We start from the raw sequence: 57,671 nt of genomic DNA, 5'->3' as shown, positions 1-57,671 counted from the left end.
TAACTGACCAGCTTCAAACACATTGCCGGTATCAATGTTTGTAACAGCCACTTTAGCCGGGCTAAACAACATTGGGTCAATTTTGTAAAAGTCCATCTCGTAGAATTTAAATACTTCTGCAAAAGTTTTGCCGTAGTCTTTAGACGCACTACTTGGTAAATCTTGCGCTAACTTCGCTGCCGCAGCATCATCACCCTTCACCTGCAAACTCACAAAACCGCCAAACAAGATAGCATCATTGGTTCGACCCATGCCGGTCATAAAGTCATTGGCTACAGGCGGCAATACAGCTAAACCTGTACCGCTCACAATGTTCTCTAGCGGGAAGTGCAAAGTATGCGCTTTATGCAACGCAACTTCCAATACACGGCCTACAATCTGCACCACACCGGCAACACTGGTGGTTGGCGTTAAGATAATGGTTAACTGCTCTGCAGACATTTTCGTGTCACGCAAGATTTTTTCAATTACTTCAACCGGTGGTACTTTATCTGTTTCCAGCACGATACATGTGCTGGTACCGCTATCTACATAAGCCAGCTCTTTAAACAAATCTTCACGCTGTGCCAATGCACGTGCTGGACCAGAACCTAATGAAAAGAACTTCTCATGACTAAGTGCCCAACCTGCATACTGGCTAGCCAAGCAGGCAAACACTGGCTGCGTTGAGGTCACGGCAATTGCATCATGCCAGTCAGCAAAACGGTCATCTGCCTGTAAACTCACCTCACCTAAACCACCCATACAAATTTCGGCAATTAAACGACCAGCTTCAGCACAGCCTGGAAACTGGATACCTGCATCAACAATGGTACAGCCAGAAGCATGCTTAGATACCCCAACGTGCAAAGTTTCCGCTTGCTCTATTAGCCTGGCTACCAATGGTGCACTCAGCTGGTTAACGCTAGGCTTTGTCGCCAATGTTTGTGTTGAAGAGGTATTTTGCATTTTTTTCCTTTGCACTACTCACCAGCCCCATTGAGGCAAGTTTAATTAATGAGTAGATTGTAATAAATTTTTAATCTGCTGCACTCTAGCCAGCACTTCTTTTTTTGCTGCATCTGCATTATCTGCATATGCAAGCACACTGCAAACTGGGGCGCCAGCTACAATCTTTAATGGTGCGTCCAGCTGGATGGGAGTATCCGTCGCCCAGCTTGGCCAAACCATTTCTGTGTTTAACATTACATCAATATCGGCATACACAACAGCATGCGCTTTAGATACAGCTGCATACTTATCTTGACGCTGGCTAACACCGGCCAACTGCCTATGCACGCACGCTCGTACATGGCGCTCAAACAAAACGCCATTATTATCGTACAAATCAACCGTTGCGCTTAATCTCGGGTTAATTTCCAACACATACATCTGCTCTATACTTACGCTTACTCTATGCACAATTGCATCTAAACTATTCAATCCATGCAGGCCAAATGCAATTGTTAACTGCCTAGCAGCATCTAACAATTGCTGCTGTACAGCAACAGATAACGCTGCATGACTTACCGCACCGCCATAACGAAATGGCATATCCGCACTGGCACTTACCCACTGTTCATTAAAGCCCACCACCTCAATCTCTGCGCCATTGGCTATAAACAATAGCGAAACGGGCAAGCCTTCAAACTTGCGTTGAAAGTAATGCTGTTCTAACCAATGGCTCTGCACCGATGCTGCTGGCTTGATATGTACGCCACCACTACCGCCAGAAAGCTTACGTAGATACAAACTTGAGTCAACAGCAACAGGTAACTGCTCAAAAGTCTCTGGATGCTTGATATTCAATTTTTGCAAAGTTGCAAAAAACACACTTAAATTTTTGGCTGCAGCCAAAGTGGTAGAGGAATTGCCAATCACTGGAATTAACGCTGCCACTTTTTGTAATAAATCCGGCTGCGCTTCAAACCCACTACCGTATACAAAACCTGCAAACTGGCTTAGCTTCGATGCGCCATTGTCTAAACTTTCATTTTCTAGCGTATGGAGCGTTTGCAGCAGGTGTTCTGCATCAAACCCAAAACCATCATATTTCACTATCAGCGCAGTCTCTGCCAACGCAACGGTTTGCGCATCGGAAAATGCATCAATCGCTACAACCCTGTAGCCCGCATTGACCGCGGCCTCAACAAAAGGCCGCGCTGATAAGGCAATGATTAAGAGTGAACTTTTAATAACTCACGCGCCAACTTGAATGCTGCTGAAAATTCCAAGTATTTTGGTTTTTCAAACGGCTGGTCTGTTGGTAGCATTTGTTTAAGTAATTGATGTTGCGTGTTGTACTTCAGTTGACCTACAGCAATTGCGCCAATACCGTAAATGTTAGTACCTTCAATCTTCACGCCATCATCACTTACACTAACACCTTCCACGCCAAGTGGCGAAACGGCATTCACGTCAGCAACCACTTTTAAGTTCTTAGCAAGTGCCAACTGCGCTTTGCTAATCACTTGGATACCAGCAGCTGCTGAGCAAATCACGATATCAGATTGAGCAAGAATCTCTTCTTTTTTGGCCTCAGTTGTACCGTCAACCACTTTCATACTCACTTGGTATTTTTCATTCCAAGCAGCAGCTTTAGGCTCTACAGAAGCCACTGAGCTATGCGCAACCATTTGCACGTTAGCACCTTGCTGCGCTGCAATAATTGATGCACAGCTACCCACTGGGCCAGTAGAACCAAACACACTTAATGTTTTGCCAGTCAAGCTCTCGCCAAAGTTTTCTTTAAGGTGTGCTTCTACTTTTGCAATCATCGCTGCTGCAGTAGTAAACGCGCCTGATGGATCAGCAAATGCTGAACAAGCGAAAGGTGCGAACATTGCTTTTTTAGCAGCGCTTAGCATATCCATTGCTAAATCAATATCGCGACCGCCAATAAAAATACCTTCACGTTTAACACCAGAGAGCCCGCGTGAGAAAATTGCATCTTGCGTTAAACCAGTTACCTCAGAGAGCTCAACATTGGTATACGGCACAATTTTATCAAAGCCAGCGTCGAAGGCCATGTTGACATCGAACGGACTTGCGTTCTTAGCGGCCGTGAATACATGCAAAATGCTAGCTTTTTCCATTGTTACTTTCCTTAATTTTAGTTTATCTGTTTCAGTTTTCATAACCTAACCATTGTAAATTTTATACGGTTACGTCGAATTTATTGAATTTTGCACCATGATTGCACGCACTGCAAATTTTCCATGAAAGTGCGCTATCGGTGAAACTTGTTTTTAATTGCTGCAAATGCTGCTCAGCTTGGTTTTTATTCGCAAATATAGCAAAACCGGTCGGCCCCCAAGAGCTTTGCCCAAAACATGGCGCCCCCATGACCTCAAGGCGCTCAAGCACAGCACTTACCAATCGGCTTGCGTATCTACCACCTTGCACAGGTAAAAAGTAATCCCCTACATGCTGCTGCAGCACTTGGATGCTTTGCCCAAAGGCGACCAAATCTCGCTCTACTAGCGCTGGCATCGCTTGCATCAACACGTGCCTGCACAAATGGGCAGCCAGACTTTCGGGGAAAGTCGGCAGCTCATTAAACGCAATTTTTTCTTGCTCTCCATGAATACCCGGCTCACTTGCATCAAAGATTAACAATATAGCCCACTCTTCAGGAAAATCATACCTAGCCAGCATCGGTGGCGGACTTGTATGCGAAGCGGACACTGCACGCCCGCCATCAACCAATAAGCCACCATAATCAAATGCGGATATGCCTACGCCAGAACGTCGACCTCGCCCAGTTAACGTGGCGAGTTGCATGCTAGTTAAATTAAGCTGGTATAAATGACTTATAGCAGAGCCGGTAGCCAGTGCCATTTGCGTGCCAGAACCTAAACCAGAATGCTCAGGTACAGCCTCGCTGATATTTATTTCAACGCCCTCTGCAACATTCATTGCAGTTAAAATCTGCTGCGCAACTTTAGCAACACGTGCAACTACAGAGTCTGGTACCACACCAGCCCCTGATACATGTAGCGAATGGGATCGCTTGGCACTTAGCACCAGATTAGGCTCAGTAAGACTCAAGCCTATACTGCCGAACTTGCGCCCAAGCCCGCCATGCAAATCAAAAAAACCCATGTGTAAACGACCACTGGTTGACACCTCAACACTAGAGGTCATTGATCATTCCTACTGAACTGATTTTTAATAAAACGCCCTTTGTTAGCGCGCTTTGTTCTGTGTAACATTGCATAGTGATGATCGTATTAATAATGATAATTAGTTTCTGCTTTCATTTTAGCTTAGGCTAAGCAATTTTCATACGCCCAAACATTCATGTCTCAATATTTTTAGCGCTAAACCGCATTTCAAAAACCAAAGATTTTATTCAATGTGCAGTTTTTTCAGGTGACAACCCCAACATAATTAGGCAAAATGAGGGATTATTAAAATAATCTAACGCATTCACCTCCCCTTCTGCGCACCAGGTACCACCCTAACGGGTTAATAAGCCTTAAATGAAGCGCGAGTATCGAGTATATAGTTAGAAAATTAATCATTTGTTTGAAACTAAGGAACTATCATGTCAGCCCACGTTATTCCATTTGAAAATTTACGCAACGTAGACGTCCCTTCAGTCGGCGGGAAAAATGCATCCCTAGGCGAAATGATTTCTCAGCTGTCTGCAAAAGGAGTACGGGTCCCTACTGGCTTTGCTACCACAGCAGATGCCTATCGTGAATTTTTAGCTCAAAATGGCTTGGATGCCAAAATCAATGCTGAGCTTGATAAACTGAACGTCGATGACACACAAGCCCTTGCTGTCTGTGGTAAACAAGTGCGCGAATGGATTATGGCTGCACCATTTCCTGCTGCACTAGAAAAAGCAATTGCTGAAAACTATGAAATCCTGATTGCCAAATCAGGTAACGGCGCTACATTTGCTGTGCGCTCATCTGCAACTGCAGAAGATTTACCGGACGCATCATTTGCTGGTCAACAAGAGTCATTCCTTAACATTCACGGCCTAGATAATATCTTGCACGCAATTAAAGAGGTATTTGCTTCTTTATATAACGACCGTGCAATTTCATACCGTGTGCACAAAGGCTTTGTGCACGCAGATGTTGCACTTTCAGCAGGCGTACAACAAATGGTACGTAGCGACATTGGCTGCGCAGGCGTAATGTTTACGATTGATACTGAGTCTGGCTTTAAAGATGTGGTGTTTATCACATCATCTTACGGTCTAGGTGAAACAGTGGTGCAAGGCGCGGTGAACCCAGATGAGTTCTACGTACACAAACCAACACTCGCTCAAGGCAAGCCTTCAATTGTGCGCCGTACCATGGGTTCTAAACTCATTAAAATGGTATTTAGTGACGCAACTCGCGCTGGCAAAAGCACGCACACGGTGGAAGTGGATCCTGCTGATAGCGACCGCTACTCATTATCAAATGAAGACGTGCTAGAACTAGCACGTTACGCCATGACGATTGAAGCCCACTACGGCTGTCCAATGGATATTGAGTGGGGCAAAAACGGCGTAGATAACAAACTCTACATTCTGCAAGCTCGCCCTGAAACTGTTAAATCACAAGAAGCAGCAAACAATGTCACAGAGACATTTAAGCTCAACAAACACAGCGAAAAACCATTAGTGGTAGGTCGTGCCGTAACACAAAAAGTTGGTGTAGGCCCAGTACGTATCGTGCTAGACCCAGCGGATATGCACCTAGTACAACCAGGTGATGTATTAGTAGCTGACATGACAGACCCTAACTGGGAGCCAGTGATGAAGCGCGCTAGCGCTTTAGTGACCAACCGCGGCGGCCGTACCTGCCACGCAGCAATTATTGCGCGTGAATTGGGTATCCCGGCGATTGTGGGTGCAGTAAACGCTACCGATGTTTTACGTGAAGGTGAAATCGTTACTGTGTCATGTGCAGAGGGTGAATCTGGCTTTGTTTACCACGGTGAAATCGAGTACGACGTAAGCACACAAGCGGCGGCAGCACTTAAAACTGCTCCATGCAAAATCATGATGAACGTTGGTAACCCAGACATGGCATTCAGCTTTGCCAAAACGCCAAATGACGGCGTAGGCTTGGCGCGTTTAGAGTTTGTGATCAACAACATGGTAGGTATCCATCCAAAAGCAATTTTAAATATGGATGCAATGCCAAGTGCGATTCAAACCACCATTAAAAATCGCTCACGTGGCTATGCTTCACCTAAACAATTCTATATCGACAAAGTAGCAGAAGGTGTTGCGACGATTGCAGCAGCGTTCTATCCAAAACCAGTGATTGTGCGTACCTCTGATTTCAAGTCAAACGAGTACAAAAAATTAGTTGGCGGCGAGATTTACGAGCCAGATGAAGAAAACCCAATGATTGGTTTCCGTGGCGCGGCACGTTACATGGCAGAAGACTTCAAAGAGTGCTTTGCAATGGAATGTGTTGCGATGAAAAAAGTACGTGATGAAATGGGCTTAACCAACGTTGAGTTGATGATTCCTTTCGTTCGCACTTTAGCTGAAGCTAAAGCGGTAACTGAAATTATGGCTGCGAATGGTCTTAAACGTGGTGAGAATGGCTTACGCCTGATCATGATGTGTGAGATTCCATCCAACGCATTACTTGCAGAGCAGTTCTTGGCTTACTTTGACGGCTTCTCAATTGGCTCAAACGACCTCACCCAACTAACATTGGGTATGGACCGTGACTCAGGCATCCTTGCAGATGGCTTTGATGAGCGTAACGACGCGGTGAAAGTATTACTGAAAATGGCAATTAGCACCTGTAACCGCCTAGGTAAATACGTAGGTATTTGCGGTCAAGGCCCATCAGACCACCCAGACTTTGCGGAATGGTTAGTGGAAGAAGGCATCCAATCTGTATCACTTAACCCTGATACAGTGGTTGCAACTTGGCAGCGCCTTACAAAATAGTCAATAAACACAGGTAAACTGTCATGATCAAGCGTACCGCATTCTTCGTTTCGGACGGCACAGGCATTACGGCGGGCGCATTAGGTAAATTGCTGGAGCATTTCCCCAGTACTCACTTTACCCAAGTGCGCTTACCGTTCACTAACACGCTAGAGAAGATTAAGCTAGCGCAAGAGGCAATTGCCCATGCAACGGAAGAAGACGGCGGTCGCCCGGTAGTGATTATGACTCTGGGTGACATTGCGTTGCGTAACTCACTCAAGCAATGTAACGCTTACTTTATAGACCTATTCAATACGTTTATTGACCCTTTAGGTTTAGAGCTAGAACAAAAACCACTCACTGGTGCCGGTATTGCACATAGCGTCATGGGCAGCAGCTACAATGAGCGTATGGAAGCAATTAACTTTACGCTTAACCATGACGATGGCATGACCAACAACGGACTAGAAGAAGCTGAAGTGATACTTGTCGGTGTATCACGCTGTGGCAAAACGCCAACTAGCGTTTATCTCGCCATGCAGTTTGGCGTAAAGGCAGCGAACTATCCACTTATCCCTGAAGACTTTGAGCGCGGCACACTACCAGCTGTACTTAATAAACATTTAGGTAAGATTTTTGGATTAACCATTAAAGCTGAACGACTGCATGCGGTGCGTAATGAACGTAGGGCTGGCAGTTTTTATGCTTCATTGGATAATTGTCGTCAGGAAATTGCAACCGCAGAGACACTCATGCGCAATGCGGGCATCACCTGGGCAGACTCTACAAGCCGCTCGGTAGAGGAGCTTTCTGCAATTATTTTAGAAAAAATGCGACACCCTGCAATTAGTAAGTAATCAACTTAGCGTTAATGCGATAAAAATAAAAAAGGTGCTTATCGCACCTTTTTTATTTTTAACTAGCGGAGACTACTTTAAGCTAGGTTTAATCTTACTCAAGATTTCCGCTGCGTTTGGCTTTACATCACTACTAAAAGCATACACATCATTGCCGCCTGGCAAGATCACATACTTAAAGAAATTCCAACTCGGTGTCTGCCCTGTTTTTGCAATCAACTGCTGATAAAATGGATTTGCCGTTTTACCACTCACTGAAGATTTGCTAATCATCGGGAACTTAACTGAATAGGTTAACTTACAAAAATCACCGATTTGCTTATCATCGTTTAACTCTTGCTTAAAATCATTGGATGGAAAACCTATCACTAACAAACCTTGATTTTTGTATTTACTATACAAACCTTCGAGCGCTTCAAACTGTGGGGTAAACCCACACTTGCTTGCAGTATTCACCACTAAAATGGGCTTATCTTGATAATCACACAAGTTGATTTTTCCACCTTGTAAGGTAGAAAACTGATGGTTGTACAACGCAGAGCAAGCAGCATTCGCCATATTGGTCAGTGATAACATTCCTATTAAAAGTAAGGCTAATAAGCCGGATTTTAAAGCACTAGATGAAAAGTACATTTCTACTCACTTAACAATCAATAATATAGATGATACTGTGACTGGGCTTTTTATATTAAATTCCATCGCCACTCCTTAAGGCTTAAGATACTGCACAGCAGCAACACCCAATGCCGCCATTATAAGAGCGCCAAACATGTGAGTAAATGCATGGAGCGCAGCCAAATAATAATCATGCCGATGCAATAAAGACAAACTCTCCCCAGTAAAAGCAGAAAATGTAGTCAAACCACCCAAAAAACCAGTCGTGACGAATAAGCGCAAACTTGGGTGAGCTAGCTCACCCAGGCCAATCAAGCCCATCACAACCCCCATCAACAGGCCACCACTTAGATTAGCAATAAGCGTACCTAGCGGCAGGTTTGGCATGATTGCGTTAAAGGCAATCCCTAACCCCCATCGACTCCAGGCGCCTAATGCTGCCCCCATACCAACAGCTAGCGTATTTGTAAAATTTATCGCGGAATTCATATTCTTAAACCCAGATTAGCAGCGCCGTATAGTAAAATCTTTTTATCAATTTTAGCCAATACTAAAATAAACATAAGAACTTTAGCGAGAAAATCATGGCAATGAAAGTGTTATTTGTGAGCTCTGAGGTCTTTCCACTGATTAAGACCGGTGGATTAGCAGATGTGAGTGGCTCCCTACCCACTGCATTACAAGGGCTAGGTGTTGATATCCGCATCCTAGTGCCAGGCTACCCTGCTGTATTAGCCGCATTAAAAGACTTAAAAACGATTGCACGGGTAAGTCATCTACCGCATATTGACCAAGCCGAACTACAGCTTGGCACAATAGAGAGCACTCAAGTAAAAGTATTGGTGATCAAAGCGCCTAGCATTTATGAGCGTGATGGCGGGCCGTATGCTGACCCGCAAGGGCTTGAGTGGCAAGACAATCCTATACGCTTTGGGGTGTTATCAAAAGTTGCAGCGATATTGGCCAGCAACCACTCACCGCTTAAAGATTGGCAACCCGATATCGTCCATTGCAATGACTGGCAAACCGGTCTAACACCTGCCTACATGCAACTCACCGAGCACGCTCATGCTAAATCAATCATCAGCCTGCATAACATGGCGTTTCAAGGTTGCTACCCGCCACACTGGGTAATGAGCTTGGGCTTACCCAGCGCGAACTTCACGATAGAAGGGTTTGAATATCACAACCAACTCTCATTTTTAAAAGCGGCTATATTCTATGCGGATGCCATCTCTACAGTAAGCCCGCGTTATGCGCAGGAGATTCAAACAACGGCCTTTGGCTTTGGATTAGAAGGCTTGCTTAGCAAACGCGGCCATGAAATCAAAGGCATACTAAATGGTATTGAAACTGACGAGTGGAACCCAGCAACTGATCAGTATTTAACCAAGCATTACAGTGCTAGCAAGCTAGCAGGCAAGAAACAAGTTAAAAAGGCACTACAACAGCACCTTGGGCTCGATATAGATGCAGACGCACCATTGTTGGGCGTGGTAAGCCGCCTCACCCATCAAAAAGGTTTGGATATGCTGTTACCTCACCTGCAAAACCTAATCAATCAAGGCTGCCAATTTGCATTATTGGGTGGTGGTGAATCTGCGCTGGAATTAGAATTTTTAAAGATTGCAGCACAAAACCCTAACCGTGCCAGCGTGACGATTGGCTATAACGAACCACTGTCTCACCAAATCATGGCGGGCTGCGACATGTTTGTGATGCCTTCACGCTTTGAGCCTTGTGGCCTCAATCAGCTATATGGCCTAGCTTACGGTACGCCACCTATCGTTAACGCCACTGGCGGCCTTGCAGACTCCATTATTGATGCAGATGCAACACACCTACAGAATAAAACCGCTAATGGTTTTGTAATGGTAGAAGCAAGTAGTGATGGCTTAATTGCCAGCATCCAACGCGCTTTAGATATGTTCAGAACTGCACCAAAAGTGTGGAAACAGCTACAAACAACTGGGATGTCTCAAGATTTAAGCTGGGATAAAAGCGCTCAAGAGTACTTGGCTTTATACCAAACGCTAATTTAAGTACTCTTAAAAGGAGAAGGGGTGGTAGTTGGCATGCTTAATGCTTATATAAAATTAAGCTTACATATCTCCTAAGCCGATTTCTCCCCTTCAGGCGCCTTTAGTTGGCGCCTTTTTTTATCTATACTTTAAGTAATTAATCCGTTGAGTAACTAAACTTTCATAGACATTAAATATTTAAGCACACATTACTTCACGATAAAGTGTTCACGGTAATATTTAAGCTCATCAATTGACTCATAAATATCAGCTAATGCCTCATGACGGCTCGCCTTTTTAAATCCTGAATAAATCTCAGGTTTCCACCTGCGAGCAAGCTCTTTAAACACGCTTACGTCTAAATTGCGATAATGGAAAAAGCTCTCAAGTTCCGGCATGTATCGTGCCATGAAGCGTCTGTCTTGGCAGATTGAGTTACCGCACATTGGTGATTTTCCTGATGGCACATGCGCTTTAAGGAATTCAATCATTTGCGCTGAAGCTTCAGCTTCGCTTAATGTAGATGCTTTTACTTTGTCGATTAAGCCAGAGCGGCCATGTGCGCCTTTGTTCCAAGCGTCCATACCGTCCAACACCTCATCAGATTGATGCACAACGAACACAGGTGACTCTGCTAGGACATTTAAATCTGCATCGGTCACCACCGCTGCCAATTCCAAAATACGGTCAGAATCTGGCAGTAAACCGCTCATTTCCATATCAAGCCAAATTAAATTATTCTGATTCGTCGTATTGTCTGCTGCTGCCATCATGATTTCCATTAAAATGAGTATTATTAAGTAAACTGGGTGAACCATCACATATAAAATGCTTCACAATACGTATATTAACTTAATTCAATTCTTAAACGAACGATAAAATGGCTCACACTCTCACCATCACTTTCATTAGCTTGCTGATTGCAACCACATTTGTACGTATATGGCTTGGCAAACGCCATATTGCGCATGTGCAATCTCACCGTAATCAGGTTCCTCAAGCTTTTAGCGAAAATATCGCACTAGAGGCGCATCAAAAAGCCGCGGATTACTCTACAGACAAAACCAAATTAGCACTGCTAGAAGCCACAGTGCAAGCTGTCTTATTGGCAGCATTAACCATTGGCGGCGGCTTGCAATGGATAGATGATGTATGGCGCAACCTGATTGTTAATCATGACATTGCGCGTGGTGCGCTTGTGATTGTGAGTGCAATGCTGGTGAGCAGCATGATTGATTTACCGTTTGAATACTATAAAACATTTGTCGTGGATGAAAAATTTGGCTTTAACAAAATGACGCCTGCGATGTTCTTTAGCGACCTAGTAAAACAAAGTGTGGTGGGCATCATTTTAGGCGCACCAATTCTTTTTGCAGCCTTGTGGTTGATGCAGGGTGCTGGTCAATACTGGTGGCTTTATCTTTGGATAATCTGGAGCGCGTTTAATTTGATTATGCTTGCGGTATACCCAACGTTTATCGCTCCATTCTTCAACAAATTCACACCATTAGAAGACCAAGCGTTAAAACAAAGAATTGAGTCACTGCTCACCAAATGTGGCTTTAAATCTCAAGGCCTGTTTGTAATGGATGGCTCAGCACGCAGCAGCCATGGCAATGCTTACTTTACCGGTTTTGGTGCATCAAAACGCGTCGTGTTTTTTGATACCTTACTAGATAGATTAAACGCTGATGAGATTGAAGCAGTGCTAGCACATGAGCTTGGCCACTTTAAGCACCACCATGTGATTAAACGCATTGCCATGATGTTTTTTGTAAGCTTCCTCGGCTTAGCGCTGCTAGGCTGGCTCATGAACCAGGATTGGTTCTATACGGGTCTTGGTGTAAGTGAAGTAAGCAACCATATGGCGCTAGTGTTATTTTTGCTCGTTTCACCAGTGTTTTTATTTATCTTAAGGCCAATTATGGCGAGCTATTCACGCAAAAATGAATTTGAAGCTGACAGCTACGCAGCTAAACATGCAAATGCCAAATATTTGATTGAGGCATTGGTGAAGCTGTATCGTGACAATGCGTCTACTTTAACGCCGGATCCGCTACATTCGGCTTTTTATGACTCACATCCACCAGCAAGTATTCGAATTTCAAAATTAGCGGCGTATACTAGCTAACATCCTCTTTAAAAGGTGAGCGAGATGAAATTATTGCCATATTTGGTATTGCTGTTCATCAGTTGCAGTGCGTTTGCCGAGCCTTTCCAAAAATCAGATGCAGCAGCAGGTAAAGTGTTAGTTCAACAACATTGTATCCGCTGCCACGCTGCTAGCTTTGGTGGTGATGGCTCGGGTATTTACACACGTGAGTTTCGTAAAGTAAAAAATTCGAACGCATTAGCTGCACAAGTACGTAATTGCAACACTATGTTAGGCCTGAAGTGGTTTGAAGACGAAGAGCTTAATGTTGCAAAATACCTTAACCAACAATACTATAAATTTACAGAATAGCGGGCACGTGAGTATCTCAATTAATACGCAAGATAAAACAGGCTTGCAAGGCACTGTAGTTGCCGCTTACGGCAAACGCTACCAAGTAGAACTCACGGACACCAAGCAGCGTATCAGTTGTGTTACTCGTGGTAAAAAAACCGACCTTGCTTGCGGTGATTTTGTTGTAATCAAACTCACAGATAAACACGAAGGTGTGGTTGAGTCTACCCTGCCCCGCAAAACGCTGCTGTTTCGCAGCAACGCCTTTAAAAGCAAAATGCTTGCTGCAAACGTCACGCAAATCATTATCGTATTAGCAACGCAGCCTAGCTTTTATGAAGCCCTGCTCAACCGCTGTTTAATTGCGGCAGAAGCGGCTGACATTAAAGCCCTGATTATACTCAACAAGTGCGACCTGACAGATAACCATGATGCACTGCAAAAACTGGAGCTGTATACCAAACTGGGCTATCAGGTATTGCCGTTATCAGCAAAACAAGATATCTCTAGCCTGAGACCATACCTGCAAGATGAAATCAGCATTCTAGTCGGGCAATCGGGCATGGGGAAATCTACCATTATCAATGCACTACTACCATCTGAGGCGGTGCGCACACAGGAAGTCAGCCAAGTGCTGGATAGCGGCAAACACACCACTACTGCAGCGCATTTATATCACCTTGACGCAAGCAGCCAGCTCATTGACTCACCTGGTCTGCAAGAGTTTGGCTTACACCACTTGAGTACAGGTGAGCTGGAACATGCCTTTATTGAGTTCAGGCCATTTTTAGGAAAATGCAGGTTTAACAACTGCAAGCACTTGCAAGAGCCTGATTGTGCGATTACCGAAGCGCTGCAACAGGATAAAATATCGGCAGAAAGATTAGCGATATATAAAATGTTACGCACTGAGATTTCTCACCAGATATAGCAAGCAATTCACAGGTCAAGCAACCCACAGGTATAGTATGACAACCGCTTTCATTACTCACCCTGACACTTTATTACACATCATGGATGGTAACCATCCAGAATCACCGGCGCGCATTACTGCCATTAAGAACGCACTGGTCAAACAAGGCATTTACGAGCACCTAGCCGTATACGAAGCCCCTGCAGCAACCGATATGCAATTGGCACGAGTACACCACCCAGATTACATTAAGCGCATTCGTGCGCTATCGCCCAAGGCTGGCTTAGTGCGGCTGGATGTAGATACTGCCATGGGGCCGATGAGTTTATCCGCCACGCTACATGCCAGCGGTGCAGCAGTACTAGCGACCGACTTAGTCATGCAAGGTAAAGTTGATAATGCTTTCTGCTGTGTTAGACCGCCTGGCCACCATGCCGGCCGAGCCAATAGCGCAGGATTCTGTATTTTTAACCATATTGCAGTTGGCGTTGCACACGCCTTAGCCCAATACAAAGTGCAGCGTGTTGCGATTATCGATTTTGATGTGCATCATGGAGATGGCACAGAGGATATTTTCAAAAGCAATCCGCAAGTCATGCTTTGCTCAACATTCCAGCACCCATTTTATCCACACCGAGGGTTTAATACGCGCACCGCAACCATGATTAACGTACCTTTGGCAGCAAATGCGGATGGAAAGCAATACCAACAAGCGTTTAACCATGAGTTTTTACCTGCGCTCAACCAATTCAAGCCTGATATTATTTATGTATCAGCAGGATTTGACGCGCATGTTGATGACCCGCTGGCGGGCATGCATTTAATTGATCAAGACTATGCGTGGATAACCACTTTTATTAAACAAGTGGCAAAGCAGCATGCGCAAAGCAGAATCATCTCTTTGTTAGAGGGCGGCTACCATTTGCCGGCATTAGCCCAAGCAGCCAGCACGCACGTCAGCATCCTGTTGCAGGCGTAAAATAAGACGTTGAATGATGCGAGGAATGAAACGATAATGTTTACTGTGCATTCGGTTTTGAGTATGCATCGCCACCAGCAATGGTTTAAAGCTACCCAGATTAAGATAAACCAATACAGCTAATGTATAAAACAACTTTCAGGATTTTATCAATTGACTGACATTCGCAAAGAACAGACTCCTGTACATGCACTGGCAATTGGTATGTTTGTGTGTGAGCTTGACCGGCCTTGGCTTGGTACACCTTTTTTATTAGAAGGCCTATTAATTGAAGATGCTGAACAGATTGCCACGCTTGCTGCTTTGTGTGAGTTTGTCTATATAGATCGTACTGTTTCACTTGGTGAGCACTATTTGGCACCGCAAAAGAAATCAATTGCAGTGCAACATCACGCCTCAAGCAGCATATATCATTCAGCTGCGTCGAACCCACCCACAGCAAGTGCTCGTCCACAAGACAGTAAACTTAGCCAGAGCAAAGAACAACTTTCCTTTTTTAAGGTAATTCGAGAGATTCAAGATTACAAACAGGATTTCAAACAGAATACAGCACAAACACCTAGCCACAATAATGCAAACGTCAACCTAAGCTATTTAAGCCAAGAAGCGGGACTTGATACTGAAAACGCGCACGCGGACCTGACTTTATCCAAACAAATCAAGGCGGATTTATCACGCTTTGTATCGGGATTAAAAGGCTGGCGACCAAACTTAAAAAGAAGGATGAATAGCCACTCTTCTGCCCAAGTCAGTCAAAATAAAGCGCTTGCCGATGCAGACACAGCCACACATCTGCACCATACATTGACTGAAGAAAAATACCCTGTAGAGCAAGAAATTAGCACCGTTTATCCGACTTATGAGAAAACACAGCTAGTCACGCGCGAGTTCTTTAACGCAATGGCAGAGGGCCAGCTGGTAGACTTAAATAAAGTAGATGAAACCCTCAATGACATGGTCGATAGCATAGAGCGTAATTCAGACGCCCTGTTGTGGCTAGCACGTTTAAAACAAACGGATGACTACTCTTACAACCACGCACTCAATGTTTCAATCATGCTGATGGCGCTCGCCAACTTCATGGCCTTGCCCAAAAAGCAGATTAAAGACCTAGGCCTTGCCGGCCTATTACAAGATATAGGCAAAGTAAAAATCCCTAAAGATCTGCTACAAAAGAGAGAGAAAATCTCGGCAGAAGAATATGAAATATTTAAAAAACACGTAGACTACGCTTTAGCATTACTGGAAGTTACGAATAATATTTCCAGCACCACCATGATTGCTGTATCTCAGCACCATGAACGCATTGATGGTAGCGGCTACCCATTTCAGCTTAAAGGTAAGCAAATCAGCCTGCCTGGGCAAATGGCCGGTCTGATTGACACATACTGCGCACTCACTAGCAATAAGGCTTATGCCAAAGGCGTTTATAATCAATCTGCACTAGAAAAAATACATGCACTGCGCGACAACAAGTTTGACGGGCATTTAATTGATCAATTGGTGCAGTTTTTAGGCATGTATCCAGTAAGCTCTTTGGTCGAACTCAACTCTGGAGAAGTAGGCGTTGTTATTCAGCAGAATAGCGTGCGCCGCCTGTTGCCCAAGGTCATGATTTTACTCAACCCAGACAAAACAAAAAACGAATACCCACCCACACTTAATCTAATCAATGCACCATTAACACCTAGCGGTGAACCATACAAAATAGTCAGGGGATTACCTCCTGATAGCTATGGTCTCAATATCAACAATTATTTTAGCTAACCGATCACCGCCTAATGAAGAAATTACAAGAAGAAATCTATAGCTCAATAGATCATGAGTTCACACTGAATATATCACCCAATGATTTATTGAACATCATGCAGGCTTATCAATTAAGCCCTAATGACCTTGCTGGCCCCTACCATTACACCCCTCAAACAGCGGTAGTCAGTTTAAATGCTACTGCCGGCGGCCTCTTACAGATATTGCAACAATGGCCTACGCAATTAAACTGGTCTCAACTCAATCAGGCCATCGATGAAATGCTACACCAGTGGTTACAGGATTACAAAGCAGGTGCAAAGCTAGGGGATGCGCTCATCCTTTGCCAATCCATACTGTTGCACACAGAACCTAGCGCAGACACAACACTGTCTCGATACAATCATCAGTTTCATCTGGTGCTGACGCATTTATTAGCGCTGGCAACTAACGAATTTGATCAGTATCGGTATAACTACTCCAAGAGTTTTGATTTAGCCACTGGCTTACCCAACCACCAACTCATGCTTAAACTGATTAAAAAAGCTGAGGCTGAACACATCAATCTGGGTTTGCTTTTACTTAATCTGAATATCAATGCAGATAAAGAAAGAAAAATAAATACTGACCAATCGACACTGGCATTGGCTGCGGTTGATCTCATACAGCAACACCTAAGTTCAGATACCAGACTATTTCATATTGGCCCCAATGAGTTCGCGATTATCATTGAAGACTTGCACTTTCCTGCACAGCTCAACCTGATTGCATCAGAGCTTATTCACGCTTTTGAGTCATCATTACCACTGGTCAACAACAGCCTAATCGTGAAACCTTACTTTGGTGGTGTTACCACGTTTAAGCATACTTCTAAAGCACACTCGCTGTATGAATGCGCTAAATTGGCGTTGCACCATGCAATGATTAATCATTATCAGATTGAAATGTATGACCAACACATCACCAGCGTATTCTCTAGCACGCACTCATTAGAGGAGGCAATTATTGAGGCCTTGCAGAACAATGAGCTGGAAGTCTATTTGCAGCCGATTGTAAGCCTGCCTAAGCATGACTCAGCCTACGCCACTTGTGTAAGCGCAGAGATGCTATTACGTTGGCACAATGCAGAGTGGGTTGGTATCTCGCCGATGCGCCTGATCGACACCATCTACAAAAAAGGCTTTGGTAAAATATTTATCCGCTGGCTCATCAACACTGCATGCCAACGCATTGCCGAGATTATCGCCACCCACCAAAATAGCTTTGCATTGACAGTGAACCTATCCTCACCAGACCTCTTGGATGCAGACTTGCCAGAGCTAATTGCACAATCTATTGCCCTGTGGGATATCCCTGCTAAATCATTGGTAATTGAAATCACTGAAAGTGATTTGCTATTGGATGAGAAAAAAGCCATGTCTGTGATTAACCGGATTTCGCAGCTAGGTTGCTCATTTGCGCTGGATGACTTTGGCACCGGTTACTCATCCATGACTAGACTGCGCAACATGCCGATTAGCCTAGTTAAAATCGACCAGTCATTTGTGAAACAGATTGAGCAATCTCCGCAAGATAGAGAGATTGTGCTCTCTATTATCCAGCTGGCGCATAGCTTGGGTAAAACCGTAGTGGCTGAAGGCGTAGAAGAATTAAGCTGCCTCAACATCCTCACAGAAATGCAATGCGACAAGATACAAGGTTATTACTATTCAAAATCAATGTCACTCAATGACTTTAATGTATGGCTTTCTAACTTTCAAAACCAACATGCGCTATTAACGCATAAACGTGAGTAATCGCGATTGAACCTCTAAGCCCTCATCTCTAAGCTAACAACTCAACGGAGTGGGGGTATAATGGCGGTTGTTGGTTACGTTCAGCTTAATTGAACGTGCTATTAAAATCACTCTTTGATGACATCAATATGCACATTACTACCCGCCTTGAGTTTGACGCAGGCCACCGGATTCCTAACCATAAGAGCCAATGCAAAAATTTGCATGGTCATCGCTATGCAATCGAAATCACGCTATCTGGTGACATCATCACTGCAGAAAATACGTCCGATAACGGGATGGTGATGGATTTTTCTGATGTAAAAGCTATTGCAAAAGATGCAGTCGTCAATGTTTGGGATCATGCGTTCTTGGTGTACCAGCATGACACAGACGTATTAAATTTCTTAAATACCCTGCCTAACCATAAAACCGTTGTATTCCCAACGGTACCTACGGCAGAAAACATGGCGGCAGAAGCTTTTAGAATTTTAAAAGCGCGCTATCAAGATACTTACGGCAACCATCTCAAGCTGGAAAAAGTGCGCTTATATGAAACGCCTAACAGCTGGGCAGATGCCTTAGGCTAGTCAGCCATTCGGCAACGCTTGTAGCTCAGCCATTAATGCATCTCGCCAATCTGGCAACTGTACTGAGAAGTCTGTACTTAACTTGCTGCAATCTAAGTATGAATTAGCTGGACGCGCCGCTGGAGTTGGGTACTCAGCCGTTGTGATGGGTTCAATATTAGCAACTACTGCCTTAAGTGGCTGCCAGTGGCGCGTTAACTGCAATTGTCCATAAGCATCCACGATGGCCGTTGCAAAACCATGCCATGTCGTATGCCCGGCATTAACCAGATGATATACGCCAGAACGCTCGCCATCCCATCGCGCAAGCACCTGTAAAACTGCCTGCGCAATACTGAAGCTACTCGTGGGCGCCCCGGCCTGATCAGCCACAATGCGTAACTGATCGCGCTCTTTAGCTAAACGCAAAATCGTATGCAGAAAATTCTTACCATAAGCACCATATACCCAAGAGGTTCTAAAAATCAAGGACGGTAGTCCCACCGCACGAATCGCCTCTTCACCGGCCAATTTAGATTTCCCATACACGCTCAATGGCGCTGTGGCATCCACCTCCACATAGGCATCCACTTTATTGCCTGCATATACATAATCTGTAGAAAAATGTATTAATTTAGCCCCCAGCTTAGCCGCTTCTTCCGCGAGCACACCGGGTGCTACAGCGTTAATCGCATAAGCTAATTCTGGCTCTGACTCCGCTTTATCTACCGCGGTGTAAGCAGCCGGGTTGATAATCAAATCAGGCTGTATCGTCTGCACGGCGTCTCGTATTGCCTGCGGATTAGATAAGTCCAGCATGCTTCTATCCAAACAAACCAGCTCACCATATAAGGCGGGGTTGTTAGTCAAGGCTTGCTGTAATGCATGCCCAACCTGTCCATTCACACCAGTTAATAATATTTTTTTATATAGAGGAGATTGCATTACTAATGTGAGGCCTTATTCAAATACATCCGCGTCGGCCAAACTAGCACCGAGCTGATCTTTAGCAGAAAGTACCGGCGCAGCATGGCCTGGTAAGCTAGCGGTAGGCCATTCAATCCCAATGTCAGCATCATCCCAACGAATGCAACGCTCATGCTGCGGTGCGTAGTAATCCGTTGTTTTATATAAGAACTCCGTATTATCTTTCAATACCAGAAAGCCGTGGGCGAATCCCTCAGGCACCCACATCTGGCGTTTGTTATCTGAGGATAAAATCGCGCCAACCCATTGACCAAAGGTTTTAGACTGCTTACGTAAATCCACTGCAACGTCAAAGACCTCGCCAGCGACTACACGCACTAACTTACCTTGCGGCTGCGCAATTTGATAGTGCAAGCCGCGTAGTACATTGGCAGCAGATTTAGAATGGTTATCCTGTACAAACTGCGTTTTAACGCCGGTTAACTGCTCAAACTTTTGCTGATTAAAGCTCTCGAAAAAAAAGCCTCTTTCATCACCATAAACTTGAGGCTCCAATATGAGCACATCAGGAATTGCGGTCTTAATCACTTGCATTTAGTACACCTGCTCTGTCAGCAACATTTTTAAATATTGGCCATAGGCGTTTTTGATGTAACGATTAGCCAGCTGTTCTAGCGCTGTAGCGTCAATGTATTGCATACGATAAGCGACCTCTTCAGGACTAGCTACTTTCAGACCCTGACGCTTTTCTATGGTTTCAATAAATAATGATGCTTCTAACAGCGATTCGTGCGTTCCAGTATCGAGCCATGCAATACCACGCCCCATGACTTCCACTTGTAAATCACCACGCTCAAGATAAGCACGGTTCACATCTGTAATCTCCAGCTCACCTCGTGGCGATGGTTTTAATTGTTCTGCGATACGAATCACATCGTTATCATAGAAATACAAACCAGTAACTGCGTACCTAGATTTAGGCACTGCCGGTTTTTCCTCCAAGCTCACGGCTTGCCCTTGCGCATTGAACTCAACCACGCCATAACGCTCAGGATCGCTTACAGGATAAGCAAAAACGGTAGCGCCTTTGTTCAAGGTTGTCGCAGCCTGCGTTTTAGTCGCTAGCTCATGCCCGTAAAAAATGTTATCGCCCAGCACCAGCGCACAGCTATCATTACCGATAAATGATTTACCGATAATAAACGCTTGCGCTAAACCATCGGGTGATGGCTGCACCGCAAACTGAATAGAAATCCCCCACTGACTACCATCACCCAGCAACTGCTGAAAGCGCGGTGTATCTTCTGGCGTTGAAATCACTAAAATATCACGAATCCCAGCTAGCATTAGCGTAGTCAACGGATAATAAATCATCGGTTTGTCATACACAGGCAATAACTGTTTAGACACCACCTGTGTAACTGGGTGCAAGCGCGTACCAGAGCCGCCTGCTAAAATAATTCCCTTCATGCCATTTCCTCACCACGTTCTGAATAATGTGTTTGAATCCAATTGCGATAATCGCCACTGGTAATATTATTTACCCAATCTTGATGCGCCAAATACCAGTTCACTGTTTTCTCTATGCCAGTTTCAAATGTCTCTGCCGGTTTCCAGCCCAGCTCTGTTGCGATTTTTGTTGCATCAATCGCATAACGTATATCATGCCCTGGGCGATCAGCCACATAAGTAATAAGATCAGCATAAGATTGCCCGTCAGCGAGTGGCTGCTTAGCATCCAGCATGCGGCACAGCGTTCTTACAATATCAATATTGGTTTTCTCGTTCCAGCCGCCCACATTATAAACCTCGCCGACCTTACCAGCCTCCAGCACGCGCCTGATTGCCGCACAATGGTCTTCCACGTAAAGCCAGTCACGCACTTGCAAGCCATTGCCATAAACCGGTAACGGCTTAGCAGCCAAGGCGTTATGAATCACTAACGGGATTAACTTCTCGGGGAAATGATAAGGCCCATAGTTGTTCGAGCAATTAGTAGTTAAGGTCGGTAAGCCATACGTGTGGTGATAAGAACGCACCAAGTGATCTGAAGATGCTTTAGAGGCGGAGTAAGGGCTATTCGGTGCATATGGCGTAGTTTCTGTAAATGCAGGATCATCTTTACCTAATGAGCCATACACTTCATCGGTAGACACATGTAAGAAGCGGAAGCTTTCTTTATCAGCAGTATTTAAAGCACCCCAGTAAGCGCGCACCGCTTCCAACAAATGGAACGTACCCACAATATTGGTTTGAATAAAATCTTCAGGCCCATGGATGGATCGGTCTACATGGCTTTCTGCCGCAAAGTTAATTACCGCACGTGGTTTATGCTCATCTAATAATTTAGCAACTAAATGCTGATCGCCAATATCGCCATGCACAAACACATGATGCGCGCTATGCTCTAAGCTCACTAAGTTGTCTAAATTACCAGCATAGGTCAATTTATCTAAATTAACCACAGTACCTAAGCCCTGCTTCACCCAAGCCAATACAAAATTAGAGCCGATAAAACCAGCGCCGCCTGTCACAAGAATTGTATTATTCATAATTTGCTACTTTCTTAAATTTACTAACTATTCGCGCCACTAAATAAACTACACACTAACCGTTCCAGACGCAGTTACCTGATTTTGCAAGACCAGCCAAATATGCCTCATGATCTGCAAGTTCAGTATCGCTGGCATGCTTCACCAGCAAGGGCGCATGACTCACGGCACTCGTTTCTGCCGCTTCATGGCTAGGCTGATCCAACGCAATCATTAGGCTTTCTTGGCCTCGGGTCATCGCCATATACACATCGGCAAGCAATTCAGCATCCAGCAGTGCACCGTGCAGCGTACGCTTGGAGTTATCTATACCAAAATACCTACATAATGCATCCAGATTATTACGCTGCCCCGGACGCATCTCTTTTGCAATTTTGAGTGTATCTGTAATTTTAGCGGTAATCGCTTCTACTTTTCTTTGCCCGATTAAACCGAGTTCGCAATTTAAAAAGCCCACGTCGAATGGCGCGTTGTGCATAATGAGCTCAGCATCAGCAATAAACGCTATCAACTCATTGGCAATATCTGCGAAGCGAGGTTTATCTTGCAAGAACTCCAGAGAAATTCCATGCACCTCTTGTGCGCCTTGGTCAATATCACGATCTGGATTTAAGTAATAATGAAAATGGTGTTTGGTTAAGCGCCTATTCACCACTTCAACAGCGGCGATTTCAATCACACGGTGCCCTTGAGCATGATATAGCCCTGTGGTTTCCGTATCTAAAAAGATTTGCCTCATGATGCACTAGCCCCTTTTTGCAACACTTGCTCCACGCCTTTATTGGCAAGCATGTCCGCACGCTCGTTACCTACATTACCAGCATGCCCTTTGACCCATATCCACTCAACCGTATGCTGCTGCGCCAATACATCCAGCACACGCCATAAATCATCATTTTTGACAGGTTTTTTATCCGCAGTACGCCAGTTACGTGCTTTCCAGCCAATAATCCATTCAGAAATACCCTTCTGCACGTAGACAGAGTCTGTAAATACTTTTGCATGACATGTGCGCTTTAAGGCTTCTAAAGCCCGAATCACCGCAGTTAGCTCCATGCGATTATTAGTGGTGACTAACTCTCCGCCAAACAATTCTTTTTCATGCTCATCGTAACTGATCCATGCCCCCCAGCCCCCAGGACCAGGATTACCTTTACATGCACCATCTGCATAAATTTCCACGATAGAACGCTTGGCTGCCACTTCTGTTGTCATCAATCAAATTTCACTCTACTCTAAATTAATGATGATTATAGAACATCAGAGCGGCTCCTATGGTTAAAGCGTTCAAATATTCATACAGTCGACATAAATTTCGGTCTAAAAATTTTCACCGTAAATCTGTATAGCAAAGATGTGTAATTTTTTATTAAACAAATGCGTAATTCAGCCGTTAACTGAATATATATTAATTTAATACCACTTTCATCAATACTAAATAAGTGCCCAATTAAAGTTAATAACAATTAACGATAGGCACTAATAATAAAGTCGGAACGTAATATGCAAAAAGCGGTAACTTATTTCACCTTATCTCTTGTTTGTTTCTTCATGAGCATCGACACGTGCTCGGCCGCCAATTGGGTGAAGATTAATGAGAACAGCACATCCAAATTAATGATAGACAAGCAATCTATCTTAGAAAAAGACAAACTAAAACGTGCCTGGGTAAAAATTGAATACAAAACTATCCAGAAAAACTTAGAGTCCCCAGACACGCTATACAACCTTTCTAAATTACTATGGTATTTTGACTGCCCGTCACAAAAGTCTGCGGCTACACAGGTGTTTCAATACTTAAATACGGAGCTTGTACACTCGGCTGGTATTGATAATGTAAAAAACGCTAAATTTATTGAACCAGTCCCCGAATCAGACTTTGATCGTGCAATGCAGTATGTATGCGCTAGCCATAAAAACGCGGCACCTAAAGCTGCGACACCAGCACCTGCCAAAGCACCGTCTACTACAGAAACAAAACCTGAAGCCAATACAAGCGCCAAACCTACCGATGCAGAAAGCAAAGCGACAGAAACCAAACCAGTAGAAGCAAAACCTGCTGAAAAAGCTCCAGCAAAACCTAACAACAAGAAGGCCGAGGAAGCCAAAAAGCCTGTCGCTTGGAGTTACGAGGGTAAAGAAGGCCCTGAGCATTGGGGGAAATTGAGCGATGAATTTTCCATGTGCAGTGTTGGTAGCACCCAATCACCGATCGATATTGACGAGAGCTTGGATGCAAACTTAAAGCCATTAAAACTGCTGCAGAAATTTCCGGCAAAAGAGGTATTGCAAACCAACCACTCCATACAGCTAAATTTTAGAGATGGAAATCTTGTCGCCATCGACAACATTACCTTCAAACTAAAACAGGCCAACTTTCATACGCCTAGCGAACATAGCATTAAAGGCAAACCATTCCCGTTGGAAGCGCAGTTTTTACATACAGACGTTAAAGGCAACACTGCAATTGTTGCTGTTCTATTTAGAGAAGGCAGGCCTAACCCAGCCTTGGACAAAGTATTAAAACAACTACCTAACGAGAGTAACAAAGCTGTTACGCTAAAATCAAGATTGCTTGCCAGTGAAATGATGCCGAGTAATCAAGACTACTATCGCTTTAGCGGCTCACTCACCTCCCCGCCTTGCACAGAAGGTGTACGCTGGATATTGATTAAAACGCCAATGACCGCAAGTAAAGAGCAAATCGATGCATTAGCAGCGCTGACGCAACAAAACAACCGCCCGCTACAGGCGCTAAATGGTCGCTTGATTGTTGATTAAGCTAACTTCAGAGCTATTTACAATACGCCACGAGCTTAAAACAAAAAAGCACCTAGTATGAGCTAGGTGCTTTTTCTGTTTTACGCATTACTACTAAATTCTAAGTGCATTCCTACATTTTATTTTAAATAGTGATTAACCTAGATCAACCACTATTTAAATTTCCGCACTTAATTTATTGCTTACTTTTTATCTCTTAAATTTGCTGCGATACGCATTCTTAAGGCATTAAGCTTAATAAAGCCGCCTGCATCTTTTTGATCGTAAGCGCCTTTGTCATCTTCAAAAGTAGCAATATTAGGATCAAATAATGAGTTCGTTTTACTATCACGGCCAGTCACAATCACGTTGCCTTTGTACAGCTTCACACGCACCCAGCCGTTGACTGTTTGCTGTGTATGATCAATCAGCGTTTGTAACGCAAGACGCTCAGGGCTCCACCAGTATCCGTTGTAAATCATGCTTGCGTAACGTGGCATTAAATCATCTTTTAAGTGCGCTACTTCACGGTCTAAAGTAATAGACTCAATCGCACGGTGCGCTTTAAGCAAAATAGTGCCACCTGGTGTTTCGTAGCAGCCGCGTGATTTCATACCTACATAACGGTTTTCAACCAGATCTAAACGACCTACACCGTGTTTACCGCCAATTTTATTAAGATGCGCCAACAAATCATGTGCTTTCATCGGCTGGCCATTTAAGCTTACTGGATCACCGTTCACGTATTCAATATCTAAATATTCAGCAGCATCTGGTGCCTTTTCAGGGCTCACGCTCCAGCGCCACATAGAGTCTTCAGCTTCTGCGGCTGGGTTCTCTAAATGACGGCCTTCATAAGAAATATGTAGCAAGTTTGCATCCATGCTATATGGACTACCACCTTGCTTATGCTTCATATCCACAGGGATACCGTGCTTTTCAGCGTATGCCATCAGTTTTTCGCGGCTCAGTAAATCCCACTCACGCCATGGGGCAATAATTTGGATGTTAGGGTTTAACGCATAAGCACCAAGCTCAAAACGTACTTGGTCGTTACCTTTACCAGTTGCGCCATGTGAAATTGCATCAGCATTGGTATCGCGCGCCACTTCAATCAAACGCTTAGCAATAAGCGGGCGCGCAATAGACGTGCCTAATAAATACTCACCCTCATATACGGTGTTAGCGCGGAACATTGGGAATACAAAATCACGTACAAACTCTTCACGCACGTCATCAATAAAAATCTCTTTTACACCAGCCGCTTTTGCTTTTGCACGTGCAGGCTCCAACTCTTCGCCCTGACCCAAATCAGCCGTGTAGGTCACAACCTCACATTTATATTCATCTTGCAGCCATTTCAAAATAACTGAAGTATCTAAACCGCCTGAATAGGCCAACACTACTTTATTTACTTTACTCATAATCTCTTTCTATCTATAGATATTTCGCAACTCACTACAGAGGGTTAAAGCCTATGTTTATATACATGGCGTTCAACACAACAGCATGTCAATTGTTAACTAAACTTTTCCTAACAACAAATATTCCATCAGTGCTTTTTGGGTATGTAATCTGTTCTCAGCTTCATCCCATACCACACTTTGTACGCCATCAATCACTTCGGCAGAAACTTCCTCACCACGGTGTGCAGGTAAACAATGCATAAATAACGCATCTTTAGCCGCAACACGCATCATGTCGCTATCTACTTGCCAATCAGCAAAATCACGCATGCGCTCTTCGTTCTCCGCCTCAAACCCCATACTTGTCCATACATCAGTCGTCACCAAGTCAGCACCGCGCGCGGCATCCATCGGGTCAGCAAACACTTCAAAATGGTCTGTACCATATAAATTGGCACGCTCAGGCTCAACTTCATAACCTGGTGGCGTAGATACATGTACATTAAAATCTAACAACTCAGCGGCTTGCAGCCATGTATGACACATGTTATTACTGTCACCAATCCAAGCTACCGTTTTGCCTTTAATCGACCCACGATGCTCAATATAAGTAAAAATATCTGCAAGAATCTGGCACGGATGATACTCATTGGTTAAACCGTTAATTACCGGCACGCGTGAGTTAGCGGCAAAACGCTCGATGATTTCCTGCTCAAAGGTACGAATCATCACCAAATCGCTCATGCGTGAAATGACCTGTGCTGCGTCTTCCACTGGCTCACCACGACCCAACTGCGAGTCTCTGGTATTTAAGTAAATAGCAGAGCCGCCCAGCTGCTGCATGCCTGCCTCAAATGACAAGCGTGTACGTGTGCTGGCTTTTTCGAAAATCATGACCAATGTACGGTCTTGTAATGGCCAATATTGCTGATAATCCTTGAATTGGCTTTTGATCCAACGAGTACGCTCGAACACGTACTCAAGCTCGTCACGGTTTAAATCATTAAATTGTAAAAAGTGTTTTATTGCCATCATCTTTGGTAGTTCAAGTTTTATTAAAACCGACTACAGTTAGTTATGTTGTAAATGATTTATTGTGATAAGAATGTTTTGATTAAAACAGACAAACGTTGCACCAGCTCTTTTGCCTCAGCTTCATTCATCACGAGCGGAGGTAACAAACGCACCACCTTGTCTGCAGTAACGTTAATGAGCAGTTTGGCTTCTAATGCCATTTTCACCAAGTCACCACATGGGCGGTCTAATTCAATCCCGATAAGCAAGCCAGCGTTACGCACGGTTACAAGACCTGGGGTGCCTTTAAGCTCAGCCGTAAAACCTTCGCGAATCAAATTGCCAATCTTCTCGGCATTTTCACGCAGCTTTTCTTCTTCAATAATATTAAGCGTAGCCAAGCCAGCCGCAGTGGCTAGTGGGTTACCGCCAAAAGTAGAGCCGTGTTTGCCATAGGTAAACACTTCAGCAGCTTTGCCGCTGGCAACACAAGCGCCAATCGGCACGCCAGAACCTAAGCCTTTAGCTAGGCTCATCACATCGGGTTTAATGCTGGTATGCTGAAATGCAAACCAAGTGCCAGTGCGTGCAATCCCTGTTTGCACTTCATCTAGCATCAATAGCCAGCCATTGGCATCACATATTTCGCGCAGTTGCTCTAAATAAGCACCGGCATCTTTAGGAATATTCACACCACCTTCGCCCTGCACTGGTTCCACCAGTACAGCAACTACGTTGGGATGGTGCAATGCCACTTGCTTCACCGCATCCACATCATCATAAGGCACACGAATAAAGCCACTCACCAGTGGGTCAAAGCCTGCCTGCACCTTACGATTACCCGTTGCAGATAGCGTTGCTAAGGTACGTCCGTGGAAAGATTGATCCATCACAACAATTTCAGGGCTTTGAATCCCTTTATTGTGTCCATATAAGCGCGCAATTTTAATCGCCGCCTCATTGGCCTCACAGCCTGAATTACAGAAAAACACTTTGTCCATACCGGACACTTCACACAGCTTATCAGCCAGTGCTGATTGCTCAGCGATTTGGTAGATGTTAGAAACATGAATCAAATTAGCTGCTTGCTTGGCGATGGTATCCACCAATTTTGGATGTGCATGACCTAAGCCGTTTACAGCAACACCTGACAGTGCATCAAGATATTGTTCATTATGGTTATCCCATAGCCAAACGCCCTTACCCTTTACAAAGGTAACAGGCTGACGCATATAGGTATTCATTAAATGGTCTGACATTTTTTTATTTACTCAAATAGCAAGTTGTTTTAGACGTACAAATTATTAGGCAATACAAAATCCTACTCTTACCACACAGTAAGAAACCTACAAAAATAAAAATCCCGCAATTCATAAATTAATAAAGAATCGCGACAACATCTTTGGTTTATTTAATTTAAAAAGATGGCAGTTAGATTTTAATTGAAGGGTAAAGAAACTCTCACGAGAGTAGCCGAAAACCTCACTATTGGCAAGTTTTACAGTACAAAACTTATAGATAATTATATAATAATGACTTGATAAAAATAGCAATTTAGGCAAAAATCGCCATCCCTGAAATTTTAACTGCCAACCATTTTTTCTTATGGCATCTTTAACTTTGGTTTCCCAACAAGACACAGCATCTCAACTACCGGTCTCTTGGTATGTTGACGAAAACACCTATGCCATGGAGCAGCAGCATCTATTCGCCCATGCGCCTCATTATCTTGGCCATGAACTGATGGTACCCAATGCTGGTGATTACCATGTATTAGATTGGATGGGGCAAGCAAAAAGCTTGGTGCGCCAACAAGACGGTATTAATGTACTAAGCAATGTGTGTAGGCACCGCCAAGCATTGATGCTTAAAGGCCGCGGACAAGCGAAGAACATCGTATGCCCCCTGCACCGCTGGACTTATGATCTGGAAGGCAAATTACTAGGTGCTCCGCATTTTGAGCAAAACCCTTGCTTAAATCTTGATAAAAAAACCTTACAAAACTGGCAGGGTTTGTTATTTGACACCAAGCGCGACATTGCAAAAGACCTTGCAAACTTAGGTTGCAAACAAGACTTTGATTTTACAGGCTATATGTTAGACCGTGTGGCCGTTGAGGAATACAACTTCAATTGGAAAACCTTTATTGAAGTATATTTAGAGGACTATCATGTTGGCCCATTTCACCCTGGTCTTAATCAGTTCGTTAACTGCGAACAGCTAAACTGGGAGTTTGCAGCTAATTACAGCGTGCAAACCGTAGGCTTCAAACAGTCACTTAACAAAGCTGGCTCGCCAACTTACCAAGCGTGGCAAGAGCAAGTAGCAAAATACCACACAGACAAAGCACCTAAATATGGTGCGATCTGGATGGTGTACTATCCTTTCCTGATGGTAGAGTGGTACCCAAACGTGTTGGTCGTATCCCACATTATCCCGCGAGGCGTTAACGCATGTACCAATGTGGTGGAGTTTTACTACCCAGAAGATATTGGTTTATTTGAGCGCGAGTACGTTGCTGCACAACAAGCCGCCTACGAAGAAACCGCGGTAGAAGATAATGACATTTGCCAACGCATGCACAATGGCCGCCACGCTTTATTTGCACAAGGCATCGATGAGCGTGGCCCATACCAACACCCGATGGAAACCGGCATGGAGCATTTTCATCAATGGTATCGCCAGCAAATGCAGCAACACCTCGCACCCGCTTAAACATGACGCTATCTGAGCAAATGCATGAAAAAGCCTAGCTTCACCTTACCTAATCTAGGTAGTTTATGGATGCTAGTTGCAGCATTAGGCTTTGCCATCATGGGGGCGCTGGTTAAACTCGGCGCTCAAAAATTCAGCAGTGCCGAACTCGTGTTCTATCGCTCCTTATTTGGCTTGGTATTTATAGGCTTATTCATCGCCCACAAAAAACTGCCACTTGCTACACCCGTCATGCACAAACAAATGTCACGTGCAGTGGTTGGCTTCATCGCACTGATCTTATTTTTCTACGCTATCTCACATTTACCGCTAGCGACAGCAATTACACTCAACTATACGTCACCACTGTTTTTAGCGGTATTTACGCCATTGCTGCTCAATGAAAAACCAAAAAAAATATTACTCATTGCGCTTGCTATTGGTTTTGCCGGGGTGGCTTTATTATTAAAACCCACCATCAACCAATCACAGTGGCTAGCCGGCTCCTTTGGCTTACTGTCGGGACTAGGTGCGGCGCTGGCTTATATTCACGTTAAGCAACTAGGCCAAGCAAACGAGCCTGATTGGCGTACTGTGTTTTACTTTACCTTGGTTTCTTCGGCGTGTGCGGGCGCATGGATGCTGTTTGACCACTTTCACGCAGTAGTTTGGCCAGACCTGCCCATCTTGATAGGCTTAGGCGTCTCAGCCACGATTGCCCAGCTTGCACTCACTCGCGCCTACCGCACAGGTGATACATTGGTCGTGGCTAGCCTCGCATATGTCACGATTTTGTTAGCAAGTATATTTGGCGTCATTTGGTGGCATGAGCATCTGAGTGTGGACGCATGGCTGGCGATTGGCCTGATTGTACTCAGTGGAATTATTAGCATACGTGGCAGCCGCTAGGATTTGAAACCACGTAAATACCTAGAACACTCGCCACATCTTTATAATTTTGTTTTTAAATTAAGCGTCGAGCAAACCGCTACGCATCGCAATTAAAGCAATTTCTGCCGAGTTGTTGGCATTTAACTTTTGCTTGATGTTATACAAATGTGTACCCACTGTACGTGGGCTTAGAAATAGCGTTTCAGCAATCTCATTGGTTGTCTTGCCTTTAGCCAGCGCCATAAACACTTCAAACTCACGAGGTGAGAGTACATCTACAGGGTTTTGATCACCAGATAGCTGCTGAATCGCCATTTGCTGTGCAACACTGGCTTCTAAATACTTTTTACCGCCCGCAACAGTTCTAATGGCTTTAATCAGCTCTTCTGCCGCGCTACGCTTAGTAAGATAGCCCATTGCCCCTGCATTAAGTACACGCTTAGGATGGACTGAATCCTCGTGTGCAGACAATACTAGTATTTTTGCCGTACTGTCTTTTGCCAAAATACGCTCTATTGCCTCCAAGCCGCCAATCCCTGGCATCGTAATATCCATCACGACCACATCAGGTTTATGTTCCACATAACGTTGAATCGCATGCTCGCCGCTCTCAGCTTCTGCCACCACCTTAATATCAGCATCAGACTCAAGCAACATTTTGAATCCCATACGAACAACTGCGTGATCATCTACTAACATCACATTAATCTGACTCATTGACTGACTTTCTGCCCGTAGGCACATAAATTACATTAATTCGTAGCACTTGCAGGCACCTTAATTGTGATCGTGGTACCTTGACTAGGCGCGGACGCTATCACAAAGGTGCCATGCAATGCCTGTACACGCTCACGCATACCAAGCAAGCCAAAATGCCTACTTTGGTCAACCGCATCAATATCCATACCAATGCCATTGTCTTTAATGATTAATTGCAGCTCACCATCAGACATTTTAACCAACCGCACTTCTATTGTGCTGGCCTTGGCATATTTTAAAGCGTTATTCAGCGACTCCTGCACTATTCGATACAGATTAATACTGATAGTTTCACCTAAGCTCTGCAAGTTACCCGACTGTAGGTTTTCAGACAAATAAAGCTGGATATTGAGTTTAGGGTACTGCACCTGATGGCTACTCACCAAGTCTTTCAGCGTTTCCGCCAATCCTAAATTATCCAAGGCGCCAGGCCTTAATTGGCGCACTATATTATGCATGCCATCATAAATCTGGTTGGCTGCCGAAACGATTACTTGCGCACTGGATGCAATCTCTGCCATCCCCGCACTGGTGCTATTTGCCTTGGCTTTATTAGCAATGCCTACGGCAAACGTTTTAATCGCTGTTACGTACTGACCAAGCTCATCATGCAACTCTCTTGCTAGGCTACGGCGCTCTTCTTCTATATGCTTTTGTATCAAATGGGTAAGTTGCCTATTCTCCTCTAGCAAGCGCTCAGCAGTTAACGACTCAGCCATGCGGTTAAGGCTGTGGCCTATCGTATCAAACTCTGGCAAGGGGAAGGTAGGCAACCGCGTTGTGAGATCACCCTGCTCAATACGGTTGATTGCACCCAAGATTCGGCCAATCGGTTTCAATGAGTGACTTAACAGCAAGTAAACCAAGGTGTTCAGAATGATAAAAAATGCCAAGCCAACCCACATTAACTGGTTAAAGCCAGCCCACGCTTCACGAATGGAACCTGCTGCACTAGACTGCACCACCAAAGTACCGTAACGAATCCTGCGCTCAACCGTTTCAACCTTAGGCTGTACTAACTTTACAAACCATTGCGGCGGGACGACATCGCTTTTAAAGGTAGACTCAGGTGAGCGATACAGCTCATACCCCCGATAATCATAAAGGGTAATATGGCTGCTGCGCACATAGCCCAAAGAAGCCAAAAACCCCTGCAGCACAACATGCGTAGGCCCCATTTCCGGATTTAACGTCGAGCTGATAATGACCGTATCCAGCAACTGCACGGTTACGCGGCTGGCAGCCTCAACGCGCTCACGGATTGAAATTCGGGTATCTGTCACCAAGATAGACCCTACCACCAAGATGAATGCCAACGACAATAAGGTAATCAGTAAATTTAAACGAAAACGTAAGCTCATGAGTTGAAATCACTTTATGACATGTGTAGAGTTTAACAACTTTAATCAATTCGCTATATAGTGTTATTCATGAAAACATCATTTATCTTATCAGCGGCTGACTCTATACGTGACGCCATTCTTGACCATGAATCAGAACTAGAATCACTAGACCGCGCCATTGGAGATGGTGACCACTATATCAATATGAAACGCGGCGCAGCAGCGATTACTGAATTGCATGCAGAGCTTACATCGCTCACAGCAGATGCGGCGCTCAACAAAATTAGCCTTAAATTACTCAGCACCATAGGCGGCGCCTCAGGCCCATTACTGGCAAGCTTTTTCATGAGTATGGCCAAAGTACTTAAAGAAAAAAACGATGACACAACCACCACCTATGCCGCAGCTTTTTCCGCAGGCGTTGAGGCGATTCAGCAGCGCGGCAAAGCCGGCTTGGGTGAAAAAACCATGCTGGATGTACTGATTCCGGTAGCACAGAAGTTTTCTGCACTTGCATCCACCAATACCGATATAAAAGCAATCTGTCATGCGCTGATGCACACTGCCGAAGAAGGCATGCTCGCAACAAAAGCATTGATTGCCACTAAAGGACGTGCCGCCGGCTTGGGGGAACGTGCGATTGGACATATAGACCCTGGTGCAAAAAGCTGCCAGTTAATGATTAATGCAGTTTGTAACCAAGTGCTACTAAGCCAACCTTAAAAAAGGGCGTGTGATGAAAAAGTTTATTAACAAAGTTGACGATGTATTAATTGAAAGCCTCACTGGCTTTGCCTCGGCGCATCTTGATTTAGTTGAGCTAAATACAGACCCACTGTTTTTAACACGCCAGCAAAAAGCCAGCAACAAAGTAGCCATCATCTCTGGCGGTGGCTCAGGGCATGAACCACTACATGCGGGTTATATTGGTTACGGTATGTTGGATGCCGCCTGCCCTGGCCATGTATTTACCTCGCCCACTCCTGATCAAATGTTAGCCGCCGCAGAAGCGGTGCATGCTGAACGTGGCATTTTATTTATTGTTAAGAATTATGCTGGGGATGTGATGAATTTTGAAATGGCAGCAGAGATGCTGCCATTTGAATCTGCTACGGTACTCACCAGCGACGATTGCGCTGTGATTAACAGCACTTACACCACTGGGCGACGCGGCGTGGCTGGCACTGTGATTGTAGAAAAATGTGTAGGTAGCTTAGCTGAAACTGGCGCCGATTTACAGACATGCAAAGCACTGGGAGATAAAGTTAACAACCGTACCGCAAGCATGGGTGTTGCCCTCACCAGCTGTACGGTTCCGGCTGCTGGCCGCCCTACTTTTGATATTAACGATAACGAGCTTGAAATGGGTGTAGGCATCCATGGCGAGCCGGGCCGTAAACGCGAACCTATGCGTGAAGCTGATGCAATTATTCAAGACCTAGTCAGCGCCATTCTGGATGCGTTAAAACCTGCGCCAAGTAGCGAAGCGCTGCTTTTAGTTAACGGTTTTGGTGCCACTCCATTAATGGAGCTATACCTAATTTACAATACTGCAGCGAAGTTATTTACTGAGCACGACATTAAAATTACGCGCTCTTTGGTGGGCAATTACACGACCGCACTTGATATGGCTGGCGCATCTATTACGCTATGTATGTTAGACGATGAAATCAAACAACATTGGGATAGCCCAGTGCATACTGCCGCGTTAAGATGGGGGCGCTAAGCTCTGAAAAAAACCAAAAACATCCATTTGCGACAATAAGTTACCACCCGAAAGGGTTATGTAAAAACATTATTTCACCATACTCACCACGATACCATTTACTTAAGCTCAGCAAGGTGAAAAGTTATGATAGTATGAGAATCAATCGGTCATAAAGCAACTTGATTATGATTAAGTTTTTAGGCATTTAATCGCTAATATCAAATAGAAACCTTGCAAACATACTGCATCAATTCGTTATTGAGTAAGTTAGTAACACTCACAAAAGAGCGCGATGACCTATCCCTGCAAGTTGCGCTCATCAAAACACTCTCTGACTTTATTAACCTCAACCATAACGAGTCAAAAAGAATTGTTGTCATTTATCATGTGAATGATGTAAAAAAACAATTAATCACGGCACTAACGGATGATAGCAACACAAACAATGTAGACATGCCGGCTGACTTTAAGCGAGCAATTCTCAACTGTTTACAATCAGGCACAGCTTATAGTTATCAAGTTGATGCACAGCACGCCATCAAACTTCACCCCATTACAGGCACTATGGGGCATGTAGACAGCGTGATTGCGATTGATGCAGACCATACCAATGAGCATTTATACAACTCAGTTTGTATGATATTGGAGATTTATCAAAACTTCATTTTGTTGAATAACGAAAATGAATGCGACACGCTCACTGGTTTACTCAACCGTAAAACCTTTGACTTTAAAATCAATAAAATTCTTGCCCAAATGCATAGTGGTGCCAACCGCAAGGAAGATAAGGTTGATCAGAAATACTTTTTAGCGATTTTTGATATTGATCACTTCAAAAAAATTAACGACCAATTCGGCCACTTAATTGGCGATGAAGTGTTGTTGATGTTTTCTCAGCTCATGCGTCAAAGCTTTAGGGAAGCAGACCCACTATTCCGCTTTGGTGGAGAGGAGTTTGTTGGCTTCTTTGAATGTAGCAGCACTTTTGATATTCAAAATATTTTTGAGCGATTTAAACAAAAAGTCGCCAGTTTTGAGTTTCCGCAAGTTGGTAAAGTTTCTGTCAGCGCTGGTTTTACTGAAATTTCACCATTTGACACCTCAAGCCAGATTATAGACCGCGCGGATACCGCACTGTATTACGCTAAAAATCATGGCCGCAACCGTGTAGATTCTTATGAGTTACTGATTGCCAATGGTAGCTTGCAAGACAATAAAAAAGAAGGCGAAATCGAGCTGTTCTAGGCCAACGTATCTCACCATACAAGCCAACTGACCTATAAACTACTCACTGAGTAGTTTATATTGGAAGCTAATACAGCTCGCCATGCAACCCGATTCAGTTATTACTTAACGCCACATTTAAGCTGCAATTTGATGCTCATAAAACTAACGCCCCAAAACCTAACGCCCAAAAACTCGACCCCATAACTCTGTAACATTAGCTATTTGAGTAGCAATCTCTTCTGCTTTAATGTTCAGCTGGGTAGCGCCCTGCAATTTAAGCCTGTGCTGTATGTGGCGGTACTCTCTGTAAGCTGTGGCTACACTTTCTGCTAACTCTGCATCTATGATTTTTAGGGTTGCCATCTGCTTTAGCAAACCGATGTTTCCAATGTTCCACGTCAGAGTTGGGTAACTAGGCGCATGCAATAGCACCAGGTACTGTACTAAAAACTCCACATCAATGATGCCGCCAATGCCCTGTTTCAAATCAAACATGCCTTCGTTCACGTGTTGGGCTTTGCGCATTCTTTCTCGCATAGACAAAACCTCTGCTTTAAGCACCGATGCATCGCGTGCTTGCGTCATGACCTCGGCACGGATTGCATCAAAAGCCTGACCAATTGCAACATCGCCGGCAACAAAACGGGCGCGTGTCAGCGCTTGATGCTCCCATATCCAGGCTTTGTTCAGTTGATAATCCCTAAAGGCATCTACCCTGCTCACTAACAAGCCGCTATTACCATCCGGACGTAACTGCAAGTCTGTTTCATACAGCAGCCCTGCTGAGGTTAAACTGTTAAACCAGTTATTGATGCGCTGTGCGAAGCGTGCATAAGCCTCACTAGCTTCAGGAGCTTCATCATCATATAAAAATATAATATCTAAATCCGATGCGTAACCTAACTCCTTGCCACCTAGCTTTCCATACCCAATCACTGCAAACTTAGGCACGTCTATATGTCTGCCGCGTACATTGGGCCATATAATTTCTAAAGCTACACTCAAAATCAGATCCGCCAACGCACTCAAGTAGTCTGAAATGGTTTCCAACTGCAACTCGCCGTTAATGTCCTGTACTGCAAAGCGAAAGATATAAGCATGTTTGAAATGGCGCATTACATCCATTTGCCGCTCTACATCGCCTGTCACTTCTGCCAACCTTTGGACTAACTCGGTACGCATCGCGGCAAAATCAGGCGCAGCATGCAATGTACGGTCATCTAAAAGCTCATCCAACAGGATGGGGTGGCTGGTTAAATAATTAGCAAGCCACGGGCTGCTGCTGCACAACTTAACGAGCAATTGCATAGCCTGAGGATGCTCAGCCAAAAGGGCCAAATAGCTCGCACGCCTGCAGATACTTTCTAATAAATCAGTCACGCGGGTTAAGGTAACATCCGCATTGTTCACTTTTCCGGCCTGAGAAATCACATGCGGCATCACCGCATCAAAGCGCTGGCGGCTAAGCTCCGGCAACTGTTTGTATCGGCTGCTTTGATGCAAAATATTTAAACGGCGATATGTTTCATGGGCTTCGGCAAAGCCTATGTTGTCTAGCGCGCTGATTGAATCAGCTTCACTAATCGATGCGTTCCAAACAGATTTTTCTGCCTCTAGTGCATCATCAACTGTTTCTGCATCATTAAACGTAGCATCAAAATGCTGCTGAACTTGCGCACGATACTGGTCTAATTGATGCAAAAATGCTGACCAACTTTCATAATTCATGGCCTTGGCAATACGCGCTTTGGCGTCGTCTGACTTAGGGAGCTCTTGCGTTTGCACATCATCCACATACATTAAACGATGCTCTAGGTTTCTTAAAAACACATAAGCCTCGCTCAGCTCCGCCACCGTTTGTGCAGGGAGCAACCCTTTGTTACTTAACAAGCGCAGTACTGATAACGTTGGTTTTATTTGCAAACTCACATCTTGCCCGCCACGTATTAACTGAAACACCTGCGCAATAAACTCAATCTCACGGATACCGCCACGCCCCAGCTTGATATTGTCGTGCATGCCTTTGCTGTTCACATCACGCTGAATCTGGATTTTCAAATCGCGCATACTGGCAAACGCACCAAAATCCAAATACTTGCGGAACACAAATGGCTTTAATAAGCGAGACACTGCATCTCCGCCCGTCACCTCACGGCCTTTAATCCATGCGTAACGCTCCCACTCTCGCCCATTGTTTTGATAGTAATCTTCAAGCGCGTCGAGGTTACACACAATCGCGCCTTCTGAGCCAAAGGGTCGTAAGCGCATGTCGACACGAAACACAAAACCATCTTCAGTAATTTCATCAATCGCAGCAATCAGTTTTTTGGCTAGGCGCGAAAAGAAATCTTGATTGCTGATTGATTTAGCGCCTACTGTTGCACCGTCAGATTCGTACGCAAAAATCAAATCAATATCAGATGAAACATTGAGCTCACCGCCGCCTAGCTTACCCATGCCAATCACAATAAGCTGCTGCAATTTACCCTGTGCATCCACGGGCTGACCATAAACGGCTGCTTGCCATTCATGTAGATATTTAATTGCAGTATTGATCACACACTCAGCTAAGTGAGATGTGGTGGTCATCACCTCTTGCAAATCAGCTAAACCGTTCAAATCTCTCACTATCATCCGCGCCATGACGCGACTACGCAGCAAACGCAGGGATTTTTTTAAGCTAATTTCATCGACGATATGCTGCGTTGCCAAAAAATCTTTCATCTCTCCCAACAGGTAGGATTTCTGATGATTTTGTAACGAATCTTGCAGTAAAAGCGCATCTCTTCGAAACAATCTTTCCACAAACGGACTACAAGATACTGCATGCAGTACATAAGCCTCATCACTAGCAGGGGCGCGGTTTAGAGATAACAAATTATCGAGTGTTAGCATAAGATTTTTCATGTAATATGACATAGTTACACATACGTAACTAACTTACTTTTAATGGTTATCTATCTTTTATAAGTTAGATGTCCTTGAACCAAATTATAAACGGGTCACAAAGATTTAAGGGGATTTTAAGCATGTCAATCGAATCAGTTCTTCACGAAAACCGCGTTTTTGAACCTAGTGCAGACTTTATTAAACAAGCCAATGTCTCAGGCATGGCCGCTTATAATAAACTCTGTGCAGAAGCCGCTGCTGATTATGAGGGCTTTTGGGCAAAGTTAGCGCGTGAGCTACTGGTCTGGAGCAAACCCTTTACCAAAACACTGAACGAAGAAAACGCACCATTCTACAAATGGTTTGAAGATGGCGAACTTAACGTTTCTGCTAACTGCTTAGATAAACACTTAAACAGTATCCCGAACAAAGTCGCCATTATTTTTGAAGGTGATGATGGCAACACTAAAGAAGTCACTTATAAAGACTTATACCATCAAGTTTGCCAATTTGCGAATGGCCTAAAAAAGCTAAACCTTAGCGTGGGTGACCGCGTCATTATCTATTTACCAATGGGCATTGAAGCCGTGGTGGCAATGCAAGCTTGCGCGCGTATCGGCCTGATTCACTCTGTGGTATTTGGCGGCTTTTCAGCTAAAAGCTTAAACGAGCGCATTATTGATGCTGGCGCAAAAGCAGTCATCACCTCAGACGGTCAGTTCCGTGGCGGAAAAACACTACCATTAAAATCTGCCGTGGATGAAGGCATTGCAATGGGTGGCTGTGAGGTGATTCAAAATGTCGTCGTACTGAAAAAGACTGGGCTAGATATCGCATGGAACAGCAACAACATTTGGTGGCATGATCTGATTACAGATGTTGCGGACACATGCGAGCCAGTGATGGTAAGTGCAGAACATCCGCTATTCTTACTCTACACATCAGGCTCTACTGGCAAACCAAAAGGCGTACAACACAGCTCTGCTGGTTATTTGCTACATGCCATGAACACCATGCGCTGGACGTTTGATATTCGTGAAAACGATGTATTCTGGTGTACAGCCGATGTGGGCTGGATTACAGGCCACTCTTATGTTGCTTACGGTCCGCTTGCGATGGGAGCAACACAGATTATTTTTGAAGGTATCCCGACTTACCCAAATGCTGGCCGTTTCTGGCAGATGATAGAAAAACACAAAGTCTCTATTTTTTACACAGCACCAACGGCAATCCGCTCACTGATTAAAGCTTCTGAAACCACGCCAGAAGTAGCCCCAAAAAATTACAACTTATCTAGCTTGCGTTTGCTTGGCTCAGTAGGTGAACCCATCAACCCAGAAGCATGGATGTGGTATTTTGAACAAGTCGGCGGTAGCCGCTGCCCAATTGCCGACACTTTCTGGCAAACAGAAACAGGCGGCCATGTGATTACACCACTACCAGGGGCTACCTCCCTAGTGCCGGGCTCATGTACCCTGCCCTTCCCTGGCATTGATATTGATGTAGTAGATGAAACAGGTAAAGACGTACCTTGGGGTACCGGTGGTTTGTTGGTGATTAAAAAACCATGGCCATCCATGATACGTACTATTTACAACGACCCAGAACGCTATAAAACCAGCTACTACCCTGTGGATTTAGGCGGCAAGATTTACCTAGCTGGTGACGGTGCAATCCGCGATGCCAAAACAGGCAACTTCACCATTATGGGCCGCATTGATGACGTACTAAACGTATCTGGCCACCGCTTAGGCACGATGGAAATTGAATCTGCCCTAGTTGCTAATCACCTAGTTGCTGAGGCCGCTGTAGTGGGCAAACCACATGATGTAAAAGGCGAGTCTGTTGTCGCATACGTAGTGCTCAAAGGCCCACGCCCAGAAGGCGACGCAGCAAAGAAAATTGTTGCAGAACTACGTGAATGGGTAGGTAAAGAAATTGGCCCAATTGCAAAACCAGATGAAATCCGCTTTGGCGACAACCTGCCTAAAACACGTTCAGGCAAAATTATGCGCAGATTATTACGTACACTCGCAAAAGGTGAAGAGATTACTTCAGACATCTCAACACTAGATAATCCTGCAATCTTAGATCAGCTAAAAGAAATAGTTAAGTAATGGAAATATGGCGGACGGATACCTAAATATCAGTCCGCCGTATTTTGATATTAAATTTAGGCAATACTAAAAAATACTAACACCATGATTACATTAAATAATAAAACCAACATCATAAGAAAAAATCATTCATTGACGCAAAGTTTTGCGTCAAATAGGATGGCTACTTTACGTTAGAGCCAAAGAGATTATTAAATGGAAACATCTCAAAAAGAAAACATCAATTTTAGTGTTTATATGCACTTTGCATTTCGGGTTTTGGCTTTAGGTTCACTAATTAGTATTATTCCTTTGGTTTTTGTAAATCTTCCATTAAGGGTAGCTTTCCTTGGTTTCCCCACATTTTTTTATGTGTTAATTATGCTCGTTCTAAATGTTGCAACCTTTGTTGCCTGTTTTGCATTTGCCTGCAAGCTCATTTTATCTTGGGGTGTTAAAGAACATGCATTTACTATCACTAAAAATTAACTTATGCTCTAACCCATCATTCAAGCGGGACGCCTAACGGCGCCCCTTAATTCAAACGTTAGAGCTAAAAATGAGAGACGTATTACCTCCAATTGATGCAAACGGAAAAACCATTAAAGTTGGAGCTTTGGCTATAATTCCTGAAATACCTGATTGGTTAGCTCATGATTTACCAAGTGAAGATGTTGCCTTGCTAAGAAACACCGAAGGTTCACTCATGGCGGTTATAGACATCGATAAGCTTGGCTACGTCTGGTTTAGTGATAACTATGACACACCGTGGTTTTGTCTAAAACCCAGCGAAATTGAAATTTTGGAGGTCAATTGAAATATTGCAGCTCTAACCCATCCATCAAGCGGGACGCGCTAAAGCGCGCCCCTTATGTCAAACGTTAGCCATTATGAAACATTCGCCTCTCACTCCTCCAAGCAGTGAACTTGAAGTGGAAATCATCAAACACTTCATCCTCCCAGAAAAGCAAGAACGATTAATGTTTCTTCAGGAGCATCGTCGCAAAGAATTTGTAGAGGCATTCCACACAGAAAAATTCTTAAATCTTGCCATCGCTACTGAGGTCAAACTCTCAACCGATATCTATGCGCTAATGAAAAAATTCGGTGCTACCGATGAATGTTATGCAGTATCGTCACAACACGAACTCGATGCTCACTTATTACCGCTCAATGAAGCCCTAGAAAAGTGTGTAGGTTTCACAATTGAAACCTTTCTTTACTCTCCTAAAACTGGCGTAGGTTATTATGAGGGTGGTGGTTATACCAACCGTTATGTAATGGCTAACCCATCATTCAAGCGGGACGCCTAGCGGCGTCCCTTAATTCAAACGTTAGAAGGTGAAATGTCTATACGCATTTTGTTCATGACTGCATTGCTTTGCTTAAGCGGATGCACCCCTTCAGATTATTGCGACGAGGCTAAACGACCTCTATCTGACGAGGAGTTGATTGCAAAAGTAGTAAGTAAAGAATCAATTTATCCTAATTGCTGTCGAGTATCTCGTGGTAATTCCTTAGAAGTAGAAACATACCTAAAGTTGAGCGACACAGATTCGCGAAAACAAGAACACCCAGATTTTGAGTATTATGAAAACCATTTAATGGTCAATGCTTGCGGAAAAGTTTTAGACACATACGGAATGCAGATAAAAAGTATAGAACGCCCATGCTGGGCTCGCAAAGAAAAAATAGAGCGACTATCTGATAAAGAGCTTGTTAAGGCAGCATTAACAACTGCTGCAAAGCAAATGAAATTGGAACAATCAGTACAATCAATAGAGCAATTCATGATTGACCATCCTTCATGCTGCCAAGTCCAGAGAAATATCAAAGATGAGTACACTCCTAAAAACCTTACCCAAGCACGAGTTGAGATTTATTACGCAACAAATGAAGTGCATTCAAATAGTGACAATGATTTCCTTAAAATTCGTGTTTATTTTAACGAATGCGGAGATTGGGGCAGCATGATTGGGCCTAGCAAAGTAAAGTTACATTAAGCAATATGCTTTCTAACCCATCATTCAAGCGGGACGCCTAACGGCGCCCCTTAATTCAAACGTTAGGGTAATGATGCAAGCCATAATGATTCTAATTGTCTTTTTTTGTATATATGTTTATCTTCCATATTTCTTTCACTCTGAAATATCAAAAGCACTAGGCGTGTTTTTAGCAATCGTCTTTACATCTATAAATGTTATGTCTGGCTTGTTATGCCTCGTCACTTTCATAATTATGTTTAGTAGCTCAACTACCGCTGACGCAGTCGGAGCTGGCTTCCTTATAATAGGTTTAATTCCAATATGTCTTGTTGGGTTAATCTGCAATTTAGTGGGTATTTTAAGTTTTTTTATAAACACAAAAAAATCCCCTAACCCATCATTCAAGCGGGACTGGCTACCGCCAGCCCCTTAATTCAAACGTTAATCACGCGCATAAACGAACGATCTTGCACACTTGGATTTCCGAGATAGTTGCGCTACTCTGGTAGCCGCTTAACTCCAGAATCAGGATTTAACATGAATACCGTCACTAGCTTTCCTCCTGTTGCAGAAACCTCTGCACACACTCTTATCTTGGGTAGTATGCCAGGCGTCCTTTCACTTAAAGCCAATCAGTATTACGCGCACCCGCGCAACGCATTTTGGCGCATCATGGCTAGCATCTATGGTTTTGATGCTGATTCACCTTATGAGGATAGAGTTCGGAAGTTAAACGCATCTGGTGTTGCACTTTGGGATGTTTTGCACACTTGCGTACGCACTGGCAGCCTTGATAGTGCGATTGATAATAGCTCGCAGATCGCGAATGACTTTGCGTTGTTTTTCGAACAACACCCAAATATTGAGCTTGTTGGGTTTAATGGAGCAAAGGCAGAGGAAAGTTTTAACAAACTATCATTACCACAGCTAAACATAAAGGGGATTAATTTCGTCCGCCTTCCCTCCACTAGCCCAGCACACACTTTAACCTTAGAACAGAAGATTACAATATGGCGCAATGCACTTGAGCACCATCAGGGCTGCACCTAACATCAGAAGCTGATATGCTAAGTTTACTCCAGCGCTCGCCATCAAAATGCTAGTTTGGCGTGTTTATTTTTACTGATAGTGACTAATCCCTTTTCCCAAATCAAAGCCTACCCCACCACGCAGTTGGGACTATTGAGTCCGAAAGGTCTTCACCAATCGACTAAACCGCTAAAGCAACAAGTTGATTGCGAAAGCGCGCCCTTTATGTGATAAGTTAGAGTCCTAAACAAAAGTATTACCTTAATTACTGCACTCTCAATCGGTTGATCTATATCAGCTTCGCATCTGCTACGTTACAATGATTCAATACTAATTTTGCAGTCAATAACAGCACGGAGTAGTAATGGGTCAGCAATTTAACGAGCTATCTGAAAAACATATTCAATTTATCGCTGAGCAAAAAATCTTCTTTGTGGGTACAGCTTGCGCCAATAGCCGTGTGAATGTTTCGCCTAAGGGGATGGATTCATTACGGATAATCAATAATACGCGTATTGCTTGGCTAAACGTGACTGGTAGCGGTAATGAAACAGCTGCGCATGTGCAGCAGGATCCTCGAATGACTATTATGTTTTGTGCATTTGATGGCGCCCCCTTAATTTTACGGTTGTATGGCACAGCAAAGGTTTATCACAAGGGAGATGCGGAGTGGAATGACCTTTTCCCTTTGTTCCAGCCGTTACCTGGTGCCCGCCAAATTTTCGATGTGACGCTTGATCTTGTGCAGAGCTCTTGTGGCATGGCGGTGCCTTATTTGTCTTACGATGGCGATAGAGAGCAGCTCTCGGCTTGGGCCACCAAGAAAGGTGATGACGGCATCAAACAGTATTGGGAAGATAAAAATCAATTGAGTATTGATGGCACCCCTACCAACATTGTAGCCAAAAGCGGCTAATACGTTATCAGCACCGGTGAGCACTGAATTGTAGTGCGAGCTTTTAAGGTTCATTATCATTTAGGCAGCAGAATGCGACATCAGGGGGAAATTACAGATTGGAAAGATGACTTAGGGTATGGCTTTGTTGCGCCCAATGGCGGTGGCCAAAAAGTATTTGTGCATATTAAGCAATTTTCCAAAGCATCACCACGGCCGATTAATGGTGATTTAATTACATACGAGCTGAGTACTGATCAGAAAAAACGCACTTTTGCCAAAAACATTGCATTTGTAAGACGCAGAATAATACAAAATTCACCTAATAAAAATAGCACATTAGGCGTTAAGTTCTCCGTGATTTTTTTGGCGATTTTAGCGCTCACGGTACTGGTAGGTAAAACTCCATTAGCAATATTGATGATATATCTAGCACTAAGTACGATTACGTTTATTAATTATGCCTTGGATAAGTCAGCCGCTAAGAATAGCCGCCAAAGAACGCCAGAAAGCCAATTGCACTTATTGAGCTTGCTTGGCGGCTGGCCTGGTGCCGCAGTTGCCCAAAGCATATTGCGCCATAAGTCAGTAAAAAAAGAATTTCAAGCAATATTCTGCGTCACTATCATCATAAACTGTGCCGTCATCACATGGTTAATGTACTCACAAAGCGGCGCACGTTTTATTAGCGCCTTGGTCGGTGCGTAACCAGTGTTATCAATTTCGGTGAACGCTACAATGCTTTGAATGCCTTATAATCATTTCAGGCTTGATAATAACTTTAGGCTTAGGTGGCGCTAGGTCACGCTTTATATCAAACGTTAGATAGGTGTCACAATGAACTGGTTTTATTTAGCCATCGCAATAGTTTCAGAGGTTATTGCCACATCCGCACTTAAAGCGGCAGAAGGCTTTACGCAGTTAGTACCCTCAATAGTAGTGGTGGTAGGCTATGCTGCGGCGTTTTATTTTCTATCGCTCACGCTGCGCACACTCCCCATTGGTATTGCTTATGCAGCATGGTCAGGTATCGGCATTGTTCTAGTTTCGCTTATTGGCTGGTTTGTCTATCGCCAGCCACTTGATACAGCAGCCATCATTGGCATCAGCCTCATTATTGCTGGGGTTGTGATACTTAACTTTTTTTCTAAATCTACAGCACATTAGGCACATGCCCAATCTGTTATTTTGGATGAAAATTAGCGCCAGATTGCATCGTTAAACTTTAAGGAGAATCATTGTATGCGTAACAGTGTTTGGTACTCCCGTTTTGCTAAGATTGCTGCACATTACTGCGGCCGCCCTCGTGTCTTTTCCATGGCGGTTGCCGTGATTTTGATTTGGGTACTCACTGGCCCGCTCTTTCATTTTAGCGATACTTGGCAGTTGGTCATTAATACCGGTACAACCATCATCACTTTTTTAATGGTATTTTTGATTCAAAATACCCAAAACCGCGATACTGAGGCTATCCAGCTCAAACTTGATGAGTTGATTAGGGCAACTAAAGGCGCACATAACGCCCTGCTTGATTTAGAAGAGCTTGAAGAAGAAAATCTAGATGCATTTAAGATGAAGTATCAAGCACTTGCGGCCACAGCACGCTCAGAGCTAATACTTGGCAATAAAGATACCGGCACGCCAGAACCATGAAATCTAAAACCATGAAAAAAAGCATAGTATTGTTGGCAGTAGGCTTATTGCTATCGCTCAGCGGACTAGCTGCACCCGCACCTTGGTATAAATGGAAAAGTAAGTTAAACAGTGAAGTGTGGTGCACACAAACCAGCCCCGGTGATGGCTGGGTACTGTCTAGTGGGCCATACAAAGATGCAAACTGCAAAATTGATGGCCGCCCCGGCAAATGACAGCTAAGTTAATGCTGGTATATTTAGCGTGCCTAGTCATGGCCTTAAAAGCTAGCCTCAAGGCCATGACTATCACAATGACTAGTGTCACTTATTTTGTGTAATATCAAAGCTACCGCAAATGCAATACTCACTCTGTCATACGCCACCAAAATACCAGTTTGGCGTGTTTCTTTTTACTTATGGTGACTAATTGCGTTTTAATCTCGCCTTTATACTCGGCACTCACTTGGTACCTACCTTGTGGTAAGTTTGCTAAGAAATACGGCCCTTCTGTGTCAATATCCAGTACAGTATTTTTACTACTATCTTGAATCTGCAGCTTAACTTCTGATAAATACTCTTCTAAGGCGCCAGACTTTTCTACAAACACAGCTTCTAGTGCATAATTCTTAGCACTGCCGCGCATAGCAACTGATTCTGATTTACCTATACCGCCTGAGAGATAAGTAACATCCCCTACAGTGACAGGGGTTACTGCACTCATATCTGGTTCTGCTGCGTCTTCAGGCACCATTTCTTCTGGCACTACTGTGTAAGCGTACGTACCAATTGAGATTGATACAGCTACAAGTGCAATGGCGGCGATGATGGTATGCTTTAAATAGTTCATTAGTATTCTCCTTATTAATATTAAAAGCAGTAAAAGCTTACAACCATTCTATATCATAGATATTTGATTTATATATTAATGTTTAATTCATTTATAGTTCGCATAAGCACCATATACCAATCATCATCCACAGACAACAAACGCATCGCAACTATTAGCCATGCTTTAAACCATGCGGGTGTTTACAGAAAAGAATAAACATCCCATTTGAAACAACAACCTCCTGCAACATTATCAATTGGTATGTAGGCAGCTAAAGCACAGAATATTGAGGCTCAACCGGACGGAATATCACTCTTAAATAATGCTTACCAGAGCGCTCTATCTCATTAAAAAACAAGGCGCATGCAATGTGCGCGCCTTGTATATTAATCACATCAAAGTGATGGCCGATGTGCGACAAGAATCGTAAATTAGGATTAATTTGGCCGCCTTTTGTAATGGCCACCTCTGACAATTGCGGAAGAAATATGGAGATATGGCGCCACCTGAGTTTATCGAATGAGTACCCTAATAGCTCAACAGCAGCTTTACTACAACTTCTAATCATACCGTTGTCATAAATGGTCAACTCTGGCAGATTCAACCCTGTATCCTCATGATAATCGTGCTTACCTAAGACATTAGTTGCAAGTATGCCTTTAACTTGATGTGCAGTTGATGACGCGTTCATTGTACCGTCTCCGTTTGTAGTGCTAGCCAGGTCATTATCTTTCGTCCGAACTCAAACCCATAGGATTCCGCTGTAGCGCTTGCAATCACAGTAATGCGCGGAAATAAACACGACCCATCTGTGCTATATGATATTTCATCTCTAGGTGACGTCTTATTTATAGGCGGCTGAGACGCAAACGGACTAGCTGGCTTAGACAGTTCGCTAATGGGGTCTTGGGGAGATTTTTTTACCTTAGTGGCTTTTGCTGTAAGCACCATGACCCCCTTGATTAAACTATTAAAAAACCAAAGGCACCACTAAATTAAAGTTGTTGACCTAATTTAGCGTTGCCTCTGTTCGGGTAATAATTTAACCTGATTGATGTATTTGGTACATACGGGTGAACACGTAAGCATTAAGCCTACAACAGCTATTGGAATAAAAACCCTATGGCTAATTACCCAAATCCTCAATCGCATCAATCACCAAACCAGTGCCCACCGCAATTAATAAAATATCTGCAGCGACTCTGACATAGCGATGGCCAGAAGGTGGAACGCCTAACTCAACCACTAAGCGTGGCGGTAAATCCTGATATACCACGTCTCTAGGAAGCGGACGGCCTACCCTCCACTTTTTGGCCTGACCTGGAGGCATGCATCCGTTGTTCTTTTTAGCTAAGCCTGGTGGGCAAAATCCTGATTTGCGATCTCTGTCATAGTACTCATGCACAACAGTACGCTGCCTATCGCCAAAATGGAGGCTGACACTCACATTGGTATCACCACCACGGCTGTTGCCACTGTCACGGCGATCATATCGATCACCGCTGTAATCTCTATCTTGCTCCTCGTAACTCTGAGATGGCTTTTTAGCAAACGCAGTTTGAGGGGGAACTATAGCAGCAGAAAAAACAAGACCTAATAATAAAGCCTTGGGAATATAACTTAACTTAAAAACACGTGTTTTCATCATCAATCTCCTACCTCTCTATAGTATCTAACTATACCTACAACGTAGGTTATCACAAAGACACTTAAAGATTACCCTCTAGAGGGATAAGATACATCGCACTGTGGTATTCAGCATGTTCTAAAATTACCAATAGGCAGTATTTAGAACATGCCAAATAGGGCAGCACTGCCAATCACAACTACTCAGCGGCAGCCGCAGCTGGCGCTGCAGGTGCAGCCGCTGGTGCTTTGCCTCCTTGTAGCGCCTCAATTTTTTGATTTATTAACAAAAGCTCCGTTTGTGTCATGTACATTAAGTCATTATTACGACTGACCCCAACGATTGCTACCACCAGTGCCAGTAATGCCATCACAAAGGTTGCGGCAACCCAGATACCTTGTCTGCCTGGTTCAATCATGTTATCCATATTAGCCATGTTTCACTCCCTTAAGTTATCAAGTTAAACAACATACCAACCACACTGCACTACAAAACCAACTACCACTACAGATTAATGGATGCTAAATTCCCTTTAAGTTTTAGGTTTATTCAATGTCGAAGCTATCTGCGTTGCCTCTTGTTTAGTGCCAAAATATGCAATATGTGTACGCATATCATTACCAAGCACTAACCTCACGCCAACGTCTGCACGTAAATCATTACGCTGAACAAGCTGTGGAGAATCAGGTAAGCTATCTTTTAAGAGCTGGGCTTTCTCATGGTGCCCGTCTCGATACTGAATTTGTGACTTTTTAACGATAAATGGTTTTTGATTAGTCAACCTTGTAACTGGGTAGCCGTGCCCTAGTAGGAATTTACCTACTTGCCCGGCCATACCGGTCACGCCATTACCGTTCGCAACCTCTACGTGTGCTTGCGCCCAATTCACCACCACAGGCTGCCCCGCTTCGTGCACTGGCGCTGCACTCAACTGCTGCGATTGCAGCTCAAACACATTGGGGGACAATTGCACTAGCTTAACACTGCTATCCACCACTGGTACTTCGCCAGGTAAAGGTGCAGGCCTAATCACCCCCTCGTTTTTAGGGAGTGCCAGCTCTTGTACGTCCGCTTGTGGTGCGGTTGCCTTAGCAGTAAAAATCTCAGAAACATTGGCAGATTTTGGCGCGGCTGAATCAGTTATACTTTCTTGTGGTAATGCATCCTGTGCAGGCGCTGCCAAACCAGCGGCTTTAGCCTCCACACTAATCGCCTGAGTAAAGGCTTGAATGGACTCCCCCTGACTACCAGCTTTAGCATAAGCCATGCCTAGATTATTAAGCGCACGTTGATTAGTTGAGTCCAGCGTAGTGGCTTGTTTCAGTGACGTAACCGCCTCTGTATATTGCCCTTGCAAATAATAGGCATAACCCATATTGCTATATAAATGCGCTGCAACCGGCGCATAATTAAGTGCAGATTTAAATGCTTCAATGGCTTTTTGATACTTGCCTTGCCTTGCATAAACCACACCTAAGCCATTGTAAGCTTCTACAAAGCTTGGATCTGCATATACAGATTTTTGGTAAGCTTCAATCGCCAGACCATCACGTTGCTGCCCTTGGTAATATCGGCCCAACTTATACATCGCGCTCGCACTGGCTTGTGCGCTGCTTGTTTTGATATTGGGGCTAATCACCCAGGGTGGTGCCTCACTCACCTGCGGGCTAGATGCACATGCGCTTAGTATTGCAACACAACACGCCACAGGTAAGACTTTATGTTTGCTTTTCATCATTCACCTCCATACTGCCACTTAAGCTACAACTTAACTAACTTGGCTTATCAACTTACTGTCCGGCAAGTGTTGGTAACAAAATGTTGTGTATGCTAATAAAGGCTGGCCCCAACAATACCAATAACATGGACGGAAAAATAAAGAAGATAAGTGGAAATAACAATTTAACTGCAATTTTTGCCGCGGCCTCTTCAGCCATTAAACGGCGTTTAGTGCGTAAGCTATCTGCATGCACTCTTAGTGAATCTGAAATATTGGTACCAAAACGATCAGACTGCACCAGCATGGCAACTAGCGTATCAATTTCTTCCACACCTGTACGCAATGCCAAATTACGCAATGCACGCTCACGTGAGCTACCAGCACGCAGCTCCAGATTAATTAAATGCAGCTCCTCGCCAAGTATCGGGCTTCTTACATGCATTTCTTCACCCACTCTAGCCAGCGCCGCGTCTAACCCTAAGCCTGCTTCTACACACACAATAATCAGATCAAGTGCGTCTGGAAAGCTCTCAAATATTTCACGTTTACGTTTATCAATACGATGCGACAACACTGCGTTTGGCAGAAAATAACCAATCGCAGCCAGTAGAATTAGCATCATCATCAGGTTGTTAGGCTTAACGATAGCGCCAGAAATCACGGTGTATAAAATAAACAAACTTGGCAACGCAAAAGTAAGAATGGTTTTAGCCGCAAAGAACAAGATTGGCACACTTGCACTACGCAGCCCTGCATTCATAAAACGAATACGTAGCTGTGATTGCTCCCACCCCTCTTTTGGCAAAGACAGTCTGGCAATTGGCCCGGTTAACTTAACAATACGACTTATCCAAACAGGATCATCTTCTGTTGAATCAGAATTATCATCTTTTAATATTTTTAGCCTAGCATCTAAAGGGCTGGCGCTAAACTGGCCAACAACGACCATCGCAACAATAAAAACTGTGATAAAGATAAGAACCAGATAAATTATTTGAATTGTGTTCATGATGTTCTCACTTATTTAATATGTATCAGACCCTAATTTTGATAATCCGCCACATCACAAAAATACCAAGAACCATCAATATCAGTGCCATTATCACCATTTTCAGACCATTGGGATCTGTCCACAGCACGCTCAAAAACTTAGGATTGACCAACTGCAGTACAGCACCCAACGCAAATGGTAGCAATGTTAGAATCCAAGCAGATAAACGCCCCTCCGCAGATAAAACACGTACAGACCCTAGCAATTTCAAACGAGCTCGAATCAAATCACTGATATTCCCCAAGAGCTCAGCTAAATTACCGCCAGTTTCACGCTGTATCAGCACCGCAATCACAAAATAACTGACATCGGTACTTGGCACACGCCGGACTAAGTTCATCAAGGCCTCTGATGTTGGAATGCCGTAATTAATTTCATCAAACACAATGCGGAACTCAGAAGCAATCGGATCAGGCATTTCAGTGCCAACCATCTGCAATGCGCTAGGGAAAGCATGACCGGCCACCATCGCCCGCCCCATTAAATCAAGTGCGCTTGGTAATTGCTGTTCAATCGTCGTAATGCGCTTTTGCTTAGCACTCAACACATAAATAAGTGGCAAGCATGCAAAGACAGCTGCAATAATGAGTGCCACGGTTAAGTTTGCTCCAAAAAACAGCGCTACTGCAAACCCTGCTGCCGCTAGTAGCAAGCAAATACCTAAAAACCTTGCCACACTATAATTTAGCCCAGATTGTAAAAGCACTTTGTCTATCTGATTAACCCTAGGAAATTTCTGCAAAAGACTGGCAATGCCAGGCGACTCAGCAAGCATGCGTTGCTTAACTAAGCTGCTTTCATGCTCCTTACCAAGTGCCATCGCCTCCAGTCGTCTTCCAATGCGCTTTGCTTCCGGCCCCTTGTAAGCGTTCCAAGCCATGTACGCGCCTTCTAAAAATAGCACTACCGCCAAAAACGCTAATATCGCAAATAGATAGTAGAGATAGTCCATATTAAGCTCCTCTCCTACTCATACAGTTTTGTTGGATCAAACAAGCTATCTGATATTTGTACACCATGCACCCGCAGACGCTCGATAAATTTTGGCCGGATACCGGTTGCCTTGAGGTGCCCCTGTACCACCCCTTTTTCAGACACGCCGGTTTGCTCGTAAACAAAAATGTCCTGCATGGTGATCACTTCACTTTCCATGCCGGTAATTTCTTTGATGTTGGTCACTTTACGCTGACCATCACTTAAACGAGTAATATGAACAATGGCAGTCAGTGCAGAGCTAATTTGCTCACGCATTGCCTTGGTTGGCAGATTAAAACCGGCCATACCCATCATATTTTCTAGGCGAGTTAAGGCATCGCGCGGCGTGTTGGCGTGCACGGTCGCCATTGATCCTTCATGGCCGGTGTTCATGGCCTGCAACATATCAACCACCTCAGGACCACGCACCTCACCGACAATGATACGGTCAGGACGCATCCGCAAACTGTTTCTCACCAGCATGCGTGGTGTCACCTCGCCTTTACCTTCAATATTGGGAGGACGTATCTCTAGGCGTACAACATGAGGCTGTTGTAATTGCAGCTCGGCTGCATCTTCAATGGTAATAATGCGCTCGCTTTCTGGAATAAAACCAGAGAGCACATTAAGCAATGTTGTTTTACCAGTGCCGGTACCACCAGATATCAAGATATTCACTTTTGCTTTGACTAAACCTTCAAGCACCTCCGCCATTTCTGGCGTTAAGCTTTTATACTGCAAAAGGTCTTTCATCAGCAATGGTGTGATAGCAAAACGGCGAATGGATAAAATTGCGCCATCGACAGCCAAAGGCGGAATAATCGCATTCACACGAGAACCGTCTGGTAAGCGTGCATCCACCATCGGGCTAGATTCATCCACCCGCCGCCCCACGCCTGAAACAATTTTATCAATAATCTTCAGCAAATGCGCTTCACTTTCAAAACGCACATCACTTAGCTCTAACTTACCTTTACGCTCAATGTAAATCTGGTTATAGGTATTAACCAAAATATCTGAGACTGTTGGGTCTGCCATCAGAATTTCCAATGGCCCCAACCCTAATACCTCATGTTGAATATCACGCACAAGATTCATGCGTTCAATATCATTAATTGCCACATCCTCCTCTGTAAGCAAGCGCTCCACTAGCGTTTTTAACTCTGCCGTTAGTAGCTCGGGCGGCATGTTCTCCATCATGGAAAGGTCTACGCGATCTAGCAGCTTACGGTGAATACGTGACCTTAACTCCTGATACACCTTATTACCCATCAAACCATTAGTTTGGTTGCCATGCGGGTCAAGCACCGCATCTTTTTTTACATCTTCTAATCGATCACGTAATGACATAATTAAATTCCTTCCTCAATTCAGCATTTATTCTTATCAACATCTAGTCAATCGTGCATGCCGCAGCCACATTCAAAGCTATGATGCATGATGTAGAAAGTTATCTAGCCAGCCAGATTTTTTGGCTTTAGAGCCTTCTACCAAGCTTTCTGCAACTTCCTGTAAGGCTTTAGTCACCGCATCATGCTTAGCAATTTTTACGATAGGCACACCCTGATTAACGGATGCAGAGACTGCTAGGTAGCTATTTGGTATGGTTTTATAGACTTTCACACCTAGCGCGGCTTCTACATCAACTAATCGGATATCCCCACCTTTCTCATGCCGATTAAGCATGATATTAATTTTTTCTTTTGCGTAACCCAGCGAATGAAAAGCATGTAACAACCGTTTTGAATCTCGTATAAAAGGCAATGTTTCTTGCAGCACAATAAAGATCAAATCTGCATGATCTAGCGCTTTAACCCCAGTGGAATTAAGTGTTCTGCCAATATCCAACACCACAAATTCATATTCTGATGTTGTCAGTTTAAGTAGCGCATCAATATGCTCTGGCTTAACATCCTGTGCTGATTCAGCATCTTCTGGTGCAGCCAACACACTAAAGTTTGGCAAAATATGTACCATAGAAGATTTAAGCAAAGAAGCATCTAACCGCCTGATATTCTTGGCTACGTCGGCGAGTGTATTGGATGGAACATGGTCATTCACAAACAGAACAGCATCACCAAACTGCAGGTTTAAATCTAACAATGCCACCTTAGCATTGCTGCTTTCGGCCAATATATAAGCAAGATTACATGCCAGAAACGTAGCGCCACTGCCGCCTTTACTCCCCACAAATGCAATGACCTTACCTTTTTTGCTTTTTGGTGCAGATTGCCTCAGCTTAAGCTCAACGCGACCCACTGCCGCTTGCAAATCACTCGCCTGCAATGGCAAACTCAACACATCTTTCACGCCGCTGCGCATTGCCGACATTAAGAACTCTGATGATGAGTTTTGCGATAGCAGAATGCTTGATATATGGTGAGCGCGCAGACTGATCCCCTCTAAAATACTGAGATTACCGTTCTCTATACACACGCTATCAATAATCATCAAATCTGGGTGCTCAGCCTCTACCATTTGCGCCAAGCTACTAAATCCATCCCCAAACACTAAGGCGTGTTTAGACGCTTCTACCCCCTTAATACTAAGTAGAACTTCTTCTCTCAACACCTTGTTAGGCGAAATCACTATTATTTTCATTTTTTTGCCGCCATTCTATTTATGAACCGGTGTAACCTAAACTTTCCGCTGGCATCGTTACTGTAGAGGCCGGAATCGGCAAATTCAGGAACGGAAACAACCCAACCATTGGCGTATAATTTGCGCCAATGATAGAAACCTGCACAAATGCAATACAGCCTGTGGGTCCAGTTAAACAAGCTGCAATATTGTCTGATGCACTTAATGGAAACGGGCTAGGCACGGCACCACTGGCCGTCAAGTATTGAATATCAATATTAGCTGCTGTAATTTCAGCACCAGCTGGCACAGAGGCCCCTCCAAACAGGGCCAATATTTTTGCCGGACTAGTGTTGGAGTTATCAACCCATCTAACCACAGCCTCACGTGCTGCATGACGCGTCACTTCCTGCACAGTGTTATAAACATAAAACAAACGCCCAAACTCTAAAATGCCAAACAGTAAAGTGAATAACAGTAAGGCAATAATCGCAAACTCAACCGCCGCAGCACCTTGCTGCCGTTGTCGCCTGCTGTAATTTTTCATCATGTTAAGCATTATCAATTCCCTTCAATGCATATACCGCATAGCAGTAGAAGGCGATAGCGTAGTAGCCCAGGTCGTTGACCCTACTGGCAGGAAGATTGGAATCAACCCACCAATCGTAATGGGGTACGCATTAATCGCAACAATGACATAAACTGGCGTGTCACAATTTGGCTCACAGGTCACTGTCACGTCTGCTGATGTAAAACTGGGCACTTGTGCGAACGTTGCTGCATTAACAACCATCGTTTTTGCCTGATCTTGTGTTGCGGTATCAAGCGCCACCAAAGCACTGACTCTAGTGTTAGAAAGATATCTAGCACCATCACGAGTGGCTTTGGTTAAGGCATCGTAGTACCAAAAAGCTCGGCCAAACTCCACAATCCCTGCCACAAACATCAGTAATAGCACCAATAGCAGGGCAAACTCAATAGCTGCAGCGCCTTGCTGCCTTGCTAGCCCTAATCTACTGTTAAATTTTAGTTGTGTGATTTTCATGATTATCGGTAAAGCTTAATATCACTCGTTGGTAAAGGAGTTGGCAACAAACCGCCAAACTCTACAAAAACATCACGGTCACCTGCAACGTCAGATCTCCTCTGCATCAAAAACCGACCTACACCAACCACTGTCGCTGGCCGGCAAACACCACCTGCTGTTGTGCAATTAACAATCACCATATTAAGCACTCTGCGCCCAGGCTTACCAGGCCGATAAGCCACTGGTGGCGCTGTAAAGAAGTTTCCACTCCCTTGTGCATAAGGTGATGGTTCTGGGTAAGAGGTTGCCGTATTTCCCTGATATAAGGTTGGCCAATCTGAAACAACCGCACCACTTCTGCGGAAACCAGCCCACAACACGCCGTAATCTGTTGCTGTTCTTAAACCATATGGCTTAGACATACAAGGGCGGCTTGGTGGTCCGCAAAGGTTGTTAACGTTAGCCCTTTGAACAAACTGAATAGTTTGCTTATTAGGGTCTGTTCCCATCCAATCCCTAGGTGCTCCAACACCGCCATTGTTATAGCGATACTCTTTCACATTGGTATCGGGTGGTGCAGTTGCTGGGTCACACTGATTTTGTGGTGTGTAGTCACCAAACCGAGAGTCCAATGCAGATAATTGCGGGGTAGATATCCCAGTGTTGGTGTTAACGTTACCGCCGATAATAGGAGTAAAACCAGTTTTACCAGTGCACACATAAGGCCTAGTCGCATTCGTATTCGTCACAGTGCAAACACCCGGCACATTGGATTCAGGGTCAATCCAATACATCGTACCCGGTCCAATGGGGTTAGCTTCGCTCACTTTATATGACACACCACGCTCGTACCCAAGCTCATTCGTTGTGCCTGGGTCTGGCAATTGACAGATAGCAATTGGCGTAATATCAACGGCATATTTGCCAGCAACTGCCATACCAAAGGTCTGTGCAGTACTTGCTACCCCCGGTAACACCTGAATAAACCAAGTGTTGATGGTACGTAAACCTGTATCTACTTTTAAAAAAGTCTTATCTCCAGCTAAGGCATCAGTGGTAACCGAGCTAATCGGCACCATACAGCCATCAGCTGGGCAGCTACCTACCCACATATTGCTGGCATTAACAGTTACCGCCGTACTATTCAGGTTGAATTTATTCTTGCCTGCCGCTTCAATCGCTCTGGTAATCGCGTTATTAATGCCGGTTACTCTTCCGTTAAGCTCTCTAGCACCACTGAGCGAAGAAG

Annotated in this window: 58 protein-coding genes (2 of these 58 only partly in view); 27 read left to right on the top strand and 31 right to left on the bottom strand. The window is 44.2% G+C overall.

The genetic code is table 11. From position 1 onward, the window contains the following. The 4 genes from mch to ACSSU7_RS02335 form a co-directional block, all read right to left on the bottom strand. Nucleotides 1-948 carry the 5' portion of a methenyltetrahydromethanopterin cyclohydrolase gene (mch, locus tag ACSSU7_RS02350; protein ID WP_492517142.1) on the bottom strand. The gene continues 33 nt to the left of window position 1, outside the view, so only the first 948 of its 981 coding nucleotides appear in the window; its start codon is at nucleotides 946-948; its stop codon lies beyond the left edge, outside the window. A gap of 45 nt (nucleotides 949-993) precedes the next feature. Next, nucleotides 994-2,058: an ATP-grasp domain-containing protein gene (locus ACSSU7_RS02345; protein ID WP_492517141.1), complete on the bottom strand. Its 1,065-nt coding sequence runs from the start codon at nucleotides 2,056-2,058 to the stop codon at nucleotides 994-996. Nucleotides 2,059-2,156: 98 nt separating this feature from the next. Then, nucleotides 2,157-3,074: an NAD(P)-dependent methylenetetrahydromethanopterin dehydrogenase gene (locus ACSSU7_RS02340; protein ID WP_492517140.1), complete on the bottom strand. Its 918-nt coding sequence runs from the start codon at nucleotides 3,072-3,074 to the stop codon at nucleotides 2,157-2,159. 61 nt (nucleotides 3,075-3,135) lie between these two features. After that, nucleotides 3,136-4,125 (bottom strand): beta-ribofuranosylaminobenzene 5'-phosphate synthase family protein, encoded by a 990-nt coding sequence (locus ACSSU7_RS02335; RefSeq protein WP_492517139.1) that lies wholly within the window; start codon nucleotides 4,123-4,125, stop codon nucleotides 3,136-3,138. Between the two features lie 403 nt (nucleotides 4,126-4,528). Here ACSSU7_RS02335 and ppsA point away from each other — a divergent pair, with 403 nt between their 5' ends. Both ppsA and ACSSU7_RS02325 read left to right on the top strand, forming a co-directional pair. Then, nucleotides 4,529-6,898, top strand: a complete 2,370-nt coding sequence (gene ppsA, locus ACSSU7_RS02330; RefSeq protein WP_492517138.1) for a phosphoenolpyruvate synthase — start codon at nucleotides 4,529-4,531, stop codon at nucleotides 6,896-6,898. A gap of 23 nt (nucleotides 6,899-6,921) precedes the next feature. Next, nucleotides 6,922-7,737, top strand: coding sequence for a pyruvate, water dikinase regulatory protein (locus ACSSU7_RS02325; protein ID WP_492517137.1), 816 nt, complete (start codon nucleotides 6,922-6,924; stop codon nucleotides 7,735-7,737). A gap of 72 nt (nucleotides 7,738-7,809) precedes the next feature. Here ACSSU7_RS02325 and ACSSU7_RS02320 read toward each other — a convergent pair whose 3' ends face one another. Both ACSSU7_RS02320 and crcB read right to left on the bottom strand, forming a co-directional pair. Further along, on the bottom strand, nucleotides 7,810-8,370 hold the full coding sequence (locus ACSSU7_RS02320; protein WP_492517136.1) for a glutathione peroxidase: 561 nt from the start codon (nucleotides 8,368-8,370) through the stop codon (nucleotides 7,810-7,812). 75 nt (nucleotides 8,371-8,445) lie between these two features. After that, nucleotides 8,446-8,841 (bottom strand): fluoride efflux transporter CrcB, encoded by a 396-nt coding sequence (gene crcB, locus ACSSU7_RS02315; protein ID WP_492517135.1) that lies wholly within the window; start codon nucleotides 8,839-8,841, stop codon nucleotides 8,446-8,448. A 95-nt stretch (nucleotides 8,842-8,936) separates the two neighbouring features. On the opposite strand from crcB, the gene glgA reads away from it, so the two are divergent. Then, nucleotides 8,937-10,394 (top strand): glycogen synthase GlgA, encoded by a 1,458-nt coding sequence (gene glgA, locus ACSSU7_RS02310; protein WP_492517134.1) that lies wholly within the window; start codon nucleotides 8,937-8,939, stop codon nucleotides 10,392-10,394. Nucleotides 10,395-10,582: 188 nt separating this feature from the next. Here the strand turns inward: glgA and orn are convergent, their stop codons facing one another. Beyond that, complete coding sequence (gene orn, locus ACSSU7_RS02305) at nucleotides 10,583-11,143, bottom strand: oligoribonuclease (protein WP_492517805.1); 561 nt, start codon at nucleotides 11,141-11,143, stop codon at nucleotides 10,583-10,585. 110 nt (nucleotides 11,144-11,253) lie between these two features. Between orn and ACSSU7_RS02300 the strand changes: the two genes are divergently transcribed. The 7 genes from ACSSU7_RS02300 (at nucleotide 11,254) to queD (ending at nucleotide 18,825) form a co-directional block, all read left to right on the top strand. Further along, complete coding sequence (locus ACSSU7_RS02300; protein WP_492517133.1) at nucleotides 11,254-12,504, top strand: M48 family metallopeptidase; 1,251 nt, start codon at nucleotides 11,254-11,256, stop codon at nucleotides 12,502-12,504. A gap of 24 nt (nucleotides 12,505-12,528) precedes the next feature. Next, nucleotides 12,529-12,837 carry a cytochrome c gene (locus tag ACSSU7_RS02295; protein WP_492517132.1) on the top strand — a complete coding sequence of 103 codons (309 nt, stop codon included), beginning with the start codon at nucleotides 12,529-12,531 and terminating at the stop codon, nucleotides 12,835-12,837. After that, nucleotides 12,791-13,750: a ribosome small subunit-dependent GTPase A gene (gene rsgA, locus ACSSU7_RS02290; RefSeq protein ID WP_492517131.1), complete on the top strand. Its 960-nt coding sequence runs from the start codon at nucleotides 12,791-12,793 to the stop codon at nucleotides 13,748-13,750. The genes ACSSU7_RS02295 and rsgA overlap by 47 nt, the downstream gene beginning before the upstream one ends. 37 nt (nucleotides 13,751-13,787) lie before the next feature. After that, the gene (locus ACSSU7_RS02285) at nucleotides 13,788-14,711 is read left to right on the top strand and encodes a histone deacetylase family protein (RefSeq protein WP_492517130.1); all 924 of its coding nucleotides are present in this window, start codon (nucleotides 13,788-13,790) and stop codon (nucleotides 14,709-14,711) included. 153 nt (nucleotides 14,712-14,864) lie between these two features. Beyond that, on the top strand, nucleotides 14,865-16,478 hold the full coding sequence (locus ACSSU7_RS02280) for a cyclic di-GMP phosphodiesterase (RefSeq protein ID WP_492517129.1): 1,614 nt from the start codon (nucleotides 14,865-14,867) through the stop codon (nucleotides 16,476-16,478). Between the two features lie 14 nt (nucleotides 16,479-16,492). Continuing rightward, nucleotides 16,493-18,256: an EAL domain-containing protein gene (locus tag ACSSU7_RS02275; RefSeq protein ID WP_492517128.1), complete on the top strand. Its 1,764-nt coding sequence runs from the start codon at nucleotides 16,493-16,495 to the stop codon at nucleotides 18,254-18,256. 128 nt (nucleotides 18,257-18,384) lie between these two features. Further along, complete coding sequence (queD, locus tag ACSSU7_RS02270; protein ID WP_135276421.1) at nucleotides 18,385-18,825, top strand: 6-carboxytetrahydropterin synthase QueD; 441 nt, start codon at nucleotides 18,385-18,387, stop codon at nucleotides 18,823-18,825. Here queD and rfbD read toward each other — a convergent pair whose 3' ends face one another. Genes rfbD through rnhA form a run of 6 tightly spaced genes read right to left on the bottom strand, consistent with a single transcriptional unit; the run spans nucleotide 18,826 to nucleotide 23,498 of the window. Continuing rightward, complete coding sequence (gene rfbD, locus ACSSU7_RS02265) at nucleotides 18,826-19,749, bottom strand: dTDP-4-dehydrorhamnose reductase (protein WP_492517127.1); 924 nt, start codon at nucleotides 19,747-19,749, stop codon at nucleotides 18,826-18,828. It abuts the gene before it with no gap. Nucleotides 19,750-19,764: 15 nt separating this feature from the next. Further along, entirely contained in the window at nucleotides 19,765-20,325 is a 561-nt protein-coding gene (gene rfbC, locus ACSSU7_RS02260; protein WP_492517126.1) for a dTDP-4-dehydrorhamnose 3,5-epimerase, read from the bottom strand. After that, a complete protein-coding gene (gene rfbA, locus ACSSU7_RS02255; protein ID WP_492517125.1) occupies nucleotides 20,326-21,201 on the bottom strand; it encodes a glucose-1-phosphate thymidylyltransferase RfbA in 876 nt (291 codons plus the stop codon). Beyond that, nucleotides 21,198-22,283 carry a dTDP-glucose 4,6-dehydratase gene (gene rfbB / locus ACSSU7_RS02250; RefSeq protein WP_492517124.1) on the bottom strand — a complete coding sequence of 362 codons (1,086 nt, stop codon included), beginning with the start codon at nucleotides 22,281-22,283 and terminating at the stop codon, nucleotides 21,198-21,200. The genes rfbA and rfbB overlap by 4 nt, the downstream gene beginning before the upstream one ends. Before the next feature lie 55 nt (nucleotides 22,284-22,338). Beyond that, nucleotides 22,339-23,022, bottom strand: a complete 684-nt coding sequence (gene dnaQ / locus ACSSU7_RS02245) for a DNA polymerase III subunit epsilon (protein ID WP_492517123.1) — start codon at nucleotides 23,020-23,022, stop codon at nucleotides 22,339-22,341. Then, nucleotides 23,019-23,498, bottom strand: a complete 480-nt coding sequence (gene rnhA / locus ACSSU7_RS02240; protein WP_492517122.1) for a ribonuclease HI — start codon at nucleotides 23,496-23,498, stop codon at nucleotides 23,019-23,021. Before rnhA ends, dnaQ begins: the two co-directional genes overlap by 4 nt. Before the next feature lie 288 nt (nucleotides 23,499-23,786). Here rnhA and ACSSU7_RS02235 point away from each other — a divergent pair, with 288 nt between their 5' ends. Then, nucleotides 23,787-25,064 carry a carbonic anhydrase gene (locus ACSSU7_RS02235; protein ID WP_492517121.1) on the top strand — a complete coding sequence of 426 codons (1,278 nt, stop codon included), beginning with the start codon at nucleotides 23,787-23,789 and terminating at the stop codon, nucleotides 25,062-25,064. Nucleotides 25,065-25,246: 182 nt separating this feature from the next. On the opposite strand, the gene ACSSU7_RS02230 is transcribed toward ACSSU7_RS02235, so the two are convergent. The 3 genes from ACSSU7_RS02230 to ACSSU7_RS02220 all read right to left on the bottom strand — a co-directional run bounded on the left by ACSSU7_RS02230 (nucleotide 25,247) and on the right by ACSSU7_RS02220 (nucleotide 28,722). Then, on the bottom strand, nucleotides 25,247-26,467 hold the full coding sequence (locus ACSSU7_RS02230) for an argininosuccinate synthase (protein WP_492517120.1): 1,221 nt from the start codon (nucleotides 26,465-26,467) through the stop codon (nucleotides 25,247-25,249). Between the two features lie 99 nt (nucleotides 26,468-26,566). Further along, a complete protein-coding gene (gene argF, locus ACSSU7_RS02225; protein WP_029144029.1) occupies nucleotides 26,567-27,481 on the bottom strand; it encodes an ornithine carbamoyltransferase in 915 nt (304 codons plus the stop codon). A gap of 59 nt (nucleotides 27,482-27,540) precedes the next feature. Continuing rightward, nucleotides 27,541-28,722, bottom strand: a complete 1,182-nt coding sequence (locus ACSSU7_RS02220; RefSeq protein WP_492517119.1) for an aspartate aminotransferase family protein — start codon at nucleotides 28,720-28,722, stop codon at nucleotides 27,541-27,543. A 346-nt stretch (nucleotides 28,723-29,068) separates the two neighbouring features. Here ACSSU7_RS02220 and ACSSU7_RS02215 point away from each other — a divergent pair, with 346 nt between their 5' ends. Then, nucleotides 29,069-30,178, top strand: coding sequence for an aromatic ring-hydroxylating oxygenase subunit alpha (locus tag ACSSU7_RS02215; RefSeq protein ID WP_492517118.1), 1,110 nt, complete (start codon nucleotides 29,069-29,071; stop codon nucleotides 30,176-30,178). Nucleotides 30,179-30,202: 24 nt separating this feature from the next. Beyond that, entirely contained in the window at nucleotides 30,203-31,066 is an 864-nt protein-coding gene (locus ACSSU7_RS02210; RefSeq protein WP_492517117.1) for a DMT family transporter, read from the top strand. Between the two features lie 60 nt (nucleotides 31,067-31,126). On the opposite strand, the gene ACSSU7_RS02205 is transcribed toward ACSSU7_RS02210, so the two are convergent. Both ACSSU7_RS02205 and ACSSU7_RS02200 read right to left on the bottom strand, forming a co-directional pair. After that, nucleotides 31,127-31,765 carry a response regulator gene (locus ACSSU7_RS02205; protein ID WP_492517116.1) on the bottom strand — a complete coding sequence of 213 codons (639 nt, stop codon included), beginning with the start codon at nucleotides 31,763-31,765 and terminating at the stop codon, nucleotides 31,127-31,129. 35 nt (nucleotides 31,766-31,800) lie between these two features. Then, entirely contained in the window at nucleotides 31,801-33,168 is a 1,368-nt protein-coding gene (locus ACSSU7_RS02200) for a HAMP domain-containing sensor histidine kinase (protein ID WP_492517115.1), read from the bottom strand. A 69-nt stretch (nucleotides 33,169-33,237) separates the two neighbouring features. On the opposite strand from ACSSU7_RS02200, the gene dhaL reads away from it, so the two are divergent. From dhaL to ACSSU7_RS02185, 3 genes are all read left to right on the top strand, one after another. Beyond that, complete coding sequence (dhaL, locus tag ACSSU7_RS02195; protein WP_492517114.1) at nucleotides 33,238-33,873, top strand: dihydroxyacetone kinase subunit DhaL; 636 nt, start codon at nucleotides 33,238-33,240, stop codon at nucleotides 33,871-33,873. Nucleotides 33,874-33,886: 13 nt separating this feature from the next. Continuing rightward, nucleotides 33,887-34,876, top strand: coding sequence for a dihydroxyacetone kinase subunit DhaK (dhaK, locus tag ACSSU7_RS02190; RefSeq protein WP_492517113.1), 990 nt, complete (start codon nucleotides 33,887-33,889; stop codon nucleotides 34,874-34,876). A gap of 240 nt (nucleotides 34,877-35,116) precedes the next feature. Then, nucleotides 35,117-36,103: a GGDEF domain-containing protein gene (locus ACSSU7_RS02185; RefSeq protein ID WP_492517112.1), complete on the top strand. Its 987-nt coding sequence runs from the start codon at nucleotides 35,117-35,119 to the stop codon at nucleotides 36,101-36,103. A gap of 159 nt (nucleotides 36,104-36,262) precedes the next feature. On the opposite strand, the gene glnE is transcribed toward ACSSU7_RS02185, so the two are convergent. Further along, nucleotides 36,263-38,980 carry a bifunctional [glutamate--ammonia ligase]-adenylyl-L-tyrosine phosphorylase/[glutamate--ammonia-ligase] adenylyltransferase gene (gene glnE, locus ACSSU7_RS02180; RefSeq protein WP_492517111.1) on the bottom strand — a complete coding sequence of 906 codons (2,718 nt, stop codon included), beginning with the start codon at nucleotides 38,978-38,980 and terminating at the stop codon, nucleotides 36,263-36,265. A 134-nt stretch (nucleotides 38,981-39,114) separates the two neighbouring features. Between glnE and acs the strand changes: the two genes are divergently transcribed. From acs to ACSSU7_RS02125, 11 genes are all read left to right on the top strand, one after another. Next, entirely contained in the window at nucleotides 39,115-41,091 is a 1,977-nt protein-coding gene (acs, locus tag ACSSU7_RS02175) for an acetate--CoA ligase (protein ID WP_492517110.1), read from the top strand. A gap of 195 nt (nucleotides 41,092-41,286) precedes the next feature. Continuing rightward, nucleotides 41,287-41,559, top strand: a complete 273-nt coding sequence (locus ACSSU7_RS02170) for a hypothetical protein (RefSeq protein ID WP_492517109.1) — start codon at nucleotides 41,287-41,289, stop codon at nucleotides 41,557-41,559. A 70-nt stretch (nucleotides 41,560-41,629) separates the two neighbouring features. Then, nucleotides 41,630-41,887: a hypothetical protein gene (locus ACSSU7_RS02165; RefSeq protein ID WP_492517108.1), complete on the top strand. Its 258-nt coding sequence runs from the start codon at nucleotides 41,630-41,632 to the stop codon at nucleotides 41,885-41,887. A 73-nt stretch (nucleotides 41,888-41,960) separates the two neighbouring features. Continuing rightward, nucleotides 41,961-42,383 carry a hypothetical protein gene (locus tag ACSSU7_RS02160; protein ID WP_492517107.1) on the top strand — a complete coding sequence of 141 codons (423 nt, stop codon included), beginning with the start codon at nucleotides 41,961-41,963 and terminating at the stop codon, nucleotides 42,381-42,383. A gap of 33 nt (nucleotides 42,384-42,416) precedes the next feature. Next, entirely contained in the window at nucleotides 42,417-43,073 is a 657-nt protein-coding gene (locus tag ACSSU7_RS02155) for a hypothetical protein (protein ID WP_033424933.1), read from the top strand. Nucleotides 43,074-43,592: 519 nt separating this feature from the next. After that, on the top strand, nucleotides 43,593-44,105 hold the full coding sequence (locus tag ACSSU7_RS02150; protein ID WP_492517106.1) for a DNA-deoxyinosine glycosylase: 513 nt from the start codon (nucleotides 43,593-43,595) through the stop codon (nucleotides 44,103-44,105). A gap of 343 nt (nucleotides 44,106-44,448) precedes the next feature. After that, nucleotides 44,449-45,000, top strand: coding sequence for a pyridoxamine 5'-phosphate oxidase family protein (locus ACSSU7_RS02145; RefSeq protein ID WP_492517105.1), 552 nt, complete (start codon nucleotides 44,449-44,451; stop codon nucleotides 44,998-45,000). 72 nt (nucleotides 45,001-45,072) lie between these two features. Continuing rightward, nucleotides 45,073-45,687: a DUF1294 domain-containing protein gene (locus ACSSU7_RS02140; protein ID WP_492517104.1), complete on the top strand. Its 615-nt coding sequence runs from the start codon at nucleotides 45,073-45,075 to the stop codon at nucleotides 45,685-45,687. Between the two features lie 129 nt (nucleotides 45,688-45,816). Continuing rightward, a complete protein-coding gene (locus tag ACSSU7_RS02135; protein ID WP_492517103.1) occupies nucleotides 45,817-46,146 on the top strand; it encodes a DMT family transporter in 330 nt (109 codons plus the stop codon). Between the two features lie 75 nt (nucleotides 46,147-46,221). Next, nucleotides 46,222-46,632 (top strand): low affinity iron permease family protein, encoded by a 411-nt coding sequence (locus ACSSU7_RS02130; RefSeq protein WP_492517102.1) that lies wholly within the window; start codon nucleotides 46,222-46,224, stop codon nucleotides 46,630-46,632. Nucleotides 46,633-46,643: 11 nt separating this feature from the next. Beyond that, the gene (locus ACSSU7_RS02125) at nucleotides 46,644-46,847 is read left to right on the top strand and encodes a hypothetical protein (RefSeq protein WP_492517101.1); all 204 of its coding nucleotides are present in this window, start codon (nucleotides 46,644-46,646) and stop codon (nucleotides 46,845-46,847) included. Nucleotides 46,848-46,977: 130 nt separating this feature from the next. On the opposite strand, the gene ACSSU7_RS02120 is transcribed toward ACSSU7_RS02125, so the two are convergent. The 12 genes from ACSSU7_RS02120 to ACSSU7_RS02065 all read right to left on the bottom strand — a co-directional run. Beyond that, nucleotides 46,978-47,460, bottom strand: a complete 483-nt coding sequence (locus tag ACSSU7_RS02120) for a hypothetical protein (protein ID WP_492517100.1) — start codon at nucleotides 47,458-47,460, stop codon at nucleotides 46,978-46,980. Nucleotides 47,461-47,713: 253 nt separating this feature from the next. Next, nucleotides 47,714-48,133, bottom strand: a complete 420-nt coding sequence (locus ACSSU7_RS02115) for a hypothetical protein (RefSeq protein ID WP_492517099.1) — start codon at nucleotides 48,131-48,133, stop codon at nucleotides 47,714-47,716. A 435-nt stretch (nucleotides 48,134-48,568) separates the two neighbouring features. Continuing rightward, the gene (locus ACSSU7_RS02110; protein WP_492517098.1) at nucleotides 48,569-49,090 is read right to left on the bottom strand and encodes a hypothetical protein; all 522 of its coding nucleotides are present in this window, start codon (nucleotides 49,088-49,090) and stop codon (nucleotides 48,569-48,571) included. Between the two features lie 178 nt (nucleotides 49,091-49,268). Next, a complete protein-coding gene (locus ACSSU7_RS02105) occupies nucleotides 49,269-49,505 on the bottom strand; it encodes a hypothetical protein (protein WP_492517097.1) in 237 nt (78 codons plus the stop codon). A 96-nt stretch (nucleotides 49,506-49,601) separates the two neighbouring features. Next, entirely contained in the window at nucleotides 49,602-50,807 is a 1,206-nt protein-coding gene (locus ACSSU7_RS02100) for a LytR C-terminal domain-containing protein (RefSeq protein WP_492517096.1), read from the bottom strand. 52 nt (nucleotides 50,808-50,859) lie between these two features. Continuing rightward, the gene (locus tag ACSSU7_RS02095) at nucleotides 50,860-51,798 is read right to left on the bottom strand and encodes a type II secretion system F family protein (RefSeq protein ID WP_492517095.1); all 939 of its coding nucleotides are present in this window, start codon (nucleotides 51,796-51,798) and stop codon (nucleotides 50,860-50,862) included. Between the two features lie 25 nt (nucleotides 51,799-51,823). Next, nucleotides 51,824-52,792, bottom strand: a complete 969-nt coding sequence (locus ACSSU7_RS02090; RefSeq protein WP_492517094.1) for a type II secretion system F family protein — start codon at nucleotides 52,790-52,792, stop codon at nucleotides 51,824-51,826. A gap of 14 nt (nucleotides 52,793-52,806) precedes the next feature. Beyond that, a complete protein-coding gene (locus ACSSU7_RS02085; protein WP_492517093.1) occupies nucleotides 52,807-54,165 on the bottom strand; it encodes a TadA family conjugal transfer-associated ATPase in 1,359 nt (452 codons plus the stop codon). 78 nt (nucleotides 54,166-54,243) lie between these two features. Next, complete coding sequence (locus ACSSU7_RS02080) at nucleotides 54,244-55,416, bottom strand: CpaE/TadZ family protein (RefSeq protein ID WP_492517092.1); 1,173 nt, start codon at nucleotides 55,414-55,416, stop codon at nucleotides 54,244-54,246. Between the two features lie 19 nt (nucleotides 55,417-55,435). Beyond that, nucleotides 55,436-55,954 (bottom strand): TadE/TadG family type IV pilus assembly protein, encoded by a 519-nt coding sequence (locus ACSSU7_RS02075; RefSeq protein WP_492517091.1) that lies wholly within the window; start codon nucleotides 55,952-55,954, stop codon nucleotides 55,436-55,438. Nucleotides 55,955-55,966: 12 nt separating this feature from the next. Beyond that, nucleotides 55,967-56,440, bottom strand: coding sequence for a TadE/TadG family type IV pilus assembly protein (locus ACSSU7_RS02070; protein ID WP_492517090.1), 474 nt, complete (start codon nucleotides 56,438-56,440; stop codon nucleotides 55,967-55,969). A gap of 2 nt (nucleotides 56,441-56,442) precedes the next feature. Beyond that, nucleotides 56,443-57,671: the 3' portion of a pilus assembly protein TadG-related protein gene (locus tag ACSSU7_RS02065; RefSeq protein WP_492517089.1), read on the bottom strand. 166 nt of this gene lie beyond the right edge of the window; the window shows 1,229 of its 1,395 coding nt (coding positions 167-1,395); its start codon lies off the right edge, out of view — the gene reads right to left on this strand; it ends in the stop codon at nucleotides 56,443-56,445.

This window comes from Methylotenera sp. E1MeOHC1 (assembly GCF_058745595.1).
This window is presented reverse-complemented; position numbering and strand designations above follow the sequence as displayed.

Bases quoted from the DNA above. Each gene is read 5' to 3' on its own strand.
- ACSSU7_RS02125 (WP_492517101.1), top strand. From the start codon at position 46,644: ATGAAAAAAAGCATAGTATTGTTGGCAGTAGGCTTATTGCTATCGCTC.
- ACSSU7_RS02295 (WP_492517132.1), top strand. From the start codon at position 12,529: ATGAAATTATTGCCATATTTGGTATTGCTGTTCATCAGTTGCAGTGCG.
- ACSSU7_RS02220 (WP_492517119.1), bottom strand. From the start codon at position 28,722: ATGTCAGACCATTTAATGAATACCTATATGCGTCAGCCTGTTACCTTT.
- rfbA (WP_492517125.1), bottom strand. From the start codon at position 21,201: ATGAAGGGAATTATTTTAGCAGGCGGCTCTGGTACGCGCTTGCACCCA.
- ACSSU7_RS02165 (WP_492517108.1), top strand. From the start codon at position 41,630: ATGAGAGACGTATTACCTCCAATTGATGCAAACGGAAAAACCATTAAA.
- ACSSU7_RS02105 (WP_492517097.1), bottom strand. From the start codon at position 49,505: ATGGCTAATATGGATAACATGATTGAACCAGGCAGACAAGGTATCTGG.
- ACSSU7_RS02075 (WP_492517091.1), bottom strand. From the start codon at position 55,954: ATGCTTAACATGATGAAAAATTACAGCAGGCGACAACGGCAGCAAGGT.
- ACSSU7_RS02095 (WP_492517095.1), bottom strand. From the start codon at position 51,798: ATGAACACAATTCAAATAATTTATCTGGTTCTTATCTTTATCACAGTT.
- ACSSU7_RS02215 (WP_492517118.1), top strand. From the start codon at position 29,069: ATGGCATCTTTAACTTTGGTTTCCCAACAAGACACAGCATCTCAACTA.
- ACSSU7_RS02135 (WP_492517103.1), top strand. From the start codon at position 45,817: ATGAACTGGTTTTATTTAGCCATCGCAATAGTTTCAGAGGTTATTGCC.
- ACSSU7_RS02130 (WP_492517102.1), top strand. From the start codon at position 46,222: ATGCGTAACAGTGTTTGGTACTCCCGTTTTGCTAAGATTGCTGCACAT.
- rfbC (WP_492517126.1), bottom strand. From the start codon at position 20,325: ATGCAAGTGATTAAGACCGCAATTCCTGATGTGCTCATATTGGAGCCT.
- ACSSU7_RS02155 (WP_033424933.1), top strand. From the start codon at position 42,417: ATGTCTATACGCATTTTGTTCATGACTGCATTGCTTTGCTTAAGCGGA.
- ACSSU7_RS02110 (WP_492517098.1), bottom strand. From the start codon at position 49,090: ATGATGAAAACACGTGTTTTTAAGTTAAGTTATATTCCCAAGGCTTTA.
- ACSSU7_RS02140 (WP_492517104.1), top strand. From the start codon at position 45,073: ATGCGACATCAGGGGGAAATTACAGATTGGAAAGATGACTTAGGGTAT.
- rfbD (WP_492517127.1), bottom strand. From the start codon at position 19,749: ATGCAATCTCCTCTATATAAAAAAATATTATTAACTGGTGTGAATGGA.
- ACSSU7_RS02235 (WP_492517121.1), top strand. From the start codon at position 23,787: ATGCAAAAAGCGGTAACTTATTTCACCTTATCTCTTGTTTGTTTCTTC.
- ACSSU7_RS02090 (WP_492517094.1), bottom strand. From the start codon at position 52,792: ATGGACTATCTCTACTATCTATTTGCGATATTAGCGTTTTTGGCGGTA.
- ACSSU7_RS02115 (WP_492517099.1), bottom strand. From the start codon at position 48,133: ATGAACGCGTCATCAACTGCACATCAAGTTAAAGGCATACTTGCAACT.
- ACSSU7_RS02080 (WP_492517092.1), bottom strand. From the start codon at position 55,416: ATGAAAATAATAGTGATTTCGCCTAACAAGGTGTTGAGAGAAGAAGTT.
- ACSSU7_RS02340 (WP_492517140.1), bottom strand. From the start codon at position 3,074: ATGGAAAAAGCTAGCATTTTGCATGTATTCACGGCCGCTAAGAACGCA.
- ACSSU7_RS02120 (WP_492517100.1), bottom strand. From the start codon at position 47,460: ATGAACTATTTAAAGCATACCATCATCGCCGCCATTGCACTTGTAGCT.
- ACSSU7_RS02085 (WP_492517093.1), bottom strand. From the start codon at position 54,165: ATGTCATTACGTGATCGATTAGAAGATGTAAAAAAAGATGCGGTGCTT.
- ppsA (WP_492517138.1), top strand. From the start codon at position 4,529: ATGTCAGCCCACGTTATTCCATTTGAAAATTTACGCAACGTAGACGTC.
- ACSSU7_RS02275 (WP_492517128.1), top strand. From the start codon at position 16,493: ATGAAGAAATTACAAGAAGAAATCTATAGCTCAATAGATCATGAGTTC.
- crcB (WP_492517135.1), bottom strand. From the start codon at position 8,841: ATGAATTCCGCGATAAATTTTACAAATACGCTAGCTGTTGGTATGGGG.
- ACSSU7_RS02210 (WP_492517117.1), top strand. From the start codon at position 30,203: ATGAAAAAGCCTAGCTTCACCTTACCTAATCTAGGTAGTTTATGGATG.
- ACSSU7_RS02335 (WP_492517139.1), bottom strand. From the start codon at position 4,125: ATGACCTCTAGTGTTGAGGTGTCAACCAGTGGTCGTTTACACATGGGT.
- ACSSU7_RS02285 (WP_492517130.1), top strand. From the start codon at position 13,788: ATGACAACCGCTTTCATTACTCACCCTGACACTTTATTACACATCATG.
- dhaK (WP_492517113.1), top strand. From the start codon at position 33,887: ATGAAAAAGTTTATTAACAAAGTTGACGATGTATTAATTGAAAGCCTC.
- ACSSU7_RS02205 (WP_492517116.1), bottom strand. From the start codon at position 31,765: ATGAGTCAGATTAATGTGATGTTAGTAGATGATCACGCAGTTGTTCGT.
- ACSSU7_RS02320 (WP_492517136.1), bottom strand. From the start codon at position 8,370: ATGTACTTTTCATCTAGTGCTTTAAAATCCGGCTTATTAGCCTTACTT.
- glgA (WP_492517134.1), top strand. From the start codon at position 8,937: ATGGCAATGAAAGTGTTATTTGTGAGCTCTGAGGTCTTTCCACTGATT.
- ACSSU7_RS02300 (WP_492517133.1), top strand. From the start codon at position 11,254: ATGGCTCACACTCTCACCATCACTTTCATTAGCTTGCTGATTGCAACC.
- rsgA (WP_492517131.1), top strand. From the start codon at position 12,791: ATGTTGCAAAATACCTTAACCAACAATACTATAAATTTACAGAATAGC.
- dnaQ (WP_492517123.1), bottom strand. From the start codon at position 23,022: ATGAGGCAAATCTTTTTAGATACGGAAACCACAGGGCTATATCATGCT.
- ACSSU7_RS02145 (WP_492517105.1), top strand. From the start codon at position 44,449: ATGGGTCAGCAATTTAACGAGCTATCTGAAAAACATATTCAATTTATC.
- ACSSU7_RS02170 (WP_492517109.1), top strand. From the start codon at position 41,287: ATGGAAACATCTCAAAAAGAAAACATCAATTTTAGTGTTTATATGCAC.
- queD (WP_135276421.1), top strand. From the start codon at position 18,385: ATGCACATTACTACCCGCCTTGAGTTTGACGCAGGCCACCGGATTCCT.
- ACSSU7_RS02200 (WP_492517115.1), bottom strand. From the start codon at position 33,168: ATGAGCTTACGTTTTCGTTTAAATTTACTGATTACCTTATTGTCGTTG.
- ACSSU7_RS02070 (WP_492517090.1), bottom strand. From the start codon at position 56,440: ATGAAAATCACACAACTAAAATTTAACAGTAGATTAGGGCTAGCAAGG.
- dhaL (WP_492517114.1), top strand. From the start codon at position 33,238: ATGAAAACATCATTTATCTTATCAGCGGCTGACTCTATACGTGACGCC.
- glnE (WP_492517111.1), bottom strand. From the start codon at position 38,980: ATGCTAACACTCGATAATTTGTTATCTCTAAACCGCGCCCCTGCTAGT.
- rnhA (WP_492517122.1), bottom strand. From the start codon at position 23,498: ATGACAACAGAAGTGGCAGCCAAGCGTTCTATCGTGGAAATTTATGCA.
- rfbB (WP_492517124.1), bottom strand. From the start codon at position 22,283: ATGAATAATACAATTCTTGTGACAGGCGGCGCTGGTTTTATCGGCTCT.
- ACSSU7_RS02160 (WP_492517107.1), top strand. From the start codon at position 41,961: ATGAAACATTCGCCTCTCACTCCTCCAAGCAGTGAACTTGAAGTGGAA.
- ACSSU7_RS02150 (WP_492517106.1), top strand. From the start codon at position 43,593: ATGAATACCGTCACTAGCTTTCCTCCTGTTGCAGAAACCTCTGCACAC.
- acs (WP_492517110.1), top strand. From the start codon at position 39,115: ATGTCAATCGAATCAGTTCTTCACGAAAACCGCGTTTTTGAACCTAGT.
- argF (WP_029144029.1), bottom strand. From the start codon at position 27,481: ATGGCAATAAAACACTTTTTACAATTTAATGATTTAAACCGTGACGAG.
- ACSSU7_RS02325 (WP_492517137.1), top strand. From the start codon at position 6,922: ATGATCAAGCGTACCGCATTCTTCGTTTCGGACGGCACAGGCATTACG.
- ACSSU7_RS02230 (WP_492517120.1), bottom strand. From the start codon at position 26,467: ATGAGTAAAGTAAATAAAGTAGTGTTGGCCTATTCAGGCGGTTTAGAT.
- ACSSU7_RS02100 (WP_492517096.1), bottom strand. From the start codon at position 50,807: ATGATGAAAAGCAAACATAAAGTCTTACCTGTGGCGTGTTGTGTTGCA.
- orn (WP_492517805.1), bottom strand. From the start codon at position 11,143: ATGGCAGCAGCAGACAATACGACGAATCAGAATAATTTAATTTGGCTT.